Source organism: Nocardia sp. NPDC058640 (assembly GCF_042716995.1).
Classification (GTDB): Bacteria; Actinomycetota; Actinomycetes; order Mycobacteriales; family Mycobacteriaceae; genus Nocardia.
Genome location: NZ_JBHXRG010000001.1, coordinates 338,252 through 393,011, shown reverse-complemented (window position 1 = coordinate 393,011; position 54,760 = coordinate 338,252). Strand labels below are relative to the sequence as shown.

The window sequence follows — 54,760 nt, the reverse complement described above, 5'->3', positions numbered from 1 at the left end:
CCACAACGGGCTGCGCCGCCAGACGCAGGCGCGGCTCATTCAGCAGCTGGTGGAACCGAACCCGACGCTGTGGACGCAGATCACCGACCTCGATCGGGACTTCTCGCCGACCGCGAACCCGGCCAGCTTCTTCGGGAAGTCGAACAAGACCCATGTGCTGTGTGTGGTCAAGAAGAACGCGACAGTGCTGCGCAAGTTGGTCAAGTGGCTGGGCGACGCCTCGGAGTACCTGGCGGATTGCCCCGCGTTGATCATCGATGACGAGGCCGACCAGGCCACTGTGGCGACCAAATCGATCAATCCGCTGATCCGCCAAATTCTCAACACCCTGCCCAAATCGGCATACGTCGGGTACACGGCCTCGCCGTTCGCCAACCTGCTCATCGATCCGTCGGCAGACGACCTTTACCCCGAGCACTTCATCGTGAATCTGCCGAAGCCCTACGGGCACTTCGGCACCGAGGTGCTGTTCGGTCGCTACGCCCTCGACGGCGAGGACCCGACCGAGGTCGACGACGGCTACGACATGATCCGCACCGTTCCCGACGACGATGTCGAGCTCGTTCGACCGAAGACCAGGGCGGACGCCGAGGACTTCTATCCCTCGATCACCGACACGCTGCGTCAGGCAGTGTTGTATTTCTGGCTGACAACTGCCGCCCGTCGAGTTCGTGGCGGCGGAAATCCGCACTCCACCATGCTGATTCACACCAGCGTGCGAACCGCCGTGCACAACAGTTTCCGAGATCCGCTGATGCTGCTTCGGGCCAAGGTCGGGAACAACTTGGCGGATTCCGTGCTGCGGGCCGAACTCCGCGAGCTGTGGGAGGAAGAGACGTCGAAGGTTCCCGCTGCAGAGTTCGGCGAAAAACCAGTGTCTTTCGATGAACTCGCATCGGAACTTCCTGGGGTGCTGCGTGATTGCCGCATCGTGATGGACAACTCCGAGAGCACTGACCGCCTCGACTACGAGAACGGCCCGGTTGTCGCTATTGCGGTGGGCGGCAACACCTTGTCGCGAGGGCTCACGCTGGAGGGGCTCTCGGTCAGCTACTTCGTTCGTGCGGTTTCCACGTACGACACGCTGTTGCAGATGGGTCGCTGGTTCGGCTATCGGACCGGCTACGCGGATCTGCCGCGAATCTGGATGACCGAGGAACTCGAGGATTGGTTCCGGCATCTCGCCACGGTCGAGACGGAGATGCGCCGTGACATCGACGTTTACATGACCGAAGGCAAAACGCCGATGACCTTCGCGGTGCGACTACGAACGCATCCCTCGCTGCGGGTGACTGCGGCCGCGAAGATGAAGGACGCGGTGTCGGCGCTGGCGTCCTACGGCGGACAACGAGTGCAGACCCGCTACTTCCGCAAGGATTCCGAATGGCTGCTGCGCAATCAGTCGGCTGCGCAGGTGCTGGTGAGCTCGGCGCTCGGGGCCGGTCCAGCCGAAGGAAACGGTGCTGACGGGCACTACCTGATCCGGGACGTGCCGAGCGAGCACGTCCTGGACTTCCTGCGCGACTACCAGTTTCACGAGAAGTCGCAGGAATGCGACGCGAAGTTGATGGCCGGCTACATCGAGAAGCGCATCCGAAACGCGGGCACGCTACGTCGCTGGAACGTCGCGATCATCGGCAAACCAGCTGTCGCGGAACAGGATCTGTTCCACTTCGCTCCCGGCGCAAGTGTGGGTCGAATCATTCGTTCGCAGTTCGCATCCGGCATCGACCACACGGATATCAAGACGCTGATGAGTCGCCGGGATGCCGGGCTCGACCTCGACGGGATCACCTCCAGCACAACAGAAGGCGATATAGCCAAGGTGCGCAAGGCGCAGCAGCCGGATGCCGGCCTGCTGGTGCTGTATCCGATCGACAAGGTCTCGGAACCCGAGCCGTCCAAGACCAAGCGCGTACCGCTGAACGCACCAGAGCATGTGATCGGCGTCGGTCTGGTATTTCCGTCGCCTGCCAACGACGACAGCACCGTCGCCTGGGAGTCCGATTACATTTCCGCGGATCTGTCCGGCGTCGAGATCGAGGAGGAGGACTTCAGCCCCCTCGACTCCGAGGACATCTGATGCTGAACGATCTGAAGAAGGTTCTCGACGATCAATGGCGGCGGCTGGAACGGCGGCCGACTTCCGAGGCGTCCGTCGTCACGGTGGCCGACCTTCCCGTTTCGACTGCGAATGGGTCGTTGGCCGCAGGCTTGGACAACGCGGGCAATCGCCATCTGCTCGTGCCGATCGGCGCGCATCAGGTCGTGCGAAAGGGCCTGGACGGGCCCGTTCTGAGGCTGAGCAAGCGGACATTGGAACACGATGGGCGAGTGCAGGATTACGCGGATCTCGCCTGCCTGCGTCGGGATTTGAACGACATTTTCGCGACCTTGTGCGCCGACATTCTCGTCGCTACCGAGGAGACTCCGGAGAACCCGGTCAAGGTCCTGCACCGCATCCTCGACCGCTGGCGCGCGCTGTTTCTCAATCCGGGACCGCCGCTAGGGACGCAACAGCTCGCAGGTCTGTTCGGTGAGCTGGTTGTGCTGGAACTGCTGCTCGAACATGACAGCGGCGCCATGCGGTTGTGGAAGGGCCCAGCCGGTCACCGGCACGACTTCGCCACGGATGCCGGCGCGCTCGAGGTGAAGACGTCGACTAACCCGGACGGGCGAGCGGTGCGCATCCACGGCCTCGACCAATTGGAGCCACCGCTGGACGGTCTCCTCGGCCTCGTGTGGCTGAGACTGGAACCGGACGTGCAGGGCGGCATCGGCTTCCTCGAACTGATCAAACGCGTGCTCGACCTCTCCGACGACGAGAGCGAGATTCTCACGCGGCTGGCCGCTGTCGGGTATCGCGCCGCGGACAACGATCACTACGCACATTCGCGGTATTCGATCAACGAACACCGTTGGTACAACGTCGATGTCGCGTTCCCGAGGCTCACCACCGTAGACCTGGCAGCCGCGTCGATCTCGACCAACGTGCGCAACGTCGACTACACGATCGACCTCTCCGGCGATTCACCTGCGCCGATGGAGACCAACGATGTCGAAAGGCATATCAAGGCGATGCTCGAGGATATCCGATGACGGCACCCGCCTGGGTCTCGCAGCCATTTCCGCCCGAAGGCGCAAGTGCTGCGGAAGGCATCAGGAACCAGCTGGGTAAGCCAGAGCTGGACCACCTGACGATCCTCGTTCGAGAGTCGGCCCAGAACAGTTGGGACGCGCGCCAGGGAGACAGCATCCCCGTCGACTATCGGATCGATCTGCAGACCGTCAGCGCGGCCGACGCTCCGGCATGGCGCGACAATCTGCTGCGCAAGGCTCCGACAAAGCAGCGACTACCGCTTCGAGATGCACTGCAACAGCCGACAATTCGGGTGTTGTCGATTTCTGATCGGGGAACCCGCGGTCTCGGCGGCCCGACGCGAGCTGACGCTGTCACAGACCAAGGTCGCGATTTCGTAGCCTTCCTCCGCAATATCGGTGAGCCCCGTGATCGGGCTTTGGGCGGCGGCACATACGGATTCGGCAAGGGGATTCTCTACCTCGCGTCGGGATCGGGCACGATCCTCGTCCATACCCGCTGTAAGTACCAGGGGCAGTACGAGACTCGCCTGATGGCCGCAGCGCTGTGGAAGAGTTACGACGCCACCGAAGGCGAACGTGAACGCCGCTACACCGGCAGGCATTGGTGGGGTGATGCCTCGGGCGATGTCATCGAGCCGCTGGTCGGCGCCGAGGCCGACGCGATGGCACGCAAGTTGGGTCTTCGTCCATTCGGGGCTACCGAAACCGGGACCACCATTTCCATTCTGGACCCGAACCTCGACGGCGGCGAACCCTCCGACATCGCTCGGTACCTGGCCGAAACCATCGTCTACCAGCTATGGCCGAAGATGCTTCCCGACGCCAATGGTGTTGCGCCGATGCGATTCTCGGTGACCTGTGACGGCATCGAGTACCCCGTGCCCGATCCAGCTCGAATGAAGACGCTGAAACTCTTCGTCGAGGCCTACCGAAAGATGGTCGGCAGCGGTGCCGAGGAGTTGCACTGTCGGCGACCCAAGAAGCGGCTCGGACGCTTCGGATTGCACCAGACGGTCGCGCTCCGATTCGATCCCAGTGACGCCGAACACATGGCTGGATTCGAGACCGGCATGGTTCATCACGTGTGCCTGATGCGTCCGGCAGAGCTCGTCGTCACCTACTGGCCAGGCCCCAAGCCTGCTAGCGAAATCTCCGCTTACGCGGGCGTTTTCCGTGCGGACAATGAGCTCGACGAAGCTTATGCGAGAGCTGAGCCGCCGACGCACGACAACTGGAACTACCAAACACTCGATCACCCCGAACATACGTTCGTGAAAATGACATTCACGCGAATGAAGGAGGAGATCGACAAGGTCATCGGACCCCGAGGAAGTGCCGGGGTCGAGGTCGCTCAGGTATCACTGGGCGCGGCAAGCGACCGACTGTCACCGCTGGTCGGTGGAGCATGGGGGATCGGCTCGGCCACCGACTACGGCAGGCCCGGTGAAACCGCGCCACCACCACGGCCCGCACCGAAGCGTCGGCCGAGTGGCAGGCGCAACGACCCCGCGGAGTCCGACGAATTCGAGACGTCAGAACCGTTCTCGTCCAGCGGCGCTGGCGATTCGGGCGCATCGGGTGGCGGATCCGACGAAGGTTCGGACGCTGGCCACTCGACGGAACACCGTGCGAAACAAGCGCCCGCGCGGCGGCGTCGCCCGAAGATCGAGTACATCGGTGATCCTGAGCCGGACGAACTCTGGGGGCACGGCGTTGTCATCCAGCGGTTCAAGCTTCCGGTAGCGGTGCCGCAGCGGGTCAGCGCTGACGTTGCTGTCGCGTTGAACAGTGACGGCGGGCTCGAAATGGACCCGCCCACCGGTGCTGAAATGCCCGGCCTCGTCGGTTGGCAAGACCCGCAAGGCGAGGTCCACACGACACCCACGTACGTCATCGAGGGTGGCGACGGCGGTGTGTGGAAGGCCGTCGTCAAGCCGGCCCCGGACACGATGACCGACATCGTCTTGTACACCGAGGCGGTCGCCTGATGGCCAATCGTGTTCTGCCATATAAGAAGCCGACGATGGGGGTCGTTCGAGCGGGGGAGTGGTTGCTATCGGTCGGTGGCGAAGAGATGCCGTTGCCGGAGCACCTCCCGCACTGGGACTATCAAACGAATCTGCCGCTCCGTCGCGTCGTTCGCATTGACCTCGAACGCGCGCTGGCCGAGTCCACGCTCGCGCCCGGCACAGAGTTGGCGTTGGCCGCGGTGTGGACATCCACTGGATCCAAACTGCGCGGGACGATGTCACGCGTGATCGTCCCCGCGAATGGCGAGGTAGAGCTGCGGGCGGATCTGGTCGGAGCCGATCTGGGTGGCGTTCTCGTGCTCGACACCGTGTTGGTACTGGCACGCCGCCGACATGGCGCCGATCGGCCGGTCGCGCCGCGTCGCGGCGGCTCGGTGCTGTGGAGCGATCGCACGCAAATCCGCCTGCAAGGCGACGCACCTCAATTCCCCATCGCCATCGTAGATTTCGAGAAGACCAACTATCCGGGTGACGCCGCCTGGCATCTCGAGATCGGTACCGATCTCGACGTCGCCACGATGGGGTCGCTGCTGCTGCTGGTCAATGAGAAGAAGACTTTGATCGCAGAAGCCCTACAGCGGGCGGGAAGTCCTCGGCTGCAAGACAAGATGGCACTGTCGATGTTGTACGCGGACGTAGCACGAACAATGGTCGACCATGCCCTCCGAATCAGCGAATTCGATGACGACGCAACATATTTCGATGAGACGCTAGGAGCTACACTGCAGGAGCTGTTCGGCCGACTCTTCCCCGGTCGGTCCATTACCGATGTACGGCTTGCCGCGCAAGAATCTCCGAACCTGTTCGCCTCGCAACTGCAGGCAGCGGTCAAGATCTTCGAGGGGGTCGCATGACACTGCTCTACCCGCGACTCCTCCGCCACCGCGCGAAGCCCCTTGCCGCCGAATACAAAGAACTCGGCCCCATCGAGCTCAACAGCCGATGGTCCCTCGCCGACAGCTCCGCGGTGTTCGTCGCGACCGGCGGCACCCGAATCGAGCAGGCGAAGCTCCAACTTCTCCGTGACATCGTCATCGACCTGGCCAAGGAATCCGGCTTTCCGCAGCCGCCGGATTCCAAGCAGAAGACCAGCTTCGACCTGCGGCTCGCCGTAGCCCTGCACCGCGAGATGCGAATCTCGCCCGCCGAAGCGGCGTCCGGGGACGTCTGGGCTTTCCTCGCATTGGTCGTCCTCCCCGATGTCGCGCACTGGCGGTACCCCAAACCCCCAGGCGATCGAGTACTCGGTTCCGACCTCACCCGCCACGTCCTCGGACGCATGTGGTGGCGAGCCCAACTCGTGTACGCCCCCACCGATCCTGACCCGTACGCCGCCCTCCACGTCCTCGGCGAAGCAGCCTTCGACCAGATCTACGCCCGCCGAACCGCCCTCGGCGGCAGCCCTCACCTGATCCAGTCGATCCTGCGAACCTGGAAACAGATGGACTTCTCGGGCCCCGACATCGCCGAACGAGACATCCTGCGCGACTTCCTCAAACGCCTCCTGCGCCTGGCGCCGTTCGTTGTCTTCGAGGCGATGGACAGCCGTGCGCTGGACGAGGAGTTGCTCGAGATCGCGAAGGAAACGGTGGTGGGTTACCTGTCGGTGGGCGACCGAGTGCCTGCTGCCGAGGTGGATTCTCGCGCAGCCAAGGTTTTCGTTGGAGCGGTGTCCTGAAGCTTATGCCGTAGACGGTGAGGGTCTGACGGGCAAACCTGCGCGCGTGCTTCTTGTCCTGCCCAGCTCCGGTGGATCGGCAATCCGCAACCCCCCCAAAAATTTCCGGGCATCGAAAGCCTATTGTCTGAACCGCGAATGAGTCAGAATTGCCCATCGGCAAGCGAATGGAGAGCGAAGATGCGTAAGACGATGGTGGCGGGCGTGCTCGTTGCGACTCTGATGGGCGTGGGCAGCGGCGTGGCGGGTGCTGATTCGGCGCCGGTTCCGGTGGCCGAAACCGGTAGTTCAGGGTCGGGGTCCCTGTCGTCTGTACCGAGGGACCCCGAGAACCCGCTGTTCTGGGTGTTGGTAACTCAGAACATGCTGCGGTGTGCGTTCGCAGCTACGGGCAGCCTTGGGCCGTGCGATCTGAGTTAGGACACCTCCCCGCGGCCAGGACCGTGGGAAGCCCGTCGGACGGCACACCGTAGGATCATGTCCCGGGAGGTTCGTGACGCGCAGCAAGGCCTTTCGAGCAGAGTCGACCAGATCAACCGTCTGCTGGGTTGCCCAGGGTTCGAACGTGCCCCGCTCGAAGGTGAACTGTCAGGGGCAAGTGCAACGAACAGTGAGGCATAGTGGCTGGTGAATGCGCACAGAACACAATCGAGGAAATTGATGGCGCCTGGCCGGAACCTGATCAGAATGCCACACGAATGATACGGACTGTGCACGGCCTCCGTCGTATACCGATTCAAAGTCTAGAACCGGAAGGCCTCCGCGTACTTGCGACGCAGCGTGTTTCGTTGCTGAACGTGCTTCCTCGCGTTCTCGACGTGCTCGACCGAAATCCCCTTGCATCGGGAGATTTGTATCCAGGCGACCTGTTGGTCGCTACGCTCCGCCTCGGCGGTGAATTAAATGTGCAGCAGCGCCAACAACTCCGATCGATTGTCGATCGACTGTGCAGAGATGAATCCGAATCGGTGCCCCAAGAGGTATGGGATCTTGGTGACGCGTTATAGCCTAGTTCGTGGCAAATATGCTTCAGGATTTCGCTGGACGCGAGTGCGGCGATTTGGCTACTTTGCAGTCGCGGTGGTCGCTATCGGTGCAATAGTCGGACTCGGTTGGCAGCGATTCCAGAGTGCTCGCGACTTGCCGACAGAGGCTAGGCGAATCGCTGAGTCGGTGGCTGTGGCCGGATTTGTTCGGACGGCGGTTGTAGACGTCTTGGATAGCAATGCATCTTATGCCACCGCGTATTTTATCGGACCTTCACCACAACCTGATCCACTGGCCGTCATTACGGTACCCACAATGGAATTGAAGGTGTCAGATCCTCCACCTCGAAGATCGCCATATGGAGGACCCCGGCCTCACACTATTGTCGCGAAAGGGGCACGCCCAGATGGGTGCCACGCCACCGTGGTAGTCAATACGGATCCGAGAATTTCAACATCCGCAGTGCCTCCGGTTCAGATTGTCACTTACGAGCAACGTGCAGCCGTTCGCAACGGGGATCAAGTATTAATCGAAGTCCTAATCGGAGACTGTGGTTGGTGAGGACTGGGCGGAACTAGGCAGGAGGGTGCCCGAAATGGAGTCTAAGGATGATGAAATCTACTCGGACGCTGCCGCATGGTCGAGCGAGCAGGCCCCATCACAGATAAAATTCATCGAATTTCTTGCACGCGTCGAGCCAGAGTTCGGCCAGATTGTGGCGGAGCATGAACGAGACTACGGAGAAATTTTGCCCACGCTTGTGATGGGCGACATCGCTCGCAGGATCGCGGCGATCGCTAATGCTGGTGGTACTGAGTCGAACCCTCGGCTGTCGAAAGTCTTTGATGCGTTCGAGCAAGGGTGGGATGACGGCCAGAATCCAGTCGCGGATCTCATCGCCGTCGGATTCGTAGAGAACACGTACGGCCAACCGCTAGTGGTCAAGCTCATGGGGAGAAACTTGCTCCGATATCAGCGAATCTATACCGGAAAAGAAGCGGTGCAGGCCAGAGACATGCGACCAGCTCCGGGATTCATGGCGAAATTTCGCGGAAAGCTCGGCAGATCATGAAGGATATCTTATATGTCCCGCATCGCAGCCAGAGCTGCACGAGCGGCCGTAACGACAAGTGGCCACTCTGAATCGCCGAGGTATGTGGAATCCGATGCGTTTCCTAATCGGCTGATCATGGGGTCGAGCACTTGATCCAACTCGATCAGTCGGTCGACCTCTGGTCCGTCTACGAGCACGGTGCCGATCCTGCTGCGAGGGTCGGGGACGACGACGCAGTCGTCGTACAAGATGCTCACGTTCAGGTCCAGGTCGTCGTAAAAATTCGCGTGCGGGAATTGACGATTTATCCAGACTCGCCTTTGATAGTCCGGGTCGGCGAATGATTCGAGTGCATCTATCACGGACATCCGCATCTCAGGATATTGAACATCGGTCATGGTTGATCCCAGCTCCTCCAAGTCAGCCAATAGGCGCCGTTCACGCCGGCAGGGCTTGCCGATCGAGCTGGTCGTAGTGGTCGGCGAATCCAGAGTGCTTGGCGGCGTGGAGCGCTCGAATCGGCGCCATCGCGCGCAGGGTTCGAGTCGATCCGATCGTGCCGAGAGAGTCCAGTACCGATTGTCCCGCGGCGAGCGCTCCGCGCGTATCCCCTACGGCTGCAAGGGTTGCCGCGTGCCAGGCGCGTGTGTTGGCCTCGTTGCGCACGCTCTGACCTTGTAGTGCGCGCTCGTAGTGGGTCAGCGCGGTGCGGTAGTCGCCCAGGTCGCTGTGCGCTCGTGCTTCGTGTCCGGCCAGCTCCGGTGGATCGACAAACCGCAACCAGCTCGGGCAACGGCCGAGGATCTCGGAGTCAAGGGCGGTGTCCATCGAGGCGTGCGCTGTGTTCATCGCAGTGCGGAATCCGTCGTGGTTGCCGATGTGTCCCCATGCCTGCGCCTGCCGGACCGCGATCAGCGCGTGTACCCGGCCAGGATTCCAATGCTGGGCCAAACGTTCAGCGCGACTTGCGTTCTGCAGCGCGAGATGCGGATTGCCGATGGCCTGGCGGGACAACGCGATCTCTTGGTTCGCGGCATTGAGCAGAGCGTGGACCGCGAGTTCCTCATCGCCGGAACGCATCGACATCTCGAGGGCCGTGCGGTAACAAGCGCGGGCGAGGTCGTGCTGATCGGCGTCGTAGGCCAACCAGCCCGTCGTGACAGCGAGGTTGCCGACCGCGCTGGCCGCCGCCGCGCCCGTAGCCGGATCACAGTGCGCCACATCGACTTCGCGACGAGCGCGGGTCAGCGCGGAGCTCGCCGCTTGCACCAGCCGAGCTCCGCCCTCACGCTGGTCGCGTTGTTCGAGTTCCTCTGTGTACTCGATCCACGCCCGCACCTCGGACAGTCCGATTCTCGGATGGTCGACCGTCGGGCCGCGGTCGGTCGCCGGACCGACCAGCGAGACTGCGCTCATGGTGGTCGCGATGCCGAATTGTCTACGGTTCACGTCATCCTCGCTCTCCGGGTCCAGCGCCACGAGCGCCAACTCCATGCGGTGAAGTTGATCGGCGGTGAGTCGGGCGAGCTGTGTGTCCAGCGCCGCCGCCGACGCCCCACGAACAGGCTTGGCCTCGGTTGCCCTGGACTCCCACTTGCGAACGGTGACAGCCTCGAAGCCGAGCCGCTGCGCGAACGCCGGCTGACTCTCCCGCAGCGCATCCACCCGCAGTGCCCGGATATGCGCCGCCGTCCACCTGCCGACGATCATCGTCGTCCCTTACCCTTCGCCGTCATCGATGGATCGGGTTCGTATCACCTTCGTATCGGCTCCGACACTGTCGGAAACCGGCCTCGCCCGCCACGCTGGAAGTCGTTCTCTTCCACCCTCTTCCAACGTCGTAACCCCAGGCTACGCGGGTAAACGCGAGAAGAACACGCAATCCAGGAGGCAACGATGTCCACGGTCGACCAAGCACTCGTTCTCCGCATCCTGCAATCCGGCGGACAACTCACCGACCGTGAGATCGCCGCGGGGACAGCGCTGTCCATCCGCCGGACCAGACGAGCGCTGGGCATCCTGCACTTCGACGGGCTGATCCGACGAGTCACGCACCGCGATGCGTGGGAACTGTTGCCGCGCGGCAACGCCTACACGGCGACACCGTCGGGCCGGGCGATGCTCGATGTACCTCGATCGGCGCTCGCCGGATGAAGCCCATCGCGATCGGGTACCTGCGATCTGACATCTCCGGGTCGGGGCAGAACTGGGATGAGATCCAGCTGCGTTCGCTGGCAAAGCGATTCGGCTATGACCTTGCGAAGACGATCGTGTTCGACGTACGAACCCATAACCCGATCACCCAGTTGATCGGCATTGCCCGACGAGCCGGAGCTGAAGCAGTGTTCACGCCCAGTCGACAGCATCTCGGCGCCGAGGTGCCCGGTTGGCTCGTCCAGGCTTGCGACGTGGTCACGGTCCATGACCAGGTCACGTACGCGCGATCGTATGCGGACGGCAAGAGGTCAAGCTACCCCGCGCTTGTGTTGAGCGAGCTACAGGTAGCCTTCCCACGTTTCGCGCGTCGGTCGCCCGAGATCGACCCATTTCGCATAGCCGGCAGCGGCGCGATCGTAGATCCATGTGAGCTCGGTGCCTGTTCGCCGTTGCCGAACGAAACCCATCATGTGTCGCGGAATCTTGAACCCAGACATGAAGGGCAAGTCTATGGCGGGAATTAGTTTCGCTGGATCTGCCTGCGACGGAAGTGCTACCCATATCCCTTCGAAGCTTCTACGGAAAGTCTCGCCGATAAAATAGTAGAATCGCATTCCGAGCTTATAATTCTCCTCGGAGAACGGGTTCGAACCATCGAATCGACTCATGATTTCCTGCTCGGCGATCACGAGCCCTTCGCGTGTGAACTCGAAGCCGGCCAGCTCGGGAACTTCGAATACTGTGAACTCAATTTGCAGCGCCGCGTCGTGCATCAGAAGCCAGCTTTGAAATCCCTCATCGTTCTGGGCCGTTTTGAACATAGAGGTATCGCGAATGTCTGGCTCAATTTTGTTGGGCATTAAGACTCTCCGAGTGCGGCCAGAATTTTGCTAGCCAAGTCGACGCCAGTTTCGCATGTCTCATCACCGAAGCGGCCATCGAGGAGGATTCCGAAATGATTCACCTGTACGAGTATCTTGCAAGTTCCAGGAAATTGCTTATTGTTGGCAACCGTTGACATTCTAGTGCCGATCTGACGGTCGGTGAAATTGTAATTGTCGGAGATCTTGCTTCGTTGGAAGTATTCCACGGTCATGTTTGTCGACTGTAGGTAGAATGCGGCAGAAGATGGCGGTCCACCGAGGAGGCAGCCGCTATAGCGTGCACCGGGGTCGGAAGGGGTTGCGGGGTTCGAACGCTTGGGCATTTGAATCCGTAAGCCCTCGTCGGTCAGCAACTCCTGGGGCAACCGGTCACAAGGGTCATAAGGGAGTTCGGCCGAGCTCAGCGGTAACGAGGGTGGGGTCGAAGTCGTTACTGCGGGGTCGTTGATTGTGCAGCTAGCGCTGAAGAGAAGTAGGAGGATTGGGGCTACTGTTCGACCGGCCTTCATATCTGTCACTTCCCCGCTTTCCCGCTTTCGCCGATATAAGCAGTATTCCCGGCAAGGAACTGCTTCAAGCGTTCAGGGCTTCCTGCGAAACCGTTGTCTAGATCGTTGTAGGCACCGCTGTAGTCTCTGCGGTATTGATCGGTGGTGACGGCGGGAAGCTGGCTACCACCGAATTGGTTGGCAGTATCGAGCTGCGTGCGGAAGTTCTCCCATGCCCTCCCCTGCAGTGTTTCGACGTTGGGGAATTGGACAGGTACTGGATCGGGTTCGGGATTCCATTTCTCGACAACGGACTCCATGCCCTTGTCGCGCATCTCGCCGACGATTCCGTGGACGATCGCCCCGCCGGGTAGACGTTCGACCGCCTGATCGGTGCCGCCACTGATGAGCATCGTCGCAAACTCGGCGGCCTTTTGCTTGGTTTCATAAATCTCGTTGGCATGGGTAAATTTGTCGGATGCCTCTGAGACGTCTAGGTTAGTGGCCGCGTTGTACAGTGCGTTGTCGATTCTGGCATCGAGACCACCGATCATCACCGCAGTATCCAGCGGAGTAGCGTCCTGTCCGTTCGCGATCTGTTTGATAACGGCCAGATCGAAGGTTTGTCGAGCAGTTTCCAGGTAAAGCTGTCCGTCGGGCGAGTGGGCTCCCAGGAACAATAGACGTTCGGCGTCTTCGTTGGATACGGACGCGATTCCATTCGAAATCCCTGAAGTTTCGTGATGTCCGGCGATCGAGTCGAGATTCGGTGCAAGGGTCTTGCTCAGGCCCGTTGCCAATTCGGGGTTCTTGATGAAATTCTCGGCGTTTGATTCGAATACCGACTTGCCATCCTTCGCGACGAGCATTCCGCTCTCGTCACGGGGAGCGAGCACGTCAGGAAGTTCGAGGTAGGCGTCACGGGCGAGATCGCCCAATCGACCCTGGTCATGAGTGTGCTCGCCGACCCAACTGTAGAGGCCGGACGCGGCCTTGCCCTCGTCCTCCCACTCGTGCTCGAACACGGTTGATGTGAACTTCGACGGGTCGTAATTTCCTGCGGGCTGGTATTCCGCACCACCCGCGCCGAACGACAAATCTGCTGGCAGCGGCTCGCCGGTATCGGAATTCTTGCCGGTTAAAAGTTGGTACGCCGCCTCAGGATTCGATGTCCCGAGCTCCATGTACTTCTGCGCGGTCGCATCCAAGGTGTCCTTGTCGGGCTCGCGGAAGAATCCTTCGGAGTCGATGGTTCCTTCCGGCATCGCCTGATTCCACCACTGGTTGGTCCACTGGTTGACGTGGGCATCCTTGCCGTCGACGTATGCCGCCAGGTCGGCGCCTTGACGACCGAGTTCAGTGCCGAGGGTCGTGCCGGGCTCGGTGTCTGCGTGCGACATGAGATCGGCGAGTCCGACCTTGTCCTTGAGCCGGTTCTGGAAGTCATAAGGACCCTGGGGCGCGATCTTGCCCCAGTCGCCGTCGCCGAGACGTCCCGAGACGGCGTTGCGGAGTCCTGCTGGCAACTGGTTGTAATCGCCTGCGCCGACGAGCTTCCCGTTGTCGAAACCAGTGCCGATTCGCTCGTTCGACACCATCATCATGCCGTTGGCGAGTGTGTTCTGGGCGGCCGCTGCGGCTGGCGCAGTGGATAGCCCCGGCTGGTTCTGGCTGTCGAGGTAGGTACCGAGGGACAGCAACCCGTCCTTGCCCAGGTCCTGGTACAGCGTCTTGTAATAGTCGCGCAGCTCTGCCGGGACCGCGATTTCCTTGCCGTTGGCGAGTGCTTCCTTGTCCGCATCCGACAGGGTGTTCTCGGGCATATTGGCGAGGATCTCGTTGATCGTTGCGGTGTCGTTGGTGCGCAGCGCTTCCGCGAGCGCTCTTCCGTCGTCCGCTCCGGTTTTGCCGTACTTGCTGGGATCCTGTGGGCCGAGACCGTATTCGCCGTTGGCCTTCTGGACCATGTCGACGAGTTCTTGGCCCGCGGCTTGCGCGAGTTTCAGGTCTTCGGCGATGAACTGACCGATCAAACCCTTGATTCGGGTGGTGCCTTCGACGGCGTAGGTCGCGAGTTGTTCTTCCGACATCGCGATTGTCATGCCGGGAACAGGGCCGGGGACGCCCGTTTTGCCTGCGGGGACGGTGACCGTGCCGTCGTCGGCGACGTTCAGGCCCTGGTAGAGGTAGTCGTCGGCGGCTTTGACGGCGGCGTTTCTGAAGCCGTCCATCGCGGAGCCGTGGATGCGGTAGGCGGTGGCGATGTCTTCGAGTTCGGTGGCGAGCTTGTTGCCTGCCAGGCGTTCACCGAGAGCGCGCTCGTTGGCGGCTCGTGCGGCGTCGCCCTTCCAATCATCTTGGGTCGCATCGACTTTGGTGTGTACGTCGGACATTTGCTTTTTGAAGTCGGCGACGAGGCCGTCGATGCCGCGGGCTACCGCGCTGGTGGTTGCTTCGGGGTGGAAACTGCGGAGGGCGGATAGGCCGATGGTCATGAGTACACGCCTCCGGTGGTCGTGTTGAGCAGATCGGCGAAGGCTTTGTCGGCCTCTTCGTAGTTCGCCGCGCAGCGGATCGCGGCGGCGCCCATGGCGTTGATCCGGGTGGCGACTGAGGTGAGGGCGGTTTTCACCTGGTCGATTGCGGCTGCGGAGACTGCTGCGGTGGCGGTGCCGGGCAAGTCGTCGACTCCGCAGCGGAAGGGTTCGCGGGTGTTGGTGGCTAGCAGGGCTGTGCCGATGCGGTTGAGTTCGTTGCCGAGGCCGACAAGGATTTCCTTGTTGACGGTGAGGTCTGTCATCGTTGGTCCCCCAGTGGGTGTGCTGCGGTGTGAGTTGGCATGGGTTACTTGGGCTTCGGCAGGGCGGCTTCGATGGTCCGGGCCGCTTCCTCGATGTGGTCGCAACCCATCCAGGCAGTCAGTGCGGCGCCGCTGGCTAGGGTGACGTCGATTGTGCCGTCTGGACCGACCATTGCGATGCTGCACCGCTCGCGGGTCGCGCGGCCTCTCAACTTGTAGCTGATTGCCTCGCGCCCATTGATCGACGTGGCCTGCTTGCCGACGAAGTCGTCACGTTTCCAATAGTCGTCGAGTTTTATGTTGCTGGACTGGATTTGGAAGGTCGCGACCGACAATGTGTTGGCGCGGACGGTCTCCATGCGGTCGAATTCGCACCCGATGAACGCGTAGTGATCTGCGACGAAGTCGTCTCGTCTGCGGGTATCGGCAGCAAATCCTAGTGATGTGGCGGGTTCGTCACCGATCATGAAGCACGGGTCGTAGGCCACGGTTGAACCTGATCGTGCTGGTTGGCGAGGAGCTGGAGAAACAGTAACCGCCATCGGTAGCGACGGCGTCGATGTGGTTGTCGAGTGTGGGCCGGTCGTGTCGACTTCGGCGTCAGTTGTGCACGCTGAGAGCACGGCGCAGCCGACGACGGCGAGGGCGACCGCGGTGTTTTTTGCGGTCATGACTGGCCGTCGATGCTGGTAGCGGCAAGGTTGATGCGCTTCTGATTCAAGGCGTCAATCTCAGGGAACAGGTCTGCCGCACGCAAGTAACCCTCTTGAATGTCGAGTACCCCCTCGATCGCCTGGTCGAGGACGCTTGCTCCGTCAGTGGCCTTCCGAGAAAAGCCATCCTGGAGTTCTACCGCGGACTGGAGACCACCGAAGCCCTTCGTGCTGGCCGCGCCTTCGAGCTGCTCCCTCACTGCGAGAAGGGTGTTCACGAGCAGGTCGTACTTGCCGACCATCTCGATCACAGCCTCCCGCTGGAAACTGAACTGCCCATTGCGCGCCCCTTCCAGGAACGCCGCGATCTCAGCCTGCCCATAGTCGAGGTTGGGAACTTCGGAGGTCATCGGTTGCTCTCTTTCACCGTGTCGGTACGCGGTCGAAACCGGCACGGGTGTGGAGTTCGGCGGCGAGGGTGCGCAGGTCGGTCGGTATGACGAACGTATCGTCCCGGTCGACTTGGACGAGGTAGCGTCCCGAGGCGAACTGGCCGGGGACGACGTCTATCCAGTTCAAATACTGGGCGGGCGAAGGGTATTCGGTACGAAGGCCGCGTTCGATGATCAGCTGACCTTCGGCGCTGCGTGGTTTGCGCATGAGCGTTCGGATGCGCTCGTCGACCGGGAGGCGACCGTCGGCGCCGCGGTTCCAGCTCGTTGGCTGTCCGATGCCGCGCACGCGCGGTGTGTAGCCGGTCATCGCGCCTGCTCCGCCGGCGTCGGCTGGGGGCATGGTTGCCGCGAGATGGACGGGGACCGTGTGGGGGCGCAGGGCGGAAATCTGGATGGGACCGGCGGATTCGGCGTCGGCGCAGCGTTGGAACACCACGACGCCGATCCGGCCGGAGATCACGCCGTGGGAGTGGACTTCTTGACCGTCGGCGAGAGTGCCGAAGCATCGAATGCGAGTTTCCGGGTTGGCCAGCGCCGTGAAAGCCATGCGCAGCGGGGAGTCGCCGTCGCGTGGAAACTGTTCGGAGAGAACGGCTTTCATCCGCCGGTGCTCGTCCTCGGTCATCCGAGTTTGGCAGATCCGAATCGGGTCGGGGTAGTCGAATTCGTCGTGGCCGGGTTCTTGTCGCCACAGCCAGGCGAACTGGTTGGAATCCAGGGTCCAGCTCGATGTAGTCATGGTCGTTCACGCTCCGTGGGTGCGGCCGGAGGTGGGGGAGTGGGTGTGCCCCAGCCATAGGAGGACAGCAAGTTCGCCACCTCGGGAGAGAGTCCCGCTGTTGATTGCTCGGTTGGTGGATCGGCGGCTGGAGTCGGGACGGCTCCTTCGACCGTTGCAGGCTCGGTGCTTGCGGGAACCGACTCCGCGGCAAGGGATTCGGTGTCAGGAGAAGTCGCAGGCGTCTCCGGGGCGGGTGAATTGTGAACCGGAGCAGCATGATTCACAGGCGGCGCACTGGCTACTGTTTGCGTGGACGACGGTTCAACCGGCATTGCCGAGGGAGCATCCGCGCCGACCACGGCGGGACGGCTGTCGATTCCTTCGGTCCAGTCCTCGTGGACGCGGCGCAGGTAATCGGGGCTCTGGTGCTCGTCGTCGTCGCTGCCGCCCCGTCGCTGCCCGGCACCCGGCGCCATCGGTCCCATCGGACCGTGTGCTCCCGCACGGGCACCACCAGCGGCCGCAGATCCCGCGCCGACCGAGCCCGAAGGCGACTGAGCGCTCACGCCCGGCACTGGTGCGCCGAGGTTGGGCGCGGACGCAGTGCCGCCGCCCGGTAGACCCGCGCCAGGCAGGCCTGAGCTCGGCGAACCGGAGCTCGGCAGGCCTGACGTCGGCGAACCCGCGGTACCGAGAGGGCTGGACTGCGCACTGGCAGCGGCTGTCTGCGCGGGCGACGATTCCGACGGCGACCCGCTCGAGTCAGCCGTCTGCTCGGTCGTGCCTTCTTCGGCAGTGGAAGGATTTGTCGAATCAGGTTGGGCACCCTCGGTATTCGACGGATCATCGCTGGTGGAATCGTCGTCCGAGCCTGGGGATTGGGTCGGCTGGCCGCTGCTACCGGGCGAGGTAGGTGACGGTGATCCCGAACCCGGTGCGCCGCTGTTGCCGCCTGAGGCGGACTGATCGCTACCGGCCAACGCGTCCGACACGAGGGGATAGGACGGAACGCCCGAACCGTTCGGCGGATACGACGGCGTGTAGATCTGCTCCATCGCCGCACGTGTCGCGGCCAGCACTTGATCTTGCTCGGTGCGCTGATTGGTCGCGGTCGTCGGGTTGACCAGGCCCGGAATGATCGACGACCGCGGGTCGTCAGGATTCAATCTTGTGACCGGCGCGATAGGAGGTTGGACCGCCGCTCGCACGGCCTCAGCGGCGCAGGCCAACCCCTCGACCCGCGTTCCGACCGCCCCGAAGACCTGACCGATCACATCGATGACCTTCGCCATCCGCTGCGAAGCGGCCCGCGCCGCGTCACCGCTGGACCCCGACCATTCGCCATTGCCCAGCAGGCGAGCCAAGTCCGTCACGTTTGCTTGGGCTGCGGTGGTGAGCTCGGTCGATGCCTTCTTCCATACCGTGCCCAGGGTTTGCAGGCCGGCCACATCCATGCCGGTGGTGCCGTGCACAGCGTCATAGATCGCCTGGTGTGACATCGTCTGGAACTGCTCGGGAGTCTTCGAGTAATCCGGGTCGGTGCTGGTGCCCTGCCCGGACAGCGCGGCTTCGATCGCCTGTGAACGCGACCGGACTCCGTCCAGTTTGCCCAGCTCCGCGGCCGTTACCGCTGACCCCACCTGCAGGATCACTTCAATGGGCGAAGACATCGCCACCCCCTCGTCGTTGTCCTCGGGCAGCCTACCGAGGTTCTCTCAACGGTCGGGCTGCTCTGCCGGAAGCATCGGCCTGACCGGGGCAAACCTGCCTCGTCAGACCGCTGCCGTTCGATCCTGAAACGCCTCTCGATCTCTTAGACGCGAGCGGGGGTGATTCGGTTCCATGATTTCTTCGCGATCGACACCGTCGACTGCGCCGCGGCGTGGATGTACCCGAAGGGTTGTGTATACGTATACATCTACGTATAGTCACAAGGGTCGTCAGGCAGCACTGCCCAATCCGCACGCTCGATCGGAACGAACATGACCGCGCCGCAGATCATCCATCCGGGAATGCTTCCCACCAGCGCCTTCGCGGCGTGGATTCCCGTGCCGCGCAATGATTTCGGCCGCGCGCTGCACTACCTGCGCAGCGACCACCCCTTCGCCCAACTGATCCGGTTCGCCCTGGTCGGCGGTGCCAGCAACATCGCCTACGTGCTGCTGTTCATGACCATGCACGGCAGCGGACCGCTGGTCGCCAACGTCGCCGGATCGATGGTGAGCACGGTGATCGCGAACGAACTGCACCGCCAACTCACCTTCCGGGCGGGCGATCGCGTCGGCGGGTTCACCGCGCAGTGGGAGGGTGGCGGGCTGGCGTTGCTCGGACTCGGGATCAGCACGGGGGCGCTGGCTGGACTGGATGTGGTGGCACCGAACCTCGGTGGGGCCGTGCAGGCGGGCGCCGTACTTGCGATCATGGCGGTGGTCGGCGGACTGCGCTTCCTGGCGCTACGCAGTTTCGTCTTCGGCTCGACTGCTCCCCAGTGCGACCCGGCGATGATCGCGACCAACGCCTACGCAGCGCCCGTCCCCACGACGCTGTCCCTCAACCCGGAATAGGATCGGCGACCAATGGTCGGGTCAGGTAATTCACCAGGCTCTCGCCCGGATATCATGAAGGCAGTTTTTCAATGCTTTGCAGGAGGCCCCAGCTAAATCCCGCACCGTAGCGTGCGCCATCTGCTGCCGTAAACAGAATTTCCTCGTACGGTGGTATGGAGTCGCCAGCTTCCATCTCCGCGAAGGATACGGCGACCTCGTCCATCGTGCAGCTCCATATGGGTATCGATAACGGGTTGACAAGGGTCAGTGGTGCCGCTGATTCGACTCGCCGAAACCGTCCGGTGTGCCAGTATCCGGCATGTCCCACGGCCGAAAATTCTAAATCGGGCCAAATAATCGACCGATACGAAACTGCTGGGTACTCGGCCTCTGGGACGTCCACCCCTAGGAGGTTTCCAAGCTTTGAGAATTGATCGGGACTAAAATTCAACTGGTCGCTAATGTGCTTTCCGACCGCTTGTGCCTGCTCGATCGTGAGGTCGAACTGCTCGACTGTAGCGATCTTCCGATCTATTGGACAGGTCATGCCCATTAGGAGAAAAAGGTCGAAATCCAAATGCAAACTGCCACTACTCACTGCTGGTCCTTCCGTTGTTGCCGCATCGGGTTCGAACTTAATCGCTAAGTATCAGTCATCCGTCAGCACTATAAGCGCTACTTCGCCGGTCGCTCTGCATATGGTAATCAGTTCATGGAATTAGATGTGGAGATCCCCGTAGTCGTTTATCGCTGTTGGATCAAGTCTCTTGAGAGTGTAAACAGAGTCGCTTCGTGCAATTACATTGACGACCGCGTCTTCTAAGTCATTCGCTAGTGCAGGCGGCGTGGCTCCGCAATTTTGTCGCCACCGATCAAATATATCCGCCGCAACGGAGGCGTCTATCGCATCAAACGACGACGGCGAGATGCTGGAAATCCAATAGGGGCCGTGCCGGATTCCACCAGGGTCGATGCCACCTCCTGCGTAGTCATCTCGATATTCGTCGGTGGCGAGAACATTCGAGATGATCTCCTCGTCTGCGGCATCAGGGTGAGAGATCTTGAACGTTCTCACATCCACCCAGTGGAATTTGTGATTACCGTCGGATCCGAAATTGTAATCGCGAAAGTTTATGAATCGAAGGCCGAGATATTCCAGTGGGTTGTTATTCAAAGGTCAGGTTCTTTCGAGTATAGGGCGTCGGTAACGTGGGTAATCGGGTATCAGTCCAGATGTAGTCGGACTCGCTGATCGTCAGGTCGCCCCCGCGTCGGAAGGCCCAAACGTCTCCCGATTCCATGAAATACAGAATGAAGTCGCCAGATTCTTGTCGAAGGATTTCCGCTGCTAAGGAGGCGATGTCATCGCCCTGTCGGGTAAGTGAGCTGGTCTTGTCCAGCCTGAAGTACACCGTCACTGTCGGAAGGAAGCCGAACTCCTCCTCGATTAGATCTCCCCACGCTGGCGACGTGTGTTGCTTGACGCTAACGTGCATTCCCTGGCTGGACTTTACGCCCGATCCCAATAGCCGATCCACGTCTGAATTCGGAAAGATGTTCTTATTCACGCCAATTGTGTCAACCAGCTCGGCTGTCATCGCCGGGGTGTTCGCCGTTGCGATTGCGATAATGTAGTCAAGCGCCATCTTAGAAACTCCTTGCCGGGCGCAGGTATGGATCGACTCCGGGCACGTGGATTGGAGTGAGGATCGTGTCTGGGTGGACGACCGTGACGCGGGGGTTGATGAAGTCGAACTCGCGATCGAACGGAAAGCTCCACCGGACGGCCTGGATGGGCATCTGCTGTTGGACGAACAGGTAGTACGCCGCGTGCGGTGTGTCGTCGCGATACGTCGGAGGGAGGTTCTTCCAACATACGTCGGCGATCCCGCTGGATGAATTCAATTCGGCCGCTTCGGTTCCCGGGAAAACGACGACAATGCGATCCCATTCGTCCTTCAGGCCGGCGGCCCTTGTCACATCTCGCATGGACACCGGCTCGTGCCCCAACGCAACTGTGCGCGCGGCTCGATGGAGCCACGCGCCGTCGCCGAGCGGTTGTTGCGACGACCGGAAATCGAACGTTGCCGCGCAGTTCTCGATTGGTTCCGGCTGATTCGACCCGCATCCCGAGATCAGTGCCGAGAAGAGCAGGACCGATCCGGCGGTCAGCCTGCGACCAAGACCCCGACCTGCGACAGTAGATGCCACGTGCACGATCCGACTCCTCGTCTACGAGATCACCAGGCGCAGTGGGCCGGGCACCGTGGACAGTACCCGGCGGCGCCGTTCGCCCTCCACGTCGCGCAGCAGCCACGAATAGTACGACCGAAGACCGCGTAAACCTATGCGGCGGCGCATCTCTCGGTCCAGCAGGGACCATTCCCGATCGTTGATCAACGGCAGTGTTTCCTGCTCTTCGTGCTCCAGGTGGTTGTGCAGCAGCTCCGACAAGGCCACCAGCGTCGGTCGCGCGGCTTCCGGTCCTGCGGTGTCGAAGGCCCGATTCGCTTGGGCCAGTAGGGGATCGATGCGGTCGTGTTCGGCGGCCATCGCCTCGACCAGCTGCGCGTCCACGCCTCGGCGGCGCAGGCTCGGCCAGAGCACGACGTCCTCCGCGGTGTGGTGGACCGACAGTTGGGTTCGGAACTGCGTCCAGCGTTCATGATCCGGGGTGGTGGACAGGGCGCGGAGGTCGCGCCGGAACGCATCGTGTGCTGCGTACATCATGGTCATATCGCGTTCGGACATCTGCCTGGCCCTTCGTCGTGCGGGGTGATCCGCGTCTTGGATCAATTACATCCGCGTGGGAGGAGGCAGAACATCGTTCATTCGCCCACAGACATGCGTGAGCGTCTCTGGGCATGAGTTGACTGTCGTCAGCGGGTAGGCGGCACCGAAATACCGCGCGCAAGAGGGCATTCTTCGACAAGCTGGTGCTGCCGACGACCTGAGAATCAGGGGAGGTGGCGAGGGTCGACTTCGACAGGACGTTCGCTTCTCCATTGTCGGACAGTGGTGACCGTTTCGACATCGAACGATTCGGCAGCGTCGCGGACTGTCGCGACGACCTGATCGAGTCGGCGAACCTGGGTGAACAGGCCGGGTACCTCGGGAACCGAGATGGCCCACCATCCACCGCTGCGGGAGGCGTGTGCGGTGACGTCCATAGGGTTAACCCTACGTTCGGCAACCGCAAGCGTGGCGTGCTGTGAGTTTTGCGGTGGGGGATTTGCCTGATTCGAACGGCTGTTCGAAAATTGATAGTCTCGCCGCATGATCAGCTCATCGCATGAGGCGATGCACGGGATCTTCACCTACGACGCGGCCGCAGTCGGACGCGCCTTCCGTGTGCTCCGTCTTCCGTTCCCCGATCCCATTGCCGTGGAACAGATTTCGGTCGATCTCACTACGACGGCACCGGTCGAGCGGCGTGCGGACACGATCTTGCGGGTCACGACCGCGGAGGACGAGTTCCTGCTGATCGTCGAAGCGCAGTCGTGCAGGGATCTCACCAGGATCGCCGCGTGGTCGTATTACGTGACGTTCCTGCACAACAAGTACGAGCTGCCGGTGGTGTTGGTGGTGGTCTGCCATGACAAAGAGACCGCCGCGTGGGCGAGTAAGCCATTGACGCTGACCTACCGGGGCTGGACGACCTTCACCTTGCAGCCGATGGTTCTCGGGCCGCACAACGTGCCCGCGATCACTGACCCCGCGGAGGTGCTCGCCGACCTGCCGCTGGCCGCGCTGTCAGCGATTACTCATGCCCGCGAGCCGGAGATCAATGCGATACTGGAAGCGATCATCGTGGCTTTCCGGAGACGGGGGTCCGATGATGAGACCGAGTTCTACGCCGAACTGATCGAACAGGGAATCTCGCACACCGACGCTGCCCAACTCTGGAGGGACAAAATGGACATGGATCTGGCGTTCTTCCGGTCGGAGTCTGCGCAGCGGTTGCGGGCTCAGGGGCGTGAGCAGGGTCGTGCGGAGGTGCGAGTCGAGGAAGCTGCGCACGCTGTGGTGACCGTGCTGACCGGCCGTGGAATCGAGCTTTCCGTCGCCCAGCGCACAGTGCTTGCCGAAACTGTCGACGTCGATCAGCTTCATGCATGGCTGCTGCAGGCCGTGACCGCGACTTGCGCGGGCGAACTGTTCGACTGACGATCGGCCGTCATAGGGTGCCAACCCGCGATGATCACACCCCCGTCTGCATCCGAGGATCCTCGGTGGGGTCGGAGTATTGCGGTGGGCAGCCGTCGGTGATGGCTTCGGGGCGCAGTTCGTAGTGCCAGGGTTCGTTGTCGTAGATCTGGCACAGGCCGTAGGTGGCGCGGCACCGAACGCGTGCGTACCCACCACACCGGCGACGGACTCGGCCTGGCCATCGTCAACAGCATCACCCGAGCCCACGACGGAACTCTCACCTTGACCCCGCGCGAGGGTGGGGGGTTGCGGGTGACTGTGCGACTGCCGTCCGGCGGGGCTTTCCTGCGCAACACTGAAATGATCCGCTGAGCGGGCGCCTTGCCTCCACAATGGGTACATGAATTCCGTTGTGCAGCAGTTGATTACCGTGGCTGGGGTCCTTCTAGGGGCGGGGGCGACGTTCGCGGGGGCGGCGTTGACCGAGCGGTCGAAGTGGCGGCGTTCGCAGCGTAGTCGGTGGGATGATCGGCGGCTGGTGGCGTATAGCGAGTTCGCTCATGCGCTGAAGCACTTCTCGGTGGTGTCTCAGCGGATGGCGGCGGCGAGGGGTTTTCCTCATGCGGGACAACCGATTTCAGCTGAGGATGGTGCGTTGCTGCTGGCTGACGCGGATTCCGAGAAGACGTTGAAGTGGGAGATGGTGCTACTGCTCGGGTCACCGGAAGCGGTTGCGGCGGCGCGGGTTTGGAACAAGGCCGTATGGGAGCTGAGTCTGGTCGCGCTGGGTGAGGAGATGAGCCATGCCGACTACCTCAGCGCTTACGAGGGGACTGGTCACAAGCGGAACGCCTTTTACGAATGCGCCCGCAAAGACCTCGGGGTTCGGAGTGGGGAGCTGCCGTTCGGTGATGGACCGTGGTTGCTGCGGAGTGTGCAGTTGACGCCTGGAGATGTTGATGTTCCAGCGACAACAGGGCCGCTGTGAGGATCCCGGCTACTCGGCGGCCGTCCGTTCGTTCGGCAACGGTTCCATCACGCGAAACTGGTACGAGGTACGCGACTGCGGATCGTTGTCAGCGACAGCCTGGAACTCGTATCCGCCTGGGGGCGTAGGCATTCCTGCCGGAATCTGAACCGCGAATTGGATCCGGACGGATTCGTACTCTGCCAGATCGTCGGCGCGGCCACCGTCCAATCCGACGTCGACGCGGATCACCTCCTCGTCGAGATCTCCCCTGAACGGGTTGCCCGCGCCGTCGCAGAGAGTGATCACTATTTTGTGTGGTCGGTCCGCTTCGTCACGCCCGAGCTCGGCGAAACCTAGGACGACGAATCCCCGGACTGGGTGAGATATCCGTGTCCAGCCGGCGCCGAGCGCGCTGATCTTGCCGTTCGGCGCGTCTTGAGCCGCATCGGCGAGCAGGATCGTCAACTTCACCGGAGCCCTCCGGTCGACGTTGTGGTGTCGTTCGTGTGTGCGGGTAGGTGTCCGCGCAACGGCACCCAATGGTCGGCGATGTGGCGGTTCGTGACCGGCTCATCCGTGGAGCGAGCGTTGCCGCGGCGTCGTCGGTGGGAGCTCTGGGGATACGACGGCGTGCCGTCCTCGATAGGCGTCAGGGTAAGGCTCAGCGTGTAGCCATACGCACGCGCATACTTTGCCAACGCGGCCACAGTGACGTTGCCGTCGCCGTTGAGGACCTGTGAAACGCGACCTTCCGACACTTTCAGCAAGTCGGCGATCTGCTTCTGTTTCGGGCCTGACCTCGTGCTCAGCCAGCGGAACAGTCGAGACACCTCCGCTGTCGCAGACGCTGCCGCCAGTTCGATCGCGCCCTGTGCCGTGGCCGCGTACCGCGCGTACTCGGTGTCATTGTTTGTCATGACCGAGGTCCTCCGTCCGTACTTTTCGTGCGAACCCGATGTCGCTGGGCTTCGCGAGTCTGCCCTTCTTCGGCCAGCCGTTACACAGTCTGATCTGTGGATCGAGGTCTGGGATGAACCAGGTCGCACTGTCGGGATAGGGGGCGCTGTCTCGATCGCGAAGCTTTCGCTTCGGGGTGTGTGACCCGTCGCCGGGTGTGTCGTAGAAGGCGATTCGAGCTCGACCGGCTTTGAACTCGAATATGCCGTCTTCGAGTCCGTTCATCGACTCGCTTCGGTCGCCTTCGCCGTGCTCGGCGTAGTACTGCATCGTGTGCATCAGTTTGGCGTAGGTGTCGACTTGCTCGTCTGCGTGCATCCCATTTTCCTCGCCGCCTGCCCAGGTTCCCTCGCTGAGGTACGACATCACCTTCTTGGCGGGTGCCGTTGTTCCATCCGTACGCACTGCGTACGAGATGCGGCACCAATTGCCCTCGCAGACGGCCTCGCGCTCGAGCGGAACTTTAGTCAAGGCTAAACCATTTCTGCACGATTTCGCACGATCGTGACGAGATCGACCCGTGCCACCGCGCGCCTAGTTGTGTGAGTGTTCTGATCTTCAGCTTGCGAGTGCGGCGAGTTGGCCGACGCTGCCGCCGAGTAGGTGGCGGGCGCGGACCATATGGTCTGCGGCGGCGACGATTCGGTCGTGGTACGTGGTCGTGTCAGGAATTCCGTAGTGCTCGGCAAACCATCGGGCGACTTCGGTCCATGAGTACAGCGAGTAGCCATCGCCGCTCATCGGTGCAGGGAAGCCGCCGGGCCCGCGCTCTCCTTGTGCGAGGCGGCGGACGCCTTCGTATGTGCGGGCGGTTCGGCCTGCGATGGTCTTCAGGGCGACCAGGTTCTCTGTGCGGACGCCGACAACGGTGAAACCGGCAGCCTCGGCTTGGCTGATCGTGCTGACGATGGCCGACGCCAAAGAGTCGTCGCTGCGGTGAATATGCAGGACCGGGACGGTTCGGGGGCCGAATTCGGGTGTCGAGTCGTCGAGTCCGGCATCGTGCAGTGAGTCGAGTTCATCGTCGGTGGGTGTGCGATCGAGAACCAGGGTGAATTCATGGTCGCTCATGTGGTGTGACTGTACACCGGATGGTGCATAGTCACACCACATTGCTCTACTGGGTCACACCACCTTTGCGAAGAAGTCGCGGATGTCCTGGGCGAGTAGGGCGGGGACCTGGTAGGCGGCCCAGTGGCCGCCTGCGGTGTATTCGCGCCAGTGGACGAGGTTGGTGTGGTCGCGGTCGGCGAATTTGCGGGGTGGGGTGAAGTCGTCGCCGAAGGCGGCTAGGCCGATCGGGACGGTGGTGGGGGTGGTGGGGGTGGGGGCGTGGGCGCTTTCGAAGTAGAAGCGGGCTGAGGAGGCTGAGGTGTTGGTGTGCCAGTAGAGGGTGGCGTTGGTGAGCATGGCTTCGTCGGAGACGTTGTGGGCGAGAAGTTGTGCAAGCCAAGCGAGTTGGCCCGCGGGGGAGTCGGACAGGGCGTGGGAGAGGGTGTGGGGTTGGGCGCGTTGGGAGCTGTCGTGGATGGCGCGCTGGAGGTAGTTCTGGCCGAATTCCAGGGCGGCGTAATCGTCGGGGCCCAGGTCGTCGAATTCGCCGGGGGCGCCTACGGGGAAGGAGAAGATCTGGTCGACGTGGATGCCGATCACGTTTTCCGGTGCGCGCCTGCCGATTTCGGGGGCGATGATGGCGCCGGCGTCGTTGCCGTGCACGCCGTAGCGGTCGTAGCCCAGGCGTTCCATCAGGGTGGTCATCGCGGCGGCCATGCGCTGGGGGTTCCAGCCGCTTTCGGTGGTCGGGCCGGACAGGGGGAAGCCGGGGTAGGACGCGATGACCAGGTGGAAGGCGCAGGACGGGTCGAGGTCGGCGGCGCGGGGGTCGGTGAGTTCCGGGATGAGATCGAGGAATTCGACGAAGGAGCTCGGCCAGCCGTGCAGCATCAGCAGCGGCACCGCGTCGGGCTCGGGCGAGCGGACGTGCGCGAAATGCACTGTCTGGCCGTCGATTTCGGTGACGAACTGCGGCACAGCGTTGAGGCGCTGTTCTACTGCGCGCCAATCGAATTCGCGCCACTTGTCCAGTAGTGGTCGCAGGTAGGCGACGGGGACGCCGTATTCCCAGCCAGCGGGGATGGGAATCCCGACATCGACGGGGGCGGGGTCGGGGATGTCGCTCAGCAGGCGCGTGTTGGCGAGGCGGCGGGTCAGGTCGTGCAGGTCGGCGTCGGGGATGTGGAGGGTGAAGGGGGTGATGTCAGTAGTCATGGGATAACGGTGCGCCGGGGGGAATTTTCGAACAACGGGCAGAACCGTTGCGTGGGGATCACTTTCGCTTATCGGTGCTTTTCGCGAAGGTGCCGGCCCGCTCCATCGCCTCGTCGGCGTCGGGCAGAATCGACCAGAACGCGTGGAAAACGTGCTCCTCGGCGGCATAGGTTTCCAAGGTGATGTCGACGCCGCACGCGGTGGCTCGCTCGACCAGGGTGCGGGTCCGGTGACTGTGGATGTCGCCGCTGGCGATCTGCACCAGCAGCGGCGGCAGGCCCGTCAGGTCGGCGGTGATCGGGTCGTCGCGCTCCCATTGGGTCCGGTCGGTGCCGAGGTAGGCGGCTGTCGTTCGAAGGTAGAGGCGTTGCTCCCAGGATAGTTCGGCGGAATCAGCCTGTTGCGCAACATGTCCCGCGGCTGGACACAAAAGAATGGCGGATCGGGGCATTCGCCCGCCCGACGCGGCGATGCGCAGCAGGGTCGACAGCACCAACGCCCCACCGGTCGAATCGCCCACCAGCACAATGTCATCGGGGGCGGTGCCGCGTTCGCACACCCACTCGTACGTGCGCACAGCGTCGTCGAGGCCCGCCGGAAACGGGTGCTCGGGGGCAAGCCGGTAGTCGGGGACGATGGCGGTGGCGTCGGCGGCCACTGCCAGGCGACCGGCCAGGCCGCGATAACCGTACGCGGAGCCGAAAACCATTCCGCCACCGTGCAAGTAGACGATCGTCAACCCGGTGCGCCGCGCGGGACGCAGCTCGACGCCGGGCACGCCACCCGCGTTCACGGGGCGAATTTCCACCGAATCAGGTGGGGGATAGTGCGCGTAGATGCGTTCCAGTTCCGAGCGGATTCGCGAGAATTCCGCGTCGGCTTCACACATTCGCGCGATCGGCTCCCACAGTTGCCGCACGAGCACCGCGGCCTCGCCCGCGGCGTCGCGCACCGCCGACACCGCGGTATCGAGATCGGCCAGGACCAGGCGGGCGTGCGGTAGCAGGGCATCGCCCGCGGCGGTCATGCTCACGCTGTGGCTGTCACGGGCGAACAGTTGGGTGCCCAGCAGGCGCTCCAGCTGTCGGATCTGCCTGCTCAGCGAGGGCTGCGTGAGGTGCAGGCTGCGCGCGGCACGGCCGAAATTGAGCGCTTCGGCCACCGCGATGAACGCGCGCAGGTGACGTAATTCGAGGCCGGAGGGGGTGAACATCGTGGGCACCGCCGTTTCTGGAATGGCCGAACGCTATCACCGTAGACGGCTATACGCGCGGCGTATCGCAACAGTGCGCGATCGGAACTTCCTGCACGTCGCGGTCGGTGCGACAGTGGAGAAGACAAGGGAGAACACGATGGAACTACGCGATATCGAGATCCTGCTGACGCTGGCCGAGGAACTGCATTTCGGCCGCACCGCAACGCGATTGCATCTGTCGCAGGCCCGCATCAGCCAGTCGGTGAAGAGCCAGGAACGACGGATCGGCGCACCACTGGTGGACCGGGTCAACCCGCGCGCGGTGGGGCTCACGCCGCTGGGAATCCAGCTGGTCACCGAACTGCGACCCGCCTACCACCGCATCGTCCGCACCATCGATCACGCCCGCCTGACCGCGCACGGCGTCACCGGGGTGTTGCGGATCGGGTTCCAGCCGGGCGCCGAATACGAGCATTCACCGGCGGTGATCGCGGACTTCACCCGCCGAAATCCGGCGTGGCAGGTGCTGCTGCGACAGGTGGGGTTCGCTGATCCGATCGCCGCGCTCGAGGCAGGCGAGGCGGATGTGGTGTTCGCTCGGGCGCCGTTCGAACGGCAGCAGCACTATCGCGTGACAGTGGTGGCGACTGAACCGCGGTGGGTGATTCTGCCTGTTGGACACCGGCTTTCGACCGCGGCTTCGGTGCCGTTCGCCGAACTGCTCGATGAGGCGTTCGTCGCGCTGCCCGGCGAGACCGGGTGCGCGCGGGTGTTCTGGTTGGCCGAGGCCGACCGTGGGCGCGCGCCGGTGCGGGTGGCCACCGAGGTGAACGGGATCGGGGAGCTGGTCGCGGCGGTGGCGCACGGGGCGGGGGTCGGGCTGACCGCGGAGTCGACGCGACTGTTTCATCGTGATCCCGGGGTGGTCTTTCGGCCCGTCGACAGGATCGGGCCCTGTGAGTTGGTGGTGGTGTCGCGGCCCGCGGACGATCGGCCGGTGGTCGCGGATTTCCTCGGGGCCTGTGCGGGAGTCAATGCCATGAAGATCACGATCTGAGGTGTTGGTCGGGCGATTGTGATCGTTTGGGATGTCGGCGATCGAGCGGATCTCTCCTAGTCTGGTTGACGGTTCACCAAGTAATCAGCCTGGGTCGGGACTAGGACTGAAAGCAATGCGGAATCTTCGGAAAACGCTGGTCATCGTGGGTTTGTCGGCCGTGCTCGTTTCGCCTGCGGCGGCTGTGTCGGCCTTGCCGTTGCCTATTCCGATTCCACCGTTCGGGTCGGCGGGAGCGGGGTCGGCGGGTGCTGGTTCGTCGGGGTCGGCTGATCAGATGCCTCCTGGGTCGGCGGAGGAACCACAACAGCCGATGGCCGTGCAGGACGCGGGGACCATGCGTGCGCAGGTGCTCGGCCTCGTTAACGCCGAACGTGGGCAGCACGGGTGTGCGCCCTTGCAGGAGGACTCCCGGTTGGCGGCCGCGGCGCAGGCGCACGCCGATGACATGGCCGCTCGGGGGTACTTCAGTCACAGCTCACCGGAAGGTCTCGCGGCCGCGGATCGCGTCGCGGCCGCTGGTTACGCGCCCGCGCAGATCGTCGCGGAGAACCTGGCGGGTGGACAGCAGTCCGCGCAAGACGTGGTCGCCACGTGGATGGGCAGCGCCGAGCATCGCGCCAACATCGTGAACTGTCAGCTGGTCGACACCGGTGTCGGCGTGGGGTTCGGTGCGCAGGGCCCGCAGTGGGTGCAGGACTTCGGCACGCTCTAGGGCTGGGCTTCGCGGACCTTGATCGCGTCGCGGGAGATATAGACGTCGTATTCGCCGGGGGTGGCGATGACGGCGTTGCCGTAGGCGGAGCGGATGAAAGGGTTGGTGTACCAGCGGTTTTCGTTCATGTCTTCGAAGAAGTCGCGGTCGCCGCCGTTGAGCAGGACGTGGTCCTGGTTGGTGGCTTTGCCGTCGGTGCGTTGGCCGTAGAGGCGGCTGATCTTGTAGCCGGAGTGGAAGCCCAGGGCGTTGACCCAGGGTTCCAGCTCGACGATGTTGGACTGCAGGGTCCACTGGTCGCCGGTGATGCGGTGGGTGGACTGGGTGGTGGTGCCGTCTTCGTTGAACTGGGTCAGTTCGATGTCGAGTTGATGATCTTGGTCCGCAACGGGTTTCGCGATCACGTGCGCGGCTTTGATTTCGCCGGTCAATCCGAGATAGGTCTGCAGCAGGGTGGCGATCCAGAGCAGGACCACCGCTACCAGTAGCAGGGCGAGGCCGGGAAGTGCTCGGCCCGCAACAGCTTTGGGGCCGCGGCGGCGCGCGGACACGGCCATGATCAGCAGGGCGACGGCGAGGGCGATCAGTGCCAGGAGACCGACCTGGGCGAACCCGAAGGACACCGGGAAACTCATGATCTGGGTATACCCGAAAACAGCTGTCGCAGGCGCGGTCTCGCCGTTCCGGGATGGTCGATTCGGCAAGGAGGGTTACGGCTGCGGTGTCGCGGGGCGGTGACGCATCAGCGACCACACCGCGATCGCGCAGCCCAGCGCGACCACCATCGCGACGGCGCCGGGGCCGAATCCGCGATCTACCTCCGAGGTGCGGTACCACGACGAGGAGTAGGCCAGATGGCCGAAATCGCTGTCGCTGAGCGCGACTCCCACCGACGGCACGAACAGGGTCGCCAGGCCAACGACGCCCGCGGTGGGACTGATCGGCACCGATGTGCCAAGGCAGTAACCGGCGACCGCGCCCAGTGCCAGGCAGCCCAGCGCGGCGGTCAGGCCCGCGTGCGGGTGGACGATGTCGGTGGCGAACACGAAGCAGGCCAGGGCGAACACGCCGGCCGCGGCCACCAGCGGACGGGGCGTGCGGATGCCGAGCCAGAGGGCGACGGCGGTGGTGGCCAGGGTGGCCAGGTCGATCCAGCCCGAGCGCGGCAGCGTGACGACCAAGCTGCCCGCCACCGAGAAACCGCTCATCAACAGCAGCAGAATGCCGTCACGGCCGGGCAGAATCAGCGCGGCCACGACCGCGGCGGCGATGACCACGATCGCGGCGATGATCAGATACGGGGCGCTGGTCTTGTGCGCGGCCACGGCCAACGCGGTGACGATGGTGGTGGTGAAGGCGATCAGGGCGGCGAAAACCGGTGCCAGCGGGATGGCGTTTTCGGCGGTGGTGCGAGGTGGCGCCGGGGTGGTGAGCGCGAAATAGGCCAGGGTGAGCACGCTGGCCGCGATGAACCACAGCGGCATGGTGCCGCCCAGTGCGCCGCTCAGACCGTCGGAGTCCGCGTCGGTGGGGGACTGGGTGAGGTCACCGAGGATGGTGGCGCCGAGCATGGCGAAGATGTACACCGTGCGCAGCAGCGGCTCGCCCCACACCGCCACCGCCAGCGCGCCCACGACGATGCCCGCGAGCAGGGCATCGATGAAATTCAAGGTGGGTAGCGACAGCCCGTCGAGGCCGTCGGTGCTGCTGTTGGCCAGGGTCAGGTGGTTCAGCAGGATGCAGGCCAGCGCCAGCAGCGAGGTCCAACGGGCCGTGCGCACCCCGCCGATCGCCACGGTGACCGCGCCCGTGATCACCGCCATGAACGCCCCACCGGTCATCGCGCGCGGAACATTGAACACCAGCAGGTCCACGTGCACCGACGACGCCAACGACGCGAAACTGATCGGCAGCATGATCGCCAACACGGCCACCGACGTGGCGACGAAGATCGTCACGGCCTCCACGGCGCAGCGAACGGTCGAAGGGCGCACCGAATCTCCGTTCTCGCGCAGACCCGGTCCGGCGTGGACCGTACTTCGAGCTTATCCAGTGCGCGACCGGGGACAACGCTGTCGGCAATCCCCGGTCTTTCGTGTCGGACGCCCCGACGTGCGACGATGGACGAAACAGGCTGGCAGGCACAGGAATCGGAAGGTCGGTTGATGCCAAGCGGGGTCGTGACCTGGTTCGACAGCGGCAAAGGCTTCGGTTTCATCACCCCCGACGCCGGTGGTCCCGACGTGTTCGTCGAGTACACCGAGCTCGTGGGCGAGGGTTTCCGCACGTTGCGCGACGGTCAGCGGGTGGAATACACCGTCACCGAGACCCGGCGCGGCCCGGAGGCCCACAACGTGCAGGCCGGTTAGTTCTGGCCGCTGGGCCAGAAACGGCTCGCGCGCTGACGGTGGGCAGGCCTTGTCAGGCTGGGGTCCTCGGCTTCGGTGATGCCGACCTGCATCAGCAGGATCATCGTGATCATGCTGATGCAGATGATCAGTGGGGTCAGCAGCTGCGCGGCGGTGGCGCCGGAAGCGTGGTTGACCGTGGCGGTGGTGTGCGCGCTCATCGAGAACATGCCGGTGTAGTGCATGCCGCACACGGCCACGCCCATCAGCAGCGCGGCGGCGACGGTGGCCAGGATGCCGTGCACGTGCAGGGCGAACCACAGCGCCGCGGTGGAGGCGACCACCGCGATCACCATCGACACCGCGACCACGAGCGGGTCGTAGACGATCGCGATGTCGGTTTTCATCGCGTACATGCCCGAGTAGTGCATCGCGCCGACGCCCAGTCCGGTGATCGTGCCGCCCACCGGCAACGCGGCGCTGTCCCAGCTGCGACGCACCACGATCGACAGTCCCAACCACACCACGCCCATCGCCACCGCGGCGCTGAACAGGGTGACCGGGACGTTGTAGCGGATGGTCGCGCCGTGCACGGAAAAACCGAGCATGGCAATGAAATGCATGACCCAGATACCGGTTCCACCCAGTGCGATCGCGGCGGCGGTGAGCCAGCCTCCGTGGCTACCGGAAGCGCGCGAGCGAACCATGCAACGCAGCGCCAGCATCGACCCGATGACCGACATCAGATAGGCCAGCAGGGGCGTTACCCAGCCGTAAGTGAAATGGTTGATATGCAGCACTGTCAGCTCCTAGCGTGATTTTCCGTGAGCCGTGCGATCCCTCACGAACTCGGAAAATACGCTGGTAGAGAATTTGCCGTACTGGGTTTCTGGAAAATGTAAAGGGCCGCTGACGATGATGCGTCACTAATGCATAGGGTTCTCGATGGTGAAGCGTGCCAGTCGGTTTGGTGTGTGTGGCCAGCTAATCCGGCATCCGTGGAGCAACTACCTCGGCATACGCCCAGCATCCACCTCCATAGCGAGCTGGGTCACCTTCTGTGACACCTCCAGCTGGCAGCATCTGCGGGGGTTGCCTTGCTCACAGTTCGCACACTTTGCACAGTGGGATGTGGAGGAATTCGCAGATTCGTGGCAGAGTGGTCATCGAGACCAGGGCCGGACTATTAGGACCTAGCTCATCTACAGAAGGTTTTTGAAATGGCACAGGGTGTTGTTAAGTGGTTCAACGGCGAAAAGGGCTTCGGCTTCATCGCACAAGACGGAGGCGGCCCGGACGTCTTCGTGCATTACTCCGCGATCGGCGGCTCCGGCTTCAAGTCCCTCGAAGAGGGCCAGCGCGTGGAGTTCGAGGTCGGGCAGGGTCAGAAGGGCCCCCAGGCTCAGGACGTTCGCGCCATCTGATTCTGCGCTGAACAGCGTACGAATGTGAAGCTCCGCACCTGTTGGTGCGGAGTTTCTGCTTTGTCGGGGTAGGTCTACTACCTCAGCGCCTCCGCCCGGAAGAACTCGTCGGTGATCGCCCTGGCCGCAGTCAGGTCACGCGGACCGCGCGAGGCGAACTCCGCGGTCGCCCGTTCGAACTCGTCGGCGATGAACGCCGCGATCACCGCGGGCGGTTCCGCCATCCCCATCTCCCTGGTCCGCGACTTCAACTCGGTCAGGTCGGCGATCGCGGCGACCAGATCGGCGGGCAGCTCGCACTGCGCGAGCAGCGTCGGCAGGTGCATCGGCGCCACCGCGGCCCCCGGATGCTCGTGCAACCAGCGCAACGCCATCGCCGGACGCAACGAATAGAACACTTTCTTCAACCCGCCCTTCTGCGCCTGCAGTGCCCACTGGCGCATCCCGAGGTGCAGGTAGTGCCTGGCGATGCGGTCGCGGTCGGCCACCTCGGTGGCCACTTCGCGCAGTCGGGTGCGAAACGCCTCGTCGCCGCGGTAGACGATCGGCGACATCAACCACTCCACCAGCACAGCGTTGCCCGCGACCAGCAGACGCAGGGCCTTCGCCAGATCCCAGCCGTTCACGTCGAGCAGGCCGATCAGCGGGGTTTCGATGACATCGCGGGTGCGCCACGGCGACAGATAGGTTTCCAGGCCTGCCACGTAGACGAAACGGCAGTCGTAATCGGAGTCCGGGGAGGGGAAACCCCAAGCGCGACTACCACTTTCGATGGCCAACCGCACAGTCACGTTGTGCTGCGCGCACACCTGGTCGAGCACGGTGTCGACGGCGGCCACCACGGCTGGATCCATCGAGTCGGGGACAGTGCGCAAGGACATGAGGTGAGGTTAGCGGCGACAGGGCCCAGCGTTCACCCGGTTTTCGGGCAGGGGGGTAAGGACAGCCTGCGGTGGGCGACTATTCTGGGCGGCGGTAACTGCCGACCCCTCTCTTCACCAGGAGTACCCCACTGTGAGCCAAGCAGGCCGTCCAGTAGTTCTGATCGCCGACAAGCTCGCCCAGTCGACCGTCGACGCACTCGGTGACGGTGTCGAGGTTCGCTGGGTCGACGGCCCGGACCGCGCCGCCCTGCTCGCCGCGGTGCCCGACGCCGACGCGATTCTCGTGCGCTCCGCCACCACCGTCGACGCCGAAGTGCTCGAAGCGGGCAAGAAACTGCAGATCGTCGCACGTGCGGGCGTCGGCCTGGACAACGTCGACGTGCCCGCCGCCACCGAGCGTGGCGTGATGGTCGTCAACGCGCCGACCTCCAACATCCACACCGCCGCCGAGCACGCGGTCACGCTGCTGCTCTCGGCCGCGCGTCAGATCCCCGCCGCCGACGCCACCCTGCGTGAGAAGACCTGGGCGCGAAGCAAGTTCAACGGTGTCGAGATCTTCGGCAAGACCGTCGGCGTGATCGGCCTCGGCCGCATCGGCCAGCTGTTCGCGCAGCGTCTGGCCGCCTTCGAGACCAAGATCGTCGCGTACGACCCCTACACCTCGCCCGCGCGTGCGGCCCAGCTCGGCATCGAACTGCTGACCCTGGACGAGGTGCTCGAGCGCGCCGACTTCCTGTCGATCCACCTGCCCAAGACCCCCGAGACCAAGGGGATGCTCAACGCCACCACCCTGGCCAAGACCAAGCCGGGCGTCATCATCGTCAACGCCGCGCGCGGTGGCCTGATCGACGAGCAGGCCCTGGCCGACGCGATCAAGTCCGGCCACGTGCGTGCCGCCGGCCTGGACGTGTTCGAGACCGAGCCGTGCACCGACTCGCCGCTGTTCGACCTGCCGCAGGTCGTGGTGACCCCGCACCTGGGTGCCTCCACCTCCGAGGCGCAGGACCGCGCGGGCACCGATGTCGCCAAGTCGGTGCTGCTGGCACTGGCCGGGGAGTTCGTGCCCGGTGCGGTGAACGTCACCGGTGGTGCTGTCACCGACGAGGTCGCGCCGTGGCTGGACGTCGTGCGCAAGCAGGGCGCGCTGCTGGGTGCCATCGCCAACGAGCTGCCCGTCAGTGTCGAGGTGCAGGTTCGTGGCGAGCTGTCCTCGCAGGATGTGGGCGTGCTGGAGCTGTCCGCGCTGCGCGGGGTGTTCTCGGCGCTGGTCGAGGACCAGGTCACCTTCGTCAACGCGCCGGCGCTGGCCAAGGAGCGTGGGATCACCGCCACGGTCACCACTGCTTCGGAGAGCCCGACTCACCGCAGTGTTGTTGATCTGCGTGCGGTGTTCGGCGACGGGTCCACGTTGAATGTGGCCGGGACGCTGACCGAGCCGAACCTGGTCGAGAAGATCGTCAACATCAACGGGCGTAACTACGACATGCGTGCCGAGGGGTTGAACCTGGCGGTGCTGAACTACAGCGACAAGCCGGGTGCGCTGGGCAAGATCGGCACGCTGTTGGGTGAGGCCGAGATCGATATTCTGGCTGCGCAGTTGAGCCAGGATGTGGATGCCGAGGGTGCGACCGTGGTGTTGCGCGTGAACGCCGATGTTCCGGCCGCGGTGCAGACCGCGATCGCCGAGGCTGTCGGTGCTGCCAAGGTCGTTCTCGTAGACCTGGTCTGAGTTGTTCGTCCCGGTCAGCCGGGACATCGGCAGCTGCGCGCCGTCACCTCACGGTGGCGGCGCGCACCTGTATCCCGGCGCGGCATCGTCCGCCCCGACTTCGAACGGAGCTAGTTCATGAAGCTTGCAGTTATCGCCGGTGACGGCATCGGTCCTGAGGTTATTGCTGAGGCGCTCAAGGTGCTCGATGTGGTGTCGCCGGGGGTTGAGCGGACCGAGTATGACCTTGGTGCGGCTCGTTATCACCGGACCGGGGAGATTCTGCCCGAGTCGGTGCTGCCCGAGTTGAAGCTGCACGATGCGATTCTGTTGGGCGCGATCGGTGATCCGTCGGTTCCTTCGGGTGTGCTCGAGCGTGGGTTGTTGCTGAAGACGCGTTTCGCGCTGGATCACCATGTGAACCTGCGGCCGTCGAAGCTGCACTCGGGCGTCACCAGTCCGCTGGCGGGTAACCCGGATATCGACTTCGTGGTTGTGCGTGAAGGTACTGAAGGTCCGTACACGGGTACCGGTGGCGCGATTCGCGTGGGCACGCCGCATGAGGTGGCTACCGAGGTTTCCAACAACACTCGGTTCGGGATCGAGCGGGTCGTGCGCTACGCGTTCGCGACCGCGCAGGCTCGTCGCAAGCATCTGACGCTGGTGCACAAGAACAATGTGCTCACCTTCGCTGGGTCGCTGTGGCAGCGGACCGTCGACGAGGTCGCGGCCGAATTCCCTGATGTGACAACGGCTTACCAGCACATCGACGCCGCCACCATCCACATGGTGACCGATCCGGGTCGCTTCGATGTGATCGTCACCGACAATCTGTTCGGCGACATCATCACCGACCTGGCCGCCGCGGTCAGCGGTGGTATCGGCCTGGCCGCCTCGGGCAATATCGACGCCTCGGGTGTGAACCCGTCGATGTTCGAGCCGGTGCACGGCAGTGCTCCCGATATCGCGGGCCAGTCCAAGGCCGATCCGACCGCCGCCATCCTGTCGGTGTCGCTGATGCTGAACCACCTGGGTAACACCGAGGGTGCGGCACGCATCGAGTCCGCTGTCGCCAAGGACCTGGCGTCGCGCACCGGCACCGCCTCCACTGTCGAGGTCGGCGACCGGATCGCCGCTATCGTCTGATCCTGTACGTCAAAGGCTCGCTCCGGCTGAACGTCGGGGCGAGCCTTTGTCGTTCGCGGGTATCTCTGCGAATTGTCTTCGGCGAGTATCGAATACGGGTATTCAGCTGTGCTGGAGAGGATTTCGGATGGGGTGATGAAAGTAGTTGGTGGGCAGCTACTTTCGTGGGCTGCGCGGTACCAGCGGGATCGCGGCCGCGGCGCCCACCGCAGCCAAGGCGTAGACGGTGGGGAAGCCGGTGGCGGCGATGACGGCGCCGAAAACTGGTGGGACGAAGGCTATTGCGAGGTTTTGGCCGGTGTTCTGGATGCCCAGGCCTCGGCCGGACCAGAAGGGGCCCGCGATTTCGGCTACGGCGGTGAAGGCTAATCCGTTGTCGGAGACCGAGATCACCGAGGCGGCGACCATCAGGGGGACCGCGGCCCACCACCAATCGGTCCAGGTGGTCACGGCCAGGGCGGCCATGGTGATGGCGGCGGCGATGGCTACCTGGCGCAGGGGAGTCAGGCGGGAGCCGACGCGGTCGGACCAGGCGCCCGCGCCGATTCTTCCTGCGGCGCCCAGGAATTGGGTCACCGTCATCAAGGCGCCCGCGGCGGCCAATGACCAGCCCAGGTCGCTGTGCAGCCACAGCAGGCCGAAGGTCCACAGGGTGCCCTGGGGGATGACGAGCAGGATCGAGACGGCGTGGATGCGCCACAGGGTGGAATCACCGCGGTAGGGGTTGGCGCGATCGGCGGCCTTGGTGGGTGGGCGGTCCGGGTCGATCACGCCGATCAGGCAGCCGATCGCGGCGAGGCCGCCCATGATCGCGGGGACCAGCAACGCGGACGAGATGCCGTGGTGCTGGGCGACCCACGGGATGGTCATCGCGCCGATGCCGACACCGAGGGGCTGTGCGGCCTGGCGGATTCCCATCGCCACGCCGCGTCGGTCCGGCGGAAACCAGCCCACGATCAACCGGCCACTGGCGCTGTTGGAGCTGCCGGCGCCCATACCGCCCACGAACAGCAGCGCGGCGAAGGCAATCGGGCTGTCCACCAGGGCCGCGCCGACGCCCGCCACGCACATCAGCAGTGCTCCCGCCACCAGCGCGACCCGTTCGCCGATCTTGTCGACCACGTACCCCCAAGCGATCAGGGTGCAGACCAAACCCATGGTCGGCAGTGCCACCAAAGCCCCCGCGGACGCCAGCGAGTCACCGCGAGCGGTCAGCGCCGGCAGCAGGAAGGGCGTGCCGTGGATGAAGATCGAACTCGAGGTCTGCGCGAACACACCGAGCGCGAGCATCAGCCACCGTCTGGAATCACGGATCTGCGCCACGTCCACGATCATCACCTCGCTGAATTGCACGATTGCGTCTCAGTATTTGAGATTGCAGTCTCATTGGCTGAACATCGATGCTCACGGTACACCGATGACCCGTGGATGTGTCGCGTGCCCGAGGTGTCTGACAGGTCACACTGCGCGGTGCGCGAATTGCGTAGGCGGGCAGCGTCTTCGAATCACATCGGTGTGAGCTTGCCCGCACCGCGCGTGCGTCGCTATCGACCGTGCCGTGTCCCGTCGCGGGCGCGTTCGGGCAGGTAGTCGCGCCTCGATAGACTCCCTGCCATGCGCTTAGGTCGAGTAGCCAGTCCCGATGGAGTCGCGTTCGTCAGCATCGAAGGCGACGGAAGCGATGCCACCGCCAAGGAGATCGCCGAACACCCGTTCGGCTCGCCGACGTTCACCGGACGGAGTTGGCCGCTGGCCGACGTCCGCCTGCTGGCGCCGATCCTGGCCAGCAAAGTGATCTGCATCGGCAAGAACTACGCCGCACACGCGGCCGAAATGGGCGGTGTGGCACCGGTGGATCCGGTGATCTTCATCAAGCCCAACACGTCGATCATCGGCCCCAACGCGTCGATCATCCTGCCGCCCAGCTCATCTCAGGTCGACTACGAGGGCGAGCTGGCCGTGGTGATCGGCCGTCCGTGCAAGGACGTGCCCGCCGCCAAGGCCGCCGAGGTGATCCTGGGTTACACCGTCGCCAACGACGTGACCGCCCGTGATCAGCAGCGCCACGACGGCCAGTGGACGCGGGCCAAGGGCTACGACACGTTCTGCCCGCTGGGCCCGTGGATCGAAACCGCCCTCGACCCAACCGATCTGGAGATCACCACCGAAGTCGACGGTGAAGTTCGCCAACGCAGCCGCACTTCGCTGTTCCTGCACGACATTCCGGAGATCATCGAGTGGATCAGCTCGGTGATGACGCTGCTGCCCGGTGACGTGATCCTCACGGGCACACCGGAAGGCGTTGGTCCGTTGCAGGCCGGTCAGAGTGTGTCGGTCACCGTCGAGGGCATCGGCACCCTCACCAATCCTGTTGCCACCAAGCGCTGAATCCAGCGGAGAAGGAAGTCATGACTGAAGTTCGCGTCCGTTTCTGCCCGTCGCCGACCGGCACGCCGCACGTGGGCCTGGTCCGCACGGCGCTGTTCAACTGGGCGTACGCGCGCCACCACGGCGGCAGCTTCGTGTTCCGCATCGAAGACACCGATGCCGCACGCGATTCCGAGGATTCCTACCAGGCACTGCTGGACGCGCTGCGCTGGTTGGGACTGAACTGGGACGAGGGCCCGGAGGTCGGTGGCCCGTACGAGCCGTACCGGCAGTCGCTGCGCCGCGACCAGCACCTGGACGTGGTGCGCAAACTGCTCGAGGCCGGCGAGGCCTACGAGGCGTACTCGACACCGGACGAAGTCGAGGCCAGGCACCGCGCGATCGGTCGCGATCCGAAACTGGGTTACGACAATTTCGACCGCGATCTCACCGCCGAACAGATTGCCGCCTATAAAGCCGAAGGACGCCCCGCGGTAGTGCGTTTGCGGATGCCCGACGAAGATCTCGGGTGGAACGATCTGGTGCGCGGAGAAACCACCTTCAAAGCCGGAACCATCCCCGATTTCGCGCTCACCCGTGGCAATGGCGACCCGCTCTACACCCTGGTCAATCCCGTCGACGACGCCATGATGCGGATCACTCACGTGTTGCGCGGCGAGGATCTGCTGTCGTCGACGCCGCGTCAGCTGGCGCTGTACGCGGCGCTGCAGCGCATCGGGGTGGCCGAGTTCACGCCCGAGTTCGGTCATCTGCCGTTCGTGATGGGCCAGGGCAACAAAAAGCTGTCCAAGCGCGATCCGGAATCGAATCTGTTCCTGCATCGCGACCGCGGATTCATTCCCGAGGGTTTGCTGAATTATCTCGCGCTGCTGGGTTGGAGTATCGGCGAGGACCGCGATGTCTTCTCGATGGCGGAAATGGTCGCGGCATTCGATATCTCGACCGTGAATTCCAATCCCGCGCGTTTCGATCAGAAGAAGGCCGACGCGATCAATGCCGAGCAGATCCGTCTGCTCGAGCCCGCCGATTTCGCGGAACGTTTGCGCGAATATCTGACCGCGCAGGGTCACATCGGCGCCGACATCGACGAGAAGAGCTTCGCGGTTGCCGCCGATCTCGTGCAGACCCGGATCGTGGTTCTCGGTGACGCGTGGGGCCTGTTGAAGTTCCTGTTCGTGGCGCCCGAGGAGTTCGCGATCGATCAGGCGGCAGGCAGCAAGAACCTCGGTGCCGAAGCCGACGCGGTTCTCGACGCCGCTATCGCCGCTGTGGAGCCCTTGGGCGAGTGGACCACCCCCGCACTAGAGGAAGCGCTCAAAAAGGCGCTCATCGACGATCTGGGGCTCAAGCCGCGCAAGGCCTTCGCGCCGGTGCGGGTGGCGGTGACGGGTTCGCACATCAGCCCGCCGCTGTACGAGTCGATGGAACTGCTGGGCCGTGAGGCTTCGCTGGAACGTCTGCGGGCCGCCCGTGGTTGGGTGCCTGCCGCGCAGTAGCTGCGGGAGCGGGTGCGGGTGCGGGTGCGGCGAGGGTGTCGCATCCGCTCAGATGGCTCGAAAACGGCCGAAAAGGGCCTTCTGACCAGGCGATTTGTAGTTTACCCCCTAGTGTTTGGTAATCTTCTCATCGCCGCGGAACACGGCCTCGCAACACCGACAACCACTCGGTGGAGATTGCAAGGTGGGCGTTTCGATCTTTGGGGTATGGTGTAATTGGCAACACAGCTGTTTCTGGTACAGCCATTCTAGGTTCGAGTCCTGGTACCCCAGCAAGGTTTCACACTCGGTTAGATTTGTGAGATCGTCCTGGCCCCGTCGTCTAGCGGCCTAGGACGCCGCCCTCTCAAGGCGGTAGCGCGGGTTCGAATCCCGTCGGGGCTACAAAGCAAAGTAAGGCCCCCGGTCGAATCCGACCGGGGGCCTTCTTCGCGTTTACAGCCGCTTGTGCAGTGCCTCGGCCGCCGCGACCAGATCCGCCGCCCAGCGCGCACCCGGCCGACGACCCATCCGATCGATGGGCCCCGACACCGACACCGCGGCCACGATCGCACCGTTGGCATCGCGCACCGGCGCCGAGACGCTGGCCACACCCTGCGCGCGCTCGGCCGCACTTTGCGCCCAGCCGCGCTTGCGCACCTCGGCCAGCGCGCGATCGCCGAACACGGCGTCGGCCAGGACGGTTCGCTGCAGTTCCGGATCGGCCCACGCCAGCAACACCTTCGCGGCCGAACCCGCGGTCAGCGGCAGTCGGGAACCGACCGGCACCGTGTCACGCAGGCCGACCGGTGGTTCCAGCGCGGCCACGCAGACGCGGGCGTGCCCGTCGCGGCAGTACAGCTGCACGCTCTCGCCGGTGATCTCGCGCAGGCGGGGCAGAATGACCCCCGCGGCCTCCACCAGTGGATCGGCCGCCCCCGCCGACAACTCGGTGAGCGCGGGACCGGGACGCCACAATCCGTTGCCGTCGCGGGCCAGCAGTCGATGCGTTTCCAGCCCGACCGCCAGCCGGTGCGCGGTGGCGCGTGGCAGGCCGGTGCGGGTGCACAGGTCGTTGAGACCGCATGGTTCGTCGGCGACGGCGTAGAGCACCGCCACGGCTTTGTCGAGAACACCGATACCGCTATGCTGTCTCATAGAACGATACTAACGTCTCAAATGCTGAGATACCAAGTATGCCCGTCGAAAGGTGATCAAGCAATGGCCGAGCGCGCTCGCACACTGGCCGAGAAGGTGTGGGAACAGCACGTCGTCGTCACAGGCGAAGGCGAGGGTTCTTCCCGCGAACCTGATCTGATCTACATCGATCTGCACCTCGTGCACGAGGTGACCAGCCCGCAGGCCTTCGACGGGCTACGCGCGGCAGGCCGTCCGGTGCGCCGCACCGATCTCACCATCGCCACCGAGGACCACAACGTCCCCACGGCCGATATCGACAAGCCGATCGCGGATCTCGTGTCGCGCACCCAGGTGGAAACGCTGCGCCGCAACTGCGCCGAATTCGGCGTGCGGCTGCACTCGATGGGCGATGTGGAACAGGGCATCGTGCACGTGGTCGGCCCGCAGTTGGGTCTTACCCAGCCCGGTATGACCGTCGTCTGCGGTGACAGCCACACCTCCACCCACGGCGCGTTCGGTGCGCTCGCGATGGGCATCGGCACCAGCGAGGTCGAGCACGTGCTCGCCACTCAGACGTTGTCGCTGCGTCCGTTCAAGACGATGGCAATCACCGTCGACGGCGAATTGGCGCCCGGCGTCACGAGCAAGGACCTGATCCTCGCTGTGATCGCCGAGATCGGCACCGGCGGCGGCCAGGGCTATGTCCTGGAGTACCGCGGCGAGGCCATTCGCAAGCTGTCGATGGAAGCGCGGATGACCATCTGCAACATGTCGATCGAAGCGGGCGCGCGCGCGGGCATGATCGGCCCCGACGAGACCACGTACGAATTCCTGAAGGGCCGCCCGCACGCCCCGCAGGGGGCCGACTGGGATGCCGCAGTGGCGTCCTGGGACGCGCTGGTCACCGACGAGGGCGCGGAATTCGACGCCGAGGTCCACATCGACGCCTCGACGCTGACCCCGTTCGTCACCTGGGGCACCAACCCGGGCCAGGGTCTGCCGTTGGGCGCGAACGTGCCCGACCCGGCGCAGATCGTCGACGAGAACGAGCGTGAGTCCGCCGAGAAGGCGTTGCGCTACATGGACCTGACGCCGGGTATGCCGCTGCGTGAGGTGAGCGTGGACACGGTGTTCGTCGGTTCGTGCACCAACGGCCGGATCGAGGATCTGCGCGCGGTGGCCGACGTGCTGAAGGGCCGTCAGGTCGCCGACGGCGTGCGCATGTTGGTCGTGCCCGGTTCGATGCGGGTGCGCGCGCAGGCGGAAAAGGAAGGTCTGGGCGAGATTTTCACCGCCGCGGGCGCGGAATGGCGGCAGGCAGGCTGCTCGATGTGCTTGGGCATGAACCCCGATCAGCTGGAGCCGGGGCAGCGGTGCGCGTCGACGTCGAACCGCAATTTCGAAGGCAGGCAGGGCAAGGGCGGTCGCACGCACCTGGTCTCGCCGCTGGTCGCCGCCGCCACGGCAGTGCGAGGAACCCTGTCCTCGCCCGCTGATCTGGCCTGAGTCACCGATCACCGACAGATCGAAAGGGAATCGTTATGGAAGCCTTCACCGTTCACAAGGGCATCGGTGTACCGCTGCGCCGGTCCAATGTCGACACCGATCAGATCATCCCCGCCGTTTACCTGAAGCGCGTGACCAGAACGGGTTTCGAGGACGGCCTGTTCGCCGGATGGCGTGCCGACCCGCAGTTCATTCTCAACACGCAGCCGTACAGCCGCGGCAGCGTGCTGGTGGCCGGACCGGATTTCGGCACCGGCTCTTCGCGTGAGCACGCGGTGTGGGCGCTGTCGGACTACGGATTTCGGGTGGTCATCTCGTCGCGTTTCGCCGACATCTTCCGCGGAAATGCTGGCAAGGGTGGGCTGTTGGCCGCGCAGATGTCACAGAACGATGTCGAAATGTTGTGGAAGTTGATCGAGGAACAGCCGGGTCTGGAATTGGTTGTTGACCTGTCCTCGCGCACCGTCACAGCGGGAACCGTCGTGTTGCCGTTCGATATTGACGACTACACCCGCTGGCGTCTGCTGGAGGGTTTGGACGATGTCGGCCTCACGCTGCGCCGCGCCGACGAGATCGGTGAGTTCGAAAAGGGAAGGCCGTCATGGAAACCCGTGACGCTACCGGAGCCTATTTCGCAGGCGTAATCACCTGCGGCGCGCAGTCGCTGTTCGGCGTTCCGAGGTAGCTGGACGTGTGCTAAACCACATGAATTTTGGCGTGGCACATAGACTCTTGCTCAAACTGGGTTTACCGTGGTACCTAGTCGGTCCGACGACGGGCCATTAGTCTGCGGAGGATTCAATGAACAAGGCGGAACTGATCGACGTTCTGACCGAAAAGTTGGGTACGGACAGGCGGACGGCTACCGCGGCTGTCGAGAATGTTGTCGACACCATCGTCCGTGCCGTGCACAAGGGTCAAAGCGTCACCATCACCGGATTCGGTGTGTTCGAACAGCGCAAGCGTGCTCCCCGGGTCGCTCGTAACCCGCGCACCGGTGAAACCGTGAAGGTGAAGGCCACTTCGGTGCCTGCCTTCCGACCGGGCGCACAGTTCAAGGCGGTCATCGCGGGCAAGCAGAAGCTGACCGCGTCCGGGCCTGCCGTCAAGCGTGGCGCGAATGCCCCGGTGGCGGCGAAGAAGGCGGCAGCCAAGAAGACCGCGGCGAAGAAGACCGCGGCCAAGAAGGCCACGCCGTCGAAGGGTCCCGCCAAGACCACGGCCCGCAAGGCCGCGACCAAGGCACCCGCCGCCAAGAAGACCACGCCGGCCAAGAAGGCCACGGCGGCAAAGAAAGTGACGGCGGCCAAGAAGGCGCCTGCCAAGAAGGTGACCGCCGCCAAGACCACGGCGGCCAAGAAGACCACAGCTGCGAAGAAGGCTCCTGCTAAGAAGACTGCTGCTAAGAAGACTGCCGCCCGTCGTGCTCGTTGATCCTGCCGCAGCGGGATCAGGTCGGGGAATGTGCATGTAAGCATCACCCACCACTGGACCGAGAACGGCCCCGGGAATCCCGGGGCCGTTTCGGCTGTTTCGAGGCTGATCGCCAGGGTCAGGTGGTCACGATTGCTGTCGACAGCGCCCGGTCCATATGGTTCGCCGCGACTAATCGGTCGCCCACGAACGACAATGCCCACACGCTGCCCTTGCGATTGCGCACCGAGGGCAAGGTGAGGTCGCCTTCGGACGCCAGCCACTGCATCAGATCGGGAATCACCCCGCCCTGACTGCACACCACCGGCACGCCGGTATCGGTGACCAACGACAGAAAACGTTGGCGCGCCGCACTTTTCGCGAATTCGTAACCTTGCTCGGAAAACAGTGGCTCGCAAATGATTTCGGTATCGAGCTGTTCCGCCAGCGGGGTCATGGTTTGGACGCAGCGCAGTGGATCGGCGGAAAAGATCTCAGATGCGCCGAACGCCAACAGATTCGGTGTCAATGCCTTGGACTGCTGTTGTCCGGCGGCCTCGAGCGGGCGCAGCTCGTCGGGGCCGTCGAAGTGGCCGCGCTTGCCCGCCTTGGCGTGCCGCACCAGCAGCACCGTGCTGGTGCGGGCGGGCAGGCGCGCGAAGATCCGCACGATCTGGCGGTCCATCGGATACGACAGCTGATCCATCACCTGCGACAGCGGGATCCAGCGCAGGTCGTCGACCTCGTCGTTGATCGCGAATTCGCCCTCGGGGGCCTCGGCGGCCCAGTAGTCCACGCGCTTGAGCTGACGGTGCCCGGGGATCGGATAGGTGACGTGGCCCAGATAGCGCCCCAGCGTGGCAGGCAGGCCCGTTTCCTCGCCTACCTCGCGCACGGCCGCGACCACCGGGGTCTCGCCGGGATCGAGCTTGCCCTTGGGCAGCGACCAGTCACCGTATTTCGGGCGATGGATCACGCCGATCTCGGGTCCGTCGGCGCCTTCGCGCCACAGAACCGCCCCTGCCGCATGGATATTGGGTCGAACTCGCGGATCGCGCAACGTCTCCCGCCCCTTCGCGTTCACGGCTGATCGGGTCGACGCAGTCGCATGAGGAAGGTTTGGTGATCGCGCACTTGATCGGCCTCGGCGTCGGTGGGGCTGGCCTGCCAGGTCCCGTCGGGCAGCAGGATCCAGCAGCGGGTCATCGGATCCAGCGCGGAATCGAACATCAGCGCCAGCTGATCCACCAGCTTGGGATCTTTCACCTGCACCATCACTTCGACGCGGCGGTCGAGGTTGCGGTGCATCATGTCGGCGCTGCCGATCCAAGTCTGTTGCTGTGCACCGAATTCCATCACCCGGGAGTGCTCGAGGAACCGGCCCAGGATCGAGCGCACCTCGATGTTCTCGCTCAGGCCCGGCACGCCCGCGCGCAGCCCGCAGATGCCGCGCACCACGATCTGCACCGGCACACCGGCCTGGGAGGCGCGGTAGAGGGCGTCGATGATCTGCTCGTCGACGATCGCGTTGGCCTTGATCCGAATCCGTGCGTCCAAACCCTGTCCGGCCAGCTCGATTTCGCGATCGATGCGCTCGATGATGCCCGCGCGCACACCAAGTGGCGCGACCATCAGGTTGCGGTAGTCGTCCTTGCGGGAGTAACCGGTCAGCGAGTTGAACAGGTCGGTGAGGTCGGCGCCGATTTCCGGTGCGGCAGTGAACAACCCGACGTCCTCGTACAGGCGCGCGGTCTTGGGGTTGTAGTTGCCGGTGCCGATGTGGCAGTAGCGGCGGATCGTGGAACCCTCGCGGCGCACCACCAGGCAGGTCTTGCAGTGGGTCTTCAAGCCGACCAGGCCGTAGACCACGTGCACGCCGGCCTGTTCCAGTTCGCGCGCCCACTTGATGTTGGCCTGCTCGTCGAAACGAGCCTTGATCTCCACCAGCGCCACGACCTGCTTGCCCGCCTCGGCGGCCTCGATCAGCGAATTGATGATGGGGGAATCGCCGGAGGTGCGGTACAGGGTCTGCTTGATCGCCAGCACCTGCGGGTCGGCGGCGGCCTGTTCGATGAAGCGCTGCACGCTGGTGGAGAACGAGTCGTAGGGGTGGTGCACCAGCACGTCGCCCTCGCGCAGCGCGGTGAACACATTGCGCGGGGTCTCGCGCTCGCCGAACGCGGCCGGGGTGGCCGGAACGTACGGGGCGTCCTTGAGTTCGGGGCGGTCCACGCCGTAGACCTGCCACAGGCAGGACAGGTCCAGCAGGCCGGGGACCTGGATGACGTCGGCGGGGTCGACCTCCAGCTCACGTAACAGCAGTTCCAGCATGTGCTCGGTCATGTCGTCGGAGACCTCGAGCCGCACCGGCTTGCCGAAGCGGCGGCGCGCGAGTTCGCGTTCCATGGCCTGCAGCAGGTCTTCGTCGCGGTCCTCGTCGACCTCGAAATCGGCGTTGCGGGTGATCCGGAACGAATGCGTCTCCACCACGGTCAGGCCGGGGAACAGCAGGTCCAGGTGCGCGGCGATGAGGTCTTCCATCGGCAGGAAGGCCGCGATCGCCGACGGTGCGTCGGTGCGGCGCACGCGCACGAACCGGTCGACGTTGTCGGGGACCTTCACGCGGGCGAAGTGTTCGCCGCCGGTGCCGTTGTCGCGCACCGTCACGGCCAGGTTCAGGCTCAGGCCGGAGATGTACGGGAACGGGTGCGCGGGGTCAACGGCCAGCGGGGTCAGGACGGGGAAGACCTGGTCGGTGAAGTAGCCCGAAAGGCGTTCGCGCTCAGTGTCGTCCAGATCGTTCCAGCCGATGATGTCGATGCCCTCGGCCGACAGAGCCGGGTTCACCTCGTCGATGAAGACCTTCGCGTGCCGCTTCTGCAATTCCTGGGCGCGGGCGGTGATCATCTCGAGCTGTTCCGACGGGGAGCGACCGTCGGCCGAGCGCACCGAGAGACCGGTTTCGGCACGGCGTTTCAAGCCGGCCACGCGCACCATGTAGAACTCGTCGAGATTGGACGCGAAGATCGCGAGGAACTTGGCCCGCTCCAGCAACGGCAGCGACGCGTCCTCGGCGAGGGCCAGCACGCGGGCGTTGAAGTCCAGCCAGCTCAGCTCGCGATTGAGGTAGCGATCGCGGGGCAACCGCTGCGACGTGGCGTCACCGCCCGCGGTGATGGCGGCCGCGGGTGGCGGGGAAATCGGGGGCAGCTGCTTGATGGTTTCCGTATCGCTCACGGGATCAATCATCCCTCGAGGAAGGGGCGCCGCGCATCACGACATCGTACGGTTCGTCCGATCTGCGACGAATCCGGCGATCGGTCAGCACACGGTGCGAACGGGATCACTTCTGTGCGCGGCGAATCCGAATTCGCGCAGCGTCGAGGTGGTGAGTTCGCCGACGCCCAGCGCGGCGACGGTGTCCAGATCCTCGGGGGTGTCGACGTCGCTGCGCAGGCCAGGCCAGTGACCTTCCAGCACTACGGCACCGCTCTCACGGTGGGCGCGGGCGGAATCGGCGCCGAAACGGGGGGCCAGCGGGGCGGCGGGGTCGTGGATCAGCAATGCGGCGGTACCGGTGCCCGTGTGATCGATCACCACGCAACGACCACCGCGCGGCGTGACGGCGAGAACGTCGGCCAGTTCGGCCGGACGCAACGCGGGGAGGTCGGCTTGTAGGGCGAGCAGGCGGCTGGGGCCGTGGCGGTCGCGCACGTTCTGCGCGCCTGCGGCCAGGGCGGTATTGAGCGGGTCGTGGCCTGCGGGGGGTTCGTCCATCACGTGCGCGCCCAGCTCCCTGGCACGCGCGGCAACCAGCGGATCGGGGGTGACCACGGTCAGCGACACCAGTTGCGGCACGGCCATGGCGGCCACGACCGTATCGGTGAACATGGCCAGCACCAGCTGCGCGCGCTGCGAGCTACTGAGCACGCTGCCCAGCCTGCTCTTGGCCCTGTCGATCTGCTTGACCGCCATCACGGCGTGCACGGTGTGCATGGCCTCGATCCTTGCATGGCATATTGGGCTGATGACGAGGGCGGCAGTAATGGGTGCGGGGTCGTGGGGTACGGCGTTCGCGAAGGTGTTGGCCGAAGCGGGCACCGACGTCACGATCTGGGCCAGGCGGGCGGAGGTGGCGCAGGCGCTGGACACCGAGCACCGCAATCCGTTCTACCTGCCGGGGGTGCAGTTGCCGCCGGTGCGCGCCACCGACGATCACCGGGTCGCGTTGGACGGGGCGGATCTGGTGGTGCTCGCGGTGCCGTCGCAGTCGCTGCGCGGGAATCTGGATGCGTGGAAAGGCGATATCGGGTCCGACGCCACCCTGCTGAGCCTGGCCAAAGGGATCGAGACCGGGACACTGCTGCGGATGAGTCAGGTGATCGCGGAGGTCACCGGGGCGCAACCGGGGCGCATCGCGGTGCTGTCGGGGCCGAATCTGGCGCACGAGATCGTCGAACGGCAACCGGCAGCCACGGTGATCGCCTGCACCGACACCGAGCGGGCCGGGGCCGCGCAAAGGGCTTGTGCGACAGGGTATTTCCGGCCGTACACCAACACCGATGTGATCGGGTGCGAGATCGGCGGGGCGTGTAAGAACGTCATCGCGCTGGCCTGCGGCATCGCCTCGGGGATGGGGCTGGGCGACAACACGGTGGCCAGTCTGATCACGCGCGGGTTGGCCGAAGTGATCCGGCTCGGGGTCGCGTTGGGGGCGCAACCGGTGACGTTGGCGGGGCTGGCCGGAGTGGGCGATCTGGTGGCCACCTGCACCTCGCCGCTGTCGCGCAACCGCTCGTTCGGGTTCGCGCTGGGCGCGGGTGGCACCATGGCCGCCGCGCAGGAAGCCACCAATGGGCAAGTGGCCGAAGGTGTGAAGTCGTGCACATCGGTGCGGGCGCTGGCCGCCGCGCACGGGGTGGAGATGCCGCTCACCGACGCGGTGCACAAGGTGTGCCACGAGGGACTGTCGGTGAACGAGGCGGTCGGCAGCCTGCTCGGGCGACGCATCAAGCCCGAATAAGGGCGATAGCGCCACCACGGCGCGAACCTACTACGGTGACGTTCATGACGGAACGGATCAAGGTAGCTGTGGTGTTCGGCGGGCGCAGCAGCGAGCACGCGGTCTCGTGCGTATCGGCGAGCAGCGTGCTGCGCAACCTCGATCCGACGCGCTACGAGGTGGTGCCGGTGGGCATCACCGCCACCGGCAGCTGGGTGCTGGCCGACGGGATCGGTGAGTTGGCGCTGAGTCACGGCGTTCAGCCGCAGGTCGACGCGTCGGGAACCGCACTCACCCTGGCTGCCGACCCCGGTCGTTCCGGTGCGCTGGTTGCCCTGGATTCCGGCGCGGTGCTGAGCAATGTCGACGTGGTGTTCCCGATCCTGCACGGGCCCTTCGGCGAGGACGGCACGCTGCAGGGGATGCTCGAGCTGGCCGGGATTCCCTATGTGGGCGCGGGCGTTCTCGCCAGTGCCGCGGGGATGGACAAAGAGTTCACCAAGAAGTTGCTGGCCGCTGAGAATTTACCCGTGGGCGTGCAGATTGTGCTGCGTCCCGGGATCGAGACGCTGTCCGATGACGACCGTGCGCGGATCGGGCTGCCCGCCTTCGTGAAGCCGGCGCGCGGTGGGTCGTCGATCGGCATCACCAAGATCACCGACTGGGCCGACCTGCCCGCGGCGATCACCGCCGCGCGGGTTCACGACCCGAAGGTGATCATCGAAGCGGGCATCGTCGGACGCGAAGTCGAGTGTGGCGTACTGGAATTCGCCGACGGTGAAGTGCGCGGCAGTGTGGTCTCCGAGATTCGGATGCCCGATGCCGACGCGGCCGCGCCGCAGTTCTACGACTTCGCCACCAAATACCTCGACGACGTGTGCGAATTCGACGTGCCCGCCAAGCTCGACGACGAGGTGGCCGACGAGATCCGCGAGCTGTCGGTGCGCGCGTTCCGTGCGCTGGACTGCCAGGGGCTGGCGCGAGTGGACTTCTTCGTCACCGAGAACGGGCCGGTGATCAACGAGATCAACACGATGCCCGGATTCACGCCGATCTCGCAGTACCCGCGGATGTGGGAGGCCAGCGGTGTGGACTATCCGACGCTGGTGTCGACGCTGATCGAGACGGCGCTGTCGCGCGGGACCGGGCTACGCTAGTTCTATTCGGGCGCTTGGGTTTCGGGCTGTTGTGCTCGAAATGGGTTCGGCGACAGCCTGTTAGCTCAGAGTTCGCCCGGAGTCGGTTCGCGTGCAGGCAGATTCGCGGTGATGGTGTCGGACACGATCTGCACCGCGCTGGTGCCCGAGTTGTCGGGCACGGTCAGGGCGATGTACGTCTCGCGGTCTACCGCGAACCACGTGCCGGTCTTGCCGACCTCGTCGCGGACCTGGAACCACTTCACGCCGTCGATCTCCGTCAACGGGGACGCCCGGTTGAACTCCAGCGGGCGGTCCAGGCCGCAGCGCAGCGTGATCGGGTCGCCGCCGTCGGGCAGCTGCCAGGCGCGGGTGGCCGGCGGGGCGGGTTCGACGAGGGTGGACTTGGTGTAGTCGCCGAGGTCGGCGGGCAAGGCCGGGAGCAGGATGTGGCAGGCGGGGCCGTCGGCGGCGGGGGCCGGGACGGGGCCAAGCGCGAGGGGTTCGCGTTCGACGGGGGCGCGCAGGGCGACGAAGGCGGCCACCAGGACTGCGACGATCAGGACGATGGGTAGGGCGACCGCCGTGGCGATGAGCGCGGGGGAGTGGGTCGGCTCGAGGTCGGTGTCGTCGGAGTCCGAGTCGTGCGCGTCTGTGTCGGAGGCCGCACCGGAGCCTGCGTTCGCGGCGTCGCCCGATGTCGGCTTGTCGCCAGCCGCTTTCGCATCAGCAGTGGCGGGGTCGTCGGGGGTGGTCGCCCGGTCGCGATCCTCCGGGTTCGAGTCCGCCATAGCTGTGTGGTCCTTCCGTTCGCGGGTTCGCCTGCACCGTCGGTGGTGCCCGATCGCCTTCGAAAGGGTACCGTCGGGGCGATTTCGTCGGTTCGCAGCACAGTGGGAAGGGGTCGGTCATCAGCGAGGACAGCCGTCCGCAGACAGTGCGTGAGCTGGGCGAATTCGCCCTGATCGACCGGATCAACGCCGGTCGCGAACAGGCCGCGCAGGTGCTGCTGGGTCCCGGTGACGATGCCGCACTGGTGGCCGCGCCCGACGGGCGGTTCGTGGTGAGCACCGACATGCTCGTGGAAGGCAGGCACTTCCGCCTGGACTGGTCCTCGCCGGTGGACATCGGCCGCAAGGCCATCGCCCAGAACGCCGCCGACGTGGTGGCGATGGGAGCCCGCCCGACCGCGTTCGTGGTCGCGCTGGGCTGCCCGGCCGATACTCCGGTGGCGGTGGTCGAGGGGATCGCCGACGGGATGTGGATCGAAGCCGCCCGCGCCGGTGGGTCCATCGCGGGCGGGGATCTGGTGCGCAGCGAACAGTTGGTCGTCTCGGTGACCGCGTTCGGCGACCTCGGCGGACAGGCCGCGATCACCCGCTCGGGCGCCGGAGTCGGCGACATCGTCGCGGTCGCAGGCGAACTCGGCTGGTCCGGCGCGGGCCTTGCCGTATTGACCAGCGGCGCAGACACATCCGACCCCGAATTCACCTATGCCCTTGCCACCCACCGTGTTCCGCAACCGCCGTACGCCGCGGTGGTCGACGCGTTCGGCACCGACATCCCGACCAGCCTCACCGACATCTCCGACGGCCTGCTCGCCGACCTCGGACATCTGGCCGCCGCCTCACATGTCGCCATCGACGTCCACAGCACGGCACTGACCGACCCGGAACTGTCCGCGGTCGCCAAGCGCCTGGACGCCGACGCCGCGCACTGGGTGCTGGCAGGCGGTGAAGACCACGCCTTCGCCGGAACCTGGCCCGCCGGTGTGGCATTGCCCGCGGGCTGGCGGCCGATCGGCGTGGTCACCGCAGGCAGCGGCGTCACCGTCGACGGCGCGGCACCCACCGGCGGCACCGGCTGGGAATCGTTCCGTGGGGCGGACGCCACCCGCACCGACGACGAACGATAGGTTGTGCGGTCATGGGTGCCAAACCACTGTCGGAGATCATCGATCCGGGCTGGGCCCGGGCACTGGAGCCGGTGCGCGACCGCATCAGCGAAATGGGCGAGTTCCTGCGCGAGGAGAACGCGGCAGGTCGCGGCTACCTGCCCGAAGGGGAGAACGTGCTGCGCGCGTTCACACGCCCGTTCGAGAAGGTGCGCGTGCTCATCGTCGGCCAGGACCCGTACCCCACGCCCGGCCACGCGATGGGGCTGAGTTTCTCTGTCACACCGCAGGTTTCGCCGGTCCCGCGTAGCCTGTCCAACATCTTCGCCGAATACAGCAAGGACCTCGGATTCGATACGCCGACCTGCGGTGACCTGAGCCCGTGGTCGGATCAGGGTGTGCTGCTGCTGAATCGGGTACTCACCGTCAC

The 54,760-nt window shown here is 64.3% G+C and carries 59 protein-coding genes and 2 tRNA genes (2 of these 61 cut by a window edge); 29 read left to right on the top strand and 32 right to left on the bottom strand.

Annotated features, from left to right (window positions below; genetic code table 11):
* The 7 genes from ACFWU5_RS01985 to ACFWU5_RS01955 all read left to right on the top strand — a co-directional run.
* Positions 1 to 2,083, top strand: the 3' portion of a protein-coding gene (locus ACFWU5_RS01985; protein WP_379265816.1) for a Z1 domain-containing protein. It extends 473 nt beyond the left edge of the window; the window shows 2,083 of its 2,556 coding nt (coding positions 474-2,556); its start codon lies beyond the left edge, outside the window; its stop codon occupies positions 2,081 to 2,083.
* Positions 2,083 to 3,099 (top strand): PD-(D/E)XK motif protein, encoded by a 1,017-nt coding sequence (locus tag ACFWU5_RS01980; RefSeq protein WP_379265815.1) that lies wholly within the window; start codon positions 2,083 to 2,085, stop codon positions 3,097 to 3,099. The genes ACFWU5_RS01985 and ACFWU5_RS01980 overlap by 1 nt, the downstream gene beginning before the upstream one ends.
* On the top strand, positions 3,096 to 5,090 hold the full coding sequence (locus ACFWU5_RS01975; protein ID WP_379265814.1) for a hypothetical protein: 1,995 nt from the start codon (positions 3,096 to 3,098) through the stop codon (positions 5,088 to 5,090). The genes ACFWU5_RS01980 and ACFWU5_RS01975 overlap by 4 nt, the downstream gene beginning before the upstream one ends.
* Positions 5,091 to 5,356: 266 nt before the next feature.
* Positions 5,357 to 5,986 (top strand): hypothetical protein, encoded by a 630-nt coding sequence (locus ACFWU5_RS01970; protein ID WP_379265813.1) that lies wholly within the window; start codon positions 5,357 to 5,359, stop codon positions 5,984 to 5,986.
* Entirely contained in the window at positions 5,983 to 6,810 is an 828-nt protein-coding gene (locus ACFWU5_RS01965) for a DUF6339 family protein (protein WP_379265812.1), read from the top strand. The genes ACFWU5_RS01970 and ACFWU5_RS01965 overlap by 4 nt, the downstream gene beginning before the upstream one ends.
* Positions 6,811 to 7,430: 620 nt before the next feature.
* On the top strand, positions 7,431 to 7,817 hold the full coding sequence (locus ACFWU5_RS01960; protein ID WP_379265811.1) for a contact-dependent growth inhibition system immunity protein: 387 nt from the start codon (positions 7,431 to 7,433) through the stop codon (positions 7,815 to 7,817).
* Between the two features lie 575 nt (positions 7,818 to 8,392).
* A complete protein-coding gene (locus tag ACFWU5_RS01955; RefSeq protein WP_379265810.1) occupies positions 8,393 to 8,869 on the top strand; it encodes a hypothetical protein in 477 nt (158 codons plus the stop codon).
* A gap of 8 nt (positions 8,870 to 8,877) precedes the next feature.
* Here ACFWU5_RS01955 and ACFWU5_RS01950 read toward each other — a convergent pair whose 3' ends face one another.
* A complete protein-coding gene (locus ACFWU5_RS01950; protein WP_379265809.1) occupies positions 8,878 to 9,249 on the bottom strand; it encodes a hypothetical protein in 372 nt (123 codons plus the stop codon).
* A 40-nt stretch (positions 9,250 to 9,289) separates the two neighbouring features.
* Positions 9,290 to 10,561 carry a helix-turn-helix domain-containing protein gene (locus tag ACFWU5_RS01945; protein WP_379265808.1) on the bottom strand — a complete coding sequence of 424 codons (1,272 nt, stop codon included), beginning with the start codon at positions 10,559 to 10,561 and terminating at the stop codon, positions 9,290 to 9,292.
* A 186-nt stretch (positions 10,562 to 10,747) separates the two neighbouring features.
* Between ACFWU5_RS01945 and ACFWU5_RS01940 the strand changes: the two genes are divergently transcribed.
* Positions 10,748 to 11,005 carry a hypothetical protein gene (locus ACFWU5_RS01940; protein WP_379265807.1) on the top strand — a complete coding sequence of 86 codons (258 nt, stop codon included), beginning with the start codon at positions 10,748 to 10,750 and terminating at the stop codon, positions 11,003 to 11,005.
* A 341-nt stretch (positions 11,006 to 11,346) separates the two neighbouring features.
* Here ACFWU5_RS01940 and ACFWU5_RS01935 read toward each other — a convergent pair whose 3' ends face one another.
* From ACFWU5_RS01935 to ACFWU5_RS01900, 8 genes are read right to left on the bottom strand one after another with little or no spacing between them, the layout of a single operon-like run.
* Positions 11,347 to 11,868 (bottom strand): hypothetical protein, encoded by a 522-nt coding sequence (locus ACFWU5_RS01935; RefSeq protein ID WP_379265806.1) that lies wholly within the window; start codon positions 11,866 to 11,868, stop codon positions 11,347 to 11,349.
* The gene (locus ACFWU5_RS01930) at positions 11,868 to 12,401 is read right to left on the bottom strand and encodes a DUF3558 family protein (protein ID WP_379266200.1); all 534 of its coding nucleotides are present in this window, start codon (positions 12,399 to 12,401) and stop codon (positions 11,868 to 11,870) included. Before ACFWU5_RS01930 ends, ACFWU5_RS01935 begins: the two co-directional genes overlap by 1 nt.
* Before the next feature lie 5 nt (positions 12,402 to 12,406).
* Positions 12,407 to 14,875 carry a WXG100 family type VII secretion target gene (locus ACFWU5_RS01925; RefSeq protein WP_379265805.1) on the bottom strand — a complete coding sequence of 823 codons (2,469 nt, stop codon included), beginning with the start codon at positions 14,873 to 14,875 and terminating at the stop codon, positions 12,407 to 12,409.
* Complete coding sequence (locus ACFWU5_RS01920) at positions 14,872 to 15,180, bottom strand: hypothetical protein (protein ID WP_379265804.1); 309 nt, start codon at positions 15,178 to 15,180, stop codon at positions 14,872 to 14,874. Before ACFWU5_RS01920 ends, ACFWU5_RS01925 begins: the two co-directional genes overlap by 4 nt.
* A gap of 44 nt (positions 15,181 to 15,224) precedes the next feature.
* Positions 15,225 to 15,851 (bottom strand): DUF3558 family protein, encoded by a 627-nt coding sequence (locus ACFWU5_RS01915; RefSeq protein WP_379265803.1) that lies wholly within the window; start codon positions 15,849 to 15,851, stop codon positions 15,225 to 15,227.
* Positions 15,848 to 16,243, bottom strand: coding sequence for a hypothetical protein (locus tag ACFWU5_RS01910; RefSeq protein ID WP_379265802.1), 396 nt, complete (start codon positions 16,241 to 16,243; stop codon positions 15,848 to 15,850). The genes ACFWU5_RS01915 and ACFWU5_RS01910 overlap by 4 nt, the downstream gene beginning before the upstream one ends.
* Positions 16,244 to 16,256: 13 nt before the next feature.
* A complete protein-coding gene (locus ACFWU5_RS01905) occupies positions 16,257 to 17,027 on the bottom strand; it encodes a hypothetical protein (protein WP_379265801.1) in 771 nt (256 codons plus the stop codon).
* Positions 17,024 to 18,679, bottom strand: coding sequence for a hypothetical protein (locus tag ACFWU5_RS01900; RefSeq protein WP_379265800.1), 1,656 nt, complete (start codon positions 18,677 to 18,679; stop codon positions 17,024 to 17,026). Before ACFWU5_RS01900 ends, ACFWU5_RS01905 begins: the two co-directional genes overlap by 4 nt.
* A gap of 312 nt (positions 18,680 to 18,991) precedes the next feature.
* Between ACFWU5_RS01900 and ACFWU5_RS01895 the strand changes: the two genes are divergently transcribed.
* Complete coding sequence (locus tag ACFWU5_RS01895; RefSeq protein ID WP_379265799.1) at positions 18,992 to 19,573, top strand: GtrA family protein; 582 nt, start codon at positions 18,992 to 18,994, stop codon at positions 19,571 to 19,573.
* Between the two features lie 52 nt (positions 19,574 to 19,625).
* Here ACFWU5_RS01895 and ACFWU5_RS01890 read toward each other — a convergent pair whose 3' ends face one another.
* The 6 genes from ACFWU5_RS01890 to ACFWU5_RS01865 all read right to left on the bottom strand — a co-directional run bounded on the left by ACFWU5_RS01890 (position 19,626) and on the right by ACFWU5_RS01865 (position 22,725).
* Positions 19,626 to 20,153, bottom strand: coding sequence for a hypothetical protein (locus ACFWU5_RS01890; RefSeq protein WP_379265798.1), 528 nt, complete (start codon positions 20,151 to 20,153; stop codon positions 19,626 to 19,628).
* 120 nt (positions 20,154 to 20,273) lie between these two features.
* A complete protein-coding gene (locus ACFWU5_RS01885; protein ID WP_379265797.1) occupies positions 20,274 to 20,636 on the bottom strand; it encodes a hypothetical protein in 363 nt (120 codons plus the stop codon).
* An 85-nt stretch (positions 20,637 to 20,721) separates the two neighbouring features.
* Positions 20,722 to 21,201 (bottom strand): SitI3 family protein, encoded by a 480-nt coding sequence (locus tag ACFWU5_RS01880; protein WP_379265795.1) that lies wholly within the window; start codon positions 21,199 to 21,201, stop codon positions 20,722 to 20,724.
* A 1-nt stretch (position 21,202) separates the two neighbouring features.
* Positions 21,203 to 21,544, bottom strand: coding sequence for a hypothetical protein (locus ACFWU5_RS01875; protein WP_379265794.1), 342 nt, complete (start codon positions 21,542 to 21,544; stop codon positions 21,203 to 21,205).
* 243 nt (positions 21,545 to 21,787) lie between these two features.
* Positions 21,788 to 22,306: a hemerythrin domain-containing protein gene (locus ACFWU5_RS01870; protein WP_379265792.1), complete on the bottom strand. Its 519-nt coding sequence runs from the start codon at positions 22,304 to 22,306 to the stop codon at positions 21,788 to 21,790.
* A 206-nt stretch (positions 22,307 to 22,512) separates the two neighbouring features.
* Entirely contained in the window at positions 22,513 to 22,725 is a 213-nt protein-coding gene (locus ACFWU5_RS01865) for a hypothetical protein (protein ID WP_379240598.1), read from the bottom strand.
* A 106-nt stretch (positions 22,726 to 22,831) separates the two neighbouring features.
* On the opposite strand from ACFWU5_RS01865, the gene ACFWU5_RS01860 reads away from it, so the two are divergent.
* The 3 genes from ACFWU5_RS01860 (at position 22,832) to ACFWU5_RS01850 (ending at position 24,692) form a co-directional block, all read left to right on the top strand.
* Positions 22,832 to 23,722, top strand: a complete 891-nt coding sequence (locus ACFWU5_RS01860; protein WP_379265791.1) for a hypothetical protein — start codon at positions 22,832 to 22,834, stop codon at positions 23,720 to 23,722.
* Between the two features lie 183 nt (positions 23,723 to 23,905).
* A complete protein-coding gene (locus tag ACFWU5_RS01855) occupies positions 23,906 to 24,076 on the top strand; it encodes an ATP-binding protein (RefSeq protein ID WP_379240600.1) in 171 nt (56 codons plus the stop codon).
* A gap of 28 nt (positions 24,077 to 24,104) precedes the next feature.
* Positions 24,105 to 24,692 (top strand): hypothetical protein, encoded by a 588-nt coding sequence (locus ACFWU5_RS01850; RefSeq protein WP_379265790.1) that lies wholly within the window; start codon positions 24,105 to 24,107, stop codon positions 24,690 to 24,692.
* 9 nt (positions 24,693 to 24,701) lie between these two features.
* Here the strand turns inward: ACFWU5_RS01850 and ACFWU5_RS01845 are convergent, their stop codons facing one another.
* The 6 genes from ACFWU5_RS01845 to ACFWU5_RS01820 form a co-directional block, all read right to left on the bottom strand.
* The gene (locus tag ACFWU5_RS01845; RefSeq protein WP_379240601.1) at positions 24,702 to 25,145 is read right to left on the bottom strand and encodes a DUF6941 family protein; all 444 of its coding nucleotides are present in this window, start codon (positions 25,143 to 25,145) and stop codon (positions 24,702 to 24,704) included.
* A complete protein-coding gene (locus ACFWU5_RS01840; RefSeq protein WP_379240602.1) occupies positions 25,142 to 25,591 on the bottom strand; it encodes a helix-turn-helix domain-containing protein in 450 nt (149 codons plus the stop codon). Before ACFWU5_RS01840 ends, ACFWU5_RS01845 begins: the two co-directional genes overlap by 4 nt.
* A complete protein-coding gene (locus ACFWU5_RS01835) occupies positions 25,578 to 26,102 on the bottom strand; it encodes a hypothetical protein (protein ID WP_379265789.1) in 525 nt (174 codons plus the stop codon). The genes ACFWU5_RS01840 and ACFWU5_RS01835 overlap by 14 nt, the downstream gene beginning before the upstream one ends.
* 87 nt (positions 26,103 to 26,189) lie before the next feature.
* Entirely contained in the window at positions 26,190 to 26,702 is a 513-nt protein-coding gene (locus tag ACFWU5_RS01830; protein ID WP_379240604.1) for a hypothetical protein, read from the bottom strand.
* Between the two features lie 54 nt (positions 26,703 to 26,756).
* On the bottom strand, positions 26,757 to 27,899 hold the full coding sequence (locus tag ACFWU5_RS01825; RefSeq protein ID WP_379265788.1) for an epoxide hydrolase family protein: 1,143 nt from the start codon (positions 27,897 to 27,899) through the stop codon (positions 26,757 to 26,759).
* 58 nt (positions 27,900 to 27,957) lie between these two features.
* Positions 27,958 to 29,112, bottom strand: coding sequence for an alpha/beta hydrolase fold domain-containing protein (locus tag ACFWU5_RS01820; RefSeq protein WP_379265787.1), 1,155 nt, complete (start codon positions 29,110 to 29,112; stop codon positions 27,958 to 27,960).
* A gap of 73 nt (positions 29,113 to 29,185) precedes the next feature.
* On the opposite strand from ACFWU5_RS01820, the gene ACFWU5_RS01815 reads away from it, so the two are divergent.
* Both ACFWU5_RS01815 and ACFWU5_RS01810 read left to right on the top strand, forming a co-directional pair.
* A complete protein-coding gene (locus ACFWU5_RS01815; RefSeq protein WP_379265786.1) occupies positions 29,186 to 30,151 on the top strand; it encodes a LysR family transcriptional regulator in 966 nt (321 codons plus the stop codon).
* Between the two features lie 115 nt (positions 30,152 to 30,266).
* Positions 30,267 to 30,866, top strand: a complete 600-nt coding sequence (locus tag ACFWU5_RS01810; protein WP_379265785.1) for a CAP domain-containing protein — start codon at positions 30,267 to 30,269, stop codon at positions 30,864 to 30,866.
* On the opposite strand, the gene ACFWU5_RS01805 is transcribed toward ACFWU5_RS01810, so the two are convergent.
* The gene (locus ACFWU5_RS01805) at positions 30,863 to 31,501 is read right to left on the bottom strand and encodes a hypothetical protein (protein WP_379265784.1); all 639 of its coding nucleotides are present in this window, start codon (positions 31,499 to 31,501) and stop codon (positions 30,863 to 30,865) included. The genes ACFWU5_RS01810 and ACFWU5_RS01805 overlap by 4 nt on opposite strands.
* A gap of 75 nt (positions 31,502 to 31,576) precedes the next feature.
* Positions 31,577 to 32,860 (bottom strand): hypothetical protein, encoded by a 1,284-nt coding sequence (locus ACFWU5_RS01800; protein WP_379265783.1) that lies wholly within the window; start codon positions 32,858 to 32,860, stop codon positions 31,577 to 31,579.
* 171 nt (positions 32,861 to 33,031) lie between these two features.
* On the opposite strand from ACFWU5_RS01800, the gene ACFWU5_RS01795 reads away from it, so the two are divergent.
* Positions 33,032 to 33,235: a cold-shock protein gene (locus ACFWU5_RS01795; RefSeq protein WP_379240611.1), complete on the top strand. Its 204-nt coding sequence runs from the start codon at positions 33,032 to 33,034 to the stop codon at positions 33,233 to 33,235.
* Here ACFWU5_RS01795 and ACFWU5_RS01790 read toward each other — a convergent pair.
* Positions 33,232 to 34,014, bottom strand: a complete 783-nt coding sequence (locus tag ACFWU5_RS01790; protein WP_379240612.1) for an MHYT domain-containing protein — start codon at positions 34,012 to 34,014, stop codon at positions 33,232 to 33,234. The two genes, ACFWU5_RS01795 and ACFWU5_RS01790, sit on opposite strands and share 4 nt — an antisense overlap.
* A gap of 420 nt (positions 34,015 to 34,434) precedes the next feature.
* Here ACFWU5_RS01790 and ACFWU5_RS01785 point away from each other — a divergent pair, with 420 nt between their 5' ends.
* On the top strand, positions 34,435 to 34,638 hold the full coding sequence (locus ACFWU5_RS01785; RefSeq protein WP_056812000.1) for a cold-shock protein: 204 nt from the start codon (positions 34,435 to 34,437) through the stop codon (positions 34,636 to 34,638).
* A 77-nt stretch (positions 34,639 to 34,715) separates the two neighbouring features.
* Here the strand turns inward: ACFWU5_RS01785 and ACFWU5_RS01780 are convergent, their stop codons facing one another.
* A complete protein-coding gene (locus ACFWU5_RS01780; RefSeq protein WP_379265782.1) occupies positions 34,716 to 35,519 on the bottom strand; it encodes a DNA polymerase beta superfamily protein in 804 nt (267 codons plus the stop codon).
* 133 nt (positions 35,520 to 35,652) lie between these two features.
* Here ACFWU5_RS01780 and serA point away from each other — a divergent pair, with 133 nt between their 5' ends.
* Together serA and ACFWU5_RS01770 are read left to right on the top strand one after the other, a co-directional pair.
* Positions 35,653 to 37,251, top strand: a complete 1,599-nt coding sequence (serA, locus tag ACFWU5_RS01775; RefSeq protein WP_379240614.1) for a phosphoglycerate dehydrogenase — start codon at positions 35,653 to 35,655, stop codon at positions 37,249 to 37,251.
* 117 nt (positions 37,252 to 37,368) lie between these two features.
* Positions 37,369 to 38,376: a 3-isopropylmalate dehydrogenase gene (locus tag ACFWU5_RS01770; RefSeq protein WP_379240616.1), complete on the top strand. Its 1,008-nt coding sequence runs from the start codon at positions 37,369 to 37,371 to the stop codon at positions 38,374 to 38,376.
* 156 nt (positions 38,377 to 38,532) lie between these two features.
* On the opposite strand, the gene ACFWU5_RS01765 is transcribed toward ACFWU5_RS01770, so the two are convergent.
* Positions 38,533 to 39,711, bottom strand: a complete 1,179-nt coding sequence (locus ACFWU5_RS01765; RefSeq protein WP_379266199.1) for an MFS transporter — start codon at positions 39,709 to 39,711, stop codon at positions 38,533 to 38,535.
* A 279-nt stretch (positions 39,712 to 39,990) separates the two neighbouring features.
* On the opposite strand from ACFWU5_RS01765, the gene ACFWU5_RS01760 reads away from it, so the two are divergent.
* The 4 genes from ACFWU5_RS01760 to ACFWU5_RS01745 all read left to right on the top strand — a co-directional run bounded on the left by ACFWU5_RS01760 (position 39,991) and on the right by ACFWU5_RS01745 (position 42,644).
* Entirely contained in the window at positions 39,991 to 40,764 is a 774-nt protein-coding gene (locus ACFWU5_RS01760) for a fumarylacetoacetate hydrolase family protein (RefSeq protein WP_379240617.1), read from the top strand.
* 20 nt (positions 40,765 to 40,784) lie between these two features.
* The gene (gene gltX, locus ACFWU5_RS01755) at positions 40,785 to 42,260 is read left to right on the top strand and encodes a glutamate--tRNA ligase (RefSeq protein WP_379265781.1); all 1,476 of its coding nucleotides are present in this window, start codon (positions 40,785 to 40,787) and stop codon (positions 42,258 to 42,260) included.
* A gap of 201 nt (positions 42,261 to 42,461) precedes the next feature.
* A tRNA-Gln gene (locus ACFWU5_RS01750) sits at positions 42,462 to 42,533 on the top strand.
* Positions 42,534 to 42,571: 38 nt separating this feature from the next.
* Positions 42,572 to 42,644: transfer RNA gene (locus tag ACFWU5_RS01745), tRNA-Glu, on the top strand.
* A 51-nt stretch (positions 42,645 to 42,695) separates the two neighbouring features.
* Here ACFWU5_RS01745 and ACFWU5_RS01740 read toward each other — a convergent pair.
* A complete protein-coding gene (locus tag ACFWU5_RS01740; RefSeq protein ID WP_379240619.1) occupies positions 42,696 to 43,397 on the bottom strand; it encodes an IclR family transcriptional regulator in 702 nt (233 codons plus the stop codon).
* A gap of 63 nt (positions 43,398 to 43,460) precedes the next feature.
* Between ACFWU5_RS01740 and leuC the strand changes: the two genes are divergently transcribed.
* From leuC to ACFWU5_RS01725, 3 genes are all read left to right on the top strand, one after another.
* Positions 43,461 to 44,885 (top strand): 3-isopropylmalate dehydratase large subunit, encoded by a 1,425-nt coding sequence (leuC, locus tag ACFWU5_RS01735; RefSeq protein WP_379240620.1) that lies wholly within the window; start codon positions 43,461 to 43,463, stop codon positions 44,883 to 44,885.
* Between the two features lie 35 nt (positions 44,886 to 44,920).
* On the top strand, positions 44,921 to 45,529 hold the full coding sequence (gene leuD / locus ACFWU5_RS01730; RefSeq protein ID WP_379240622.1) for a 3-isopropylmalate dehydratase small subunit: 609 nt from the start codon (positions 44,921 to 44,923) through the stop codon (positions 45,527 to 45,529).
* A 157-nt stretch (positions 45,530 to 45,686) separates the two neighbouring features.
* The gene (locus ACFWU5_RS01725; RefSeq protein ID WP_379240624.1) at positions 45,687 to 46,319 is read left to right on the top strand and encodes an HU family DNA-binding protein; all 633 of its coding nucleotides are present in this window, start codon (positions 45,687 to 45,689) and stop codon (positions 46,317 to 46,319) included.
* Between the two features lie 118 nt (positions 46,320 to 46,437).
* Here the strand turns inward: ACFWU5_RS01725 and ACFWU5_RS01720 are convergent, their stop codons facing one another.
* The 3 genes from ACFWU5_RS01720 to cofC all read right to left on the bottom strand — a co-directional run bounded on the left by ACFWU5_RS01720 (position 46,438) and on the right by cofC (position 50,294).
* Complete coding sequence (locus tag ACFWU5_RS01720; RefSeq protein ID WP_379265780.1) at positions 46,438 to 47,382, bottom strand: NUDIX domain-containing protein; 945 nt, start codon at positions 47,380 to 47,382, stop codon at positions 46,438 to 46,440.
* Entirely contained in the window at positions 47,379 to 49,547 is a 2,169-nt protein-coding gene (locus ACFWU5_RS01715) for an RNA degradosome polyphosphate kinase (protein ID WP_379265779.1), read from the bottom strand. Before ACFWU5_RS01715 ends, ACFWU5_RS01720 begins: the two co-directional genes overlap by 4 nt.
* A gap of 72 nt (positions 49,548 to 49,619) precedes the next feature.
* The gene (gene cofC, locus ACFWU5_RS01710) at positions 49,620 to 50,294 is read right to left on the bottom strand and encodes a 2-phospho-L-lactate guanylyltransferase (RefSeq protein WP_379265778.1); all 675 of its coding nucleotides are present in this window, start codon (positions 50,292 to 50,294) and stop codon (positions 49,620 to 49,622) included.
* A 31-nt stretch (positions 50,295 to 50,325) separates the two neighbouring features.
* Here cofC and ACFWU5_RS01705 point away from each other — a divergent pair, with 31 nt between their 5' ends.
* Together ACFWU5_RS01705 and ACFWU5_RS01700 are read left to right on the top strand one after the other, a co-directional pair.
* On the top strand, positions 50,326 to 51,321 hold the full coding sequence (locus ACFWU5_RS01705; RefSeq protein ID WP_379240629.1) for an NAD(P)H-dependent glycerol-3-phosphate dehydrogenase: 996 nt from the start codon (positions 50,326 to 50,328) through the stop codon (positions 51,319 to 51,321).
* Between the two features lie 44 nt (positions 51,322 to 51,365).
* A complete protein-coding gene (locus ACFWU5_RS01700) occupies positions 51,366 to 52,457 on the top strand; it encodes a D-alanine--D-alanine ligase family protein (RefSeq protein ID WP_379265777.1) in 1,092 nt (363 codons plus the stop codon).
* A 65-nt stretch (positions 52,458 to 52,522) separates the two neighbouring features.
* On the opposite strand, the gene ACFWU5_RS01695 is transcribed toward ACFWU5_RS01700, so the two are convergent.
* Positions 52,523 to 53,227 carry a DUF3515 domain-containing protein gene (locus tag ACFWU5_RS01695; protein ID WP_379265776.1) on the bottom strand — a complete coding sequence of 235 codons (705 nt, stop codon included), beginning with the start codon at positions 53,225 to 53,227 and terminating at the stop codon, positions 52,523 to 52,525.
* 119 nt (positions 53,228 to 53,346) lie between these two features.
* Here ACFWU5_RS01695 and ACFWU5_RS01690 point away from each other — a divergent pair, with 119 nt between their 5' ends.
* Together ACFWU5_RS01690 and ACFWU5_RS01685 are read left to right on the top strand one after the other, a co-directional pair.
* Positions 53,347 to 54,351, top strand: coding sequence for a thiamine-phosphate kinase (locus tag ACFWU5_RS01690; protein WP_379266198.1), 1,005 nt, complete (start codon positions 53,347 to 53,349; stop codon positions 54,349 to 54,351).
* A gap of 11 nt (positions 54,352 to 54,362) precedes the next feature.
* Positions 54,363 to 54,760: the 5' portion of a uracil-DNA glycosylase gene (locus ACFWU5_RS01685; RefSeq protein WP_379240635.1), read on the top strand. Its footprint extends 286 nt past the window's final position; 398 of the gene's 684 nt are visible here — the first part of the coding sequence; it begins with the start codon at positions 54,363 to 54,365; its stop codon lies beyond the right edge, outside the window.

Bases quoted from the DNA above. Each gene is read 5' to 3' on its own strand.
- ACFWU5_RS01980 (WP_379265815.1), top strand. From the start codon at position 2,083: ATGCTGAACGATCTGAAGAAGGTTCTCGACGATCAATGGCGGCGGCTG.
- ACFWU5_RS01975 (WP_379265814.1), top strand. From the start codon at position 3,096: ATGACGGCACCCGCCTGGGTCTCGCAGCCATTTCCGCCCGAAGGCGCA.
- ACFWU5_RS01965 (WP_379265812.1), top strand. From the start codon at position 5,983: ATGACACTGCTCTACCCGCGACTCCTCCGCCACCGCGCGAAGCCCCTT.
- ACFWU5_RS01955 (WP_379265810.1), top strand. From the start codon at position 8,393: ATGGAGTCTAAGGATGATGAAATCTACTCGGACGCTGCCGCATGGTCG.
- ACFWU5_RS01950 (WP_379265809.1), bottom strand. From the start codon at position 9,249: ATGACCGATGTTCAATATCCTGAGATGCGGATGTCCGTGATAGATGCA.
- ACFWU5_RS01945 (WP_379265808.1), bottom strand. From the start codon at position 10,561: ATGATCGTCGGCAGGTGGACGGCGGCGCATATCCGGGCACTGCGGGTG.
- ACFWU5_RS01940 (WP_379265807.1), top strand. From the start codon at position 10,748: ATGTCCACGGTCGACCAAGCACTCGTTCTCCGCATCCTGCAATCCGGC.
- ACFWU5_RS01935 (WP_379265806.1), bottom strand. From the start codon at position 11,868: ATGCCCAACAAAATTGAGCCAGACATTCGCGATACCTCTATGTTCAAA.
- ACFWU5_RS01930 (WP_379266200.1), bottom strand. From the start codon at position 12,401: ATGAAGGCCGGTCGAACAGTAGCCCCAATCCTCCTACTTCTCTTCAGC.
- ACFWU5_RS01925 (WP_379265805.1), bottom strand. From the start codon at position 14,875: ATGACCATCGGCCTATCCGCCCTCCGCAGTTTCCACCCCGAAGCAACC.
- ACFWU5_RS01920 (WP_379265804.1), bottom strand. From the start codon at position 15,180: ATGACAGACCTCACCGTCAACAAGGAAATCCTTGTCGGCCTCGGCAAC.
- ACFWU5_RS01915 (WP_379265803.1), bottom strand. From the start codon at position 15,851: ATGACCGCAAAAAACACCGCGGTCGCCCTCGCCGTCGTCGGCTGCGCC.
- ACFWU5_RS01910 (WP_379265802.1), bottom strand. From the start codon at position 16,243: ATGACCTCCGAAGTTCCCAACCTCGACTATGGGCAGGCTGAGATCGCG.
- ACFWU5_RS01905 (WP_379265801.1), bottom strand. From the start codon at position 17,027: ATGACTACATCGAGCTGGACCCTGGATTCCAACCAGTTCGCCTGGCTG.
- ACFWU5_RS01900 (WP_379265800.1), bottom strand. From the start codon at position 18,679: ATGTCTTCGCCCATTGAAGTGATCCTGCAGGTGGGGTCAGCGGTAACG.
- ACFWU5_RS01895 (WP_379265799.1), top strand. From the start codon at position 18,992: ATGACCGCGCCGCAGATCATCCATCCGGGAATGCTTCCCACCAGCGCC.
- ACFWU5_RS01880 (WP_379265795.1), bottom strand. From the start codon at position 21,201: ATGGCGCTTGACTACATTATCGCAATCGCAACGGCGAACACCCCGGCG.
- ACFWU5_RS01875 (WP_379265794.1), bottom strand. From the start codon at position 21,544: ATGCGAGATGTGACAAGGGCCGCCGGCCTGAAGGACGAATGGGATCGC.
- ACFWU5_RS01870 (WP_379265792.1), bottom strand. From the start codon at position 22,306: ATGTCCGAACGCGATATGACCATGATGTACGCAGCACACGATGCGTTC.
- ACFWU5_RS01865 (WP_379240598.1), bottom strand. From the start codon at position 22,725: ATGGACGTCACCGCACACGCCTCCCGCAGCGGTGGATGGTGGGCCATC.
- ACFWU5_RS01860 (WP_379265791.1), top strand. From the start codon at position 22,832: ATGATCAGCTCATCGCATGAGGCGATGCACGGGATCTTCACCTACGAC.
- ACFWU5_RS01850 (WP_379265790.1), top strand. From the start codon at position 24,105: ATGAATTCCGTTGTGCAGCAGTTGATTACCGTGGCTGGGGTCCTTCTA.
- ACFWU5_RS01840 (WP_379240602.1), bottom strand. From the start codon at position 25,591: ATGACAAACAATGACACCGAGTACGCGCGGTACGCGGCCACGGCACAG.
- ACFWU5_RS01830 (WP_379240604.1), bottom strand. From the start codon at position 26,702: ATGAGCGACCATGAATTCACCCTGGTTCTCGATCGCACACCCACCGAC.
- ACFWU5_RS01825 (WP_379265788.1), bottom strand. From the start codon at position 27,899: ATGACTACTGACATCACCCCCTTCACCCTCCACATCCCCGACGCCGAC.
- ACFWU5_RS01820 (WP_379265787.1), bottom strand. From the start codon at position 29,112: ATGTTCACCCCCTCCGGCCTCGAATTACGTCACCTGCGCGCGTTCATC.
- ACFWU5_RS01810 (WP_379265785.1), top strand. From the start codon at position 30,267: ATGCGGAATCTTCGGAAAACGCTGGTCATCGTGGGTTTGTCGGCCGTG.
- ACFWU5_RS01805 (WP_379265784.1), bottom strand. From the start codon at position 31,501: ATGAGTTTCCCGGTGTCCTTCGGGTTCGCCCAGGTCGGTCTCCTGGCA.
- ACFWU5_RS01795 (WP_379240611.1), top strand. From the start codon at position 33,032: ATGCCAAGCGGGGTCGTGACCTGGTTCGACAGCGGCAAAGGCTTCGGT.
- ACFWU5_RS01785 (WP_056812000.1), top strand. From the start codon at position 34,435: ATGGCACAGGGTGTTGTTAAGTGGTTCAACGGCGAAAAGGGCTTCGGC.
- ACFWU5_RS01780 (WP_379265782.1), bottom strand. From the start codon at position 35,519: ATGTCCTTGCGCACTGTCCCCGACTCGATGGATCCAGCCGTGGTGGCC.
- ACFWU5_RS01770 (WP_379240616.1), top strand. From the start codon at position 37,369: ATGAAGCTTGCAGTTATCGCCGGTGACGGCATCGGTCCTGAGGTTATT.
- ACFWU5_RS01765 (WP_379266199.1), bottom strand. From the start codon at position 39,711: ATGATCGTGGACGTGGCGCAGATCCGTGATTCCAGACGGTGGCTGATG.
- ACFWU5_RS01760 (WP_379240617.1), top strand. From the start codon at position 39,991: ATGCGCTTAGGTCGAGTAGCCAGTCCCGATGGAGTCGCGTTCGTCAGC.
- gltX (WP_379265781.1), top strand. From the start codon at position 40,785: ATGACTGAAGTTCGCGTCCGTTTCTGCCCGTCGCCGACCGGCACGCCG.
- ACFWU5_RS01740 (WP_379240619.1), bottom strand. From the start codon at position 43,397: ATGAGACAGCATAGCGGTATCGGTGTTCTCGACAAAGCCGTGGCGGTG.
- leuC (WP_379240620.1), top strand. From the start codon at position 43,461: ATGGCCGAGCGCGCTCGCACACTGGCCGAGAAGGTGTGGGAACAGCAC.
- leuD (WP_379240622.1), top strand. From the start codon at position 44,921: ATGGAAGCCTTCACCGTTCACAAGGGCATCGGTGTACCGCTGCGCCGG.
- ACFWU5_RS01725 (WP_379240624.1), top strand. From the start codon at position 45,687: ATGAACAAGGCGGAACTGATCGACGTTCTGACCGAAAAGTTGGGTACG.
- ACFWU5_RS01715 (WP_379265779.1), bottom strand. From the start codon at position 49,547: ATGATTGATCCCGTGAGCGATACGGAAACCATCAAGCAGCTGCCCCCG.
- cofC (WP_379265778.1), bottom strand. From the start codon at position 50,294: ATGCACACCGTGCACGCCGTGATGGCGGTCAAGCAGATCGACAGGGCC.
- ACFWU5_RS01705 (WP_379240629.1), top strand. From the start codon at position 50,326: ATGACGAGGGCGGCAGTAATGGGTGCGGGGTCGTGGGGTACGGCGTTC.
- ACFWU5_RS01700 (WP_379265777.1), top strand. From the start codon at position 51,366: ATGACGGAACGGATCAAGGTAGCTGTGGTGTTCGGCGGGCGCAGCAGC.
- ACFWU5_RS01695 (WP_379265776.1), bottom strand. From the start codon at position 53,227: ATGGCGGACTCGAACCCGGAGGATCGCGACCGGGCGACCACCCCCGAC.